This is a genomic window from Pseudomonas sp. I2, from assembly GCF_040984075.1.
GTDB classification, from domain to species: Bacteria; Pseudomonadota; Gammaproteobacteria; order Pseudomonadales; family Pseudomonadaceae; genus Aquipseudomonas; species Aquipseudomonas guariconensis_B.
Genome location: NZ_JBCGFQ010000002.1, coordinates 112,544 through 168,734, shown reverse-complemented (window position 1 = coordinate 168,734; position 56,191 = coordinate 112,544). Strand labels below are relative to the sequence as shown.

Here is a 56,191-nt window from a genome sequence, read left to right as displayed (position 1 = left end):
CTCGGCAGGCGGATACCGAAGGTGTTGGCCCCCCCTTTGCTGTGCACGAAGACCTCGCCACCATGCATCAGGGCGATGGCCTTGACGATCGCCAGGCCCAGGCCATGGTTGCCGCCGCCACTGTTGCTGCGGGCGGCATCGACCCGGTAGAAGCGCTCGAACAGCAGCGGCAGGTGTTCCTCGGCGATGGCTGGGCCCGGGTTGCTCACGGCGATGCTGACCTGCTCGTTGCCGGCCTCGATGCGTACATCGATCACCTGGTGGGGCGCAGTGTGCTGCACGGCGTTGTTCAGCAGGTTGATCAGCGCCCGGCGCAGGTGGGCCTTCTCGATCGGTGCCTGGGCATCGCCGCTGACTGTGACGCTGACGTGGGCGTCTTCGAGGATGTAGTCCAGATAATCGAGGGTCGTGGCCACTTCCTCGGCCAGCGAGGCCTGGGTCAGGGCGGTGACCTTGCTGCCCTGGTCGGCGCTGGCCAGGAACAGCATGTCGTTGATGATGCTGCGCAGGCGTTCGAGCTCCTCGAGGTTCGATTGCAGCACCTCGAAATAATGCTCGGCGCTGCGCCCGCGGGTCAGGGCTACCTGGGTCTGGCCGATCAGGTTGGTCAGCGGCGAGCGCAGCTCATGGGCGACGTCGGCGTTGAACGCCTCCAGCCGCGAGTACGCCAGGCTGACCCGGTCCAGCGCGGCGTTGAAGGCGTCGGCGAACTGCGCCAGCTCCGGGGCCAGGTCCTGGGTCCGCAGGCGTCCGTCCAGGTGCGGCGGGGCCAGCGCCTGGGCCTCGGTCGACAGGGCCTGCAGTGGCTTGAGGCCGATGCGCGCGACCCAGTAGCTGAGCAGCGAGGCCAGCAGCACGCCGAGCGCGGCGAGGCCGACGATGGCCACCAGCAGGCTGTGCTGGGCCTGCCAGAAGGTCTCGGTGTCGATACCGATGAGAAAGCGCAGCGGCGGGCGTTCGCCAAGGGCTGGCAGTTCGCTGACCAGCACCTTGTATGGATACGGATGCTCGGCCAGGCGCAAATCGCGCATGCCCTGCGGGCCTGCGGCGAAGCGACGGATCGCCTCGTCCGGTTGGCCGTACTCGTAGGCCGGGTCGCCGCTGACCACCCAGAAGCGGATACGCCGGTCTTCCTCGCCGAGCAGGTTGAGCTTGTTATGGATCTTGGCCCAGTGTTCCGGTGTGCCGTAGCGGTTGAGGGTGGACTCCAGCACGCTGAAGCGCGCGTCCAGTTCGGCTGCCGGCAGCAGGTCGAGGCTGCGGTCGACTTGGCGGTACAGGGCGCTGCCGATCAGCACGAACACCCCCAGGGCGACCAGGGTGAACAGCGCCGACAGGCGCAGGGCGATGGAGTTACCCCGCACGGTTTTCCAGGACATAGCCCATGCCTCGGATGGTGTGCAGCAGCTTGTTGTCGAAGGGTCCGTCGAGCTTGGCGCGCAGGCGCTTGATGGCCACCTCGACGACATTGGCGTCACTGTCGAAGTTGATGTCCCAGACCAGCTCGGCGATGGCGGTCTTGGACAGGATCTGGCCCTGCCGGCGAGCCAGCACGCTGAGCAGGGAGAACTCCTTGGCGGTCAGCTCCAGGCGCTGGCCGGCGCGGCTGGCCTTGCGGCTGAGCAGGTCGATCCACAGGTCGCCGACCTGGATCTGCAGCGGCTCGTGGCTGGTGCTGCGACGGGTCAGGGCCTGCAGCCGGGCGACCAGTTCGAGGAAGGAGAACGGCTTGCCCAAATAGTCGTCGGCGCCTTCGCGCAGGCCATGGATACGGTCCTCGACCCGCTCGCGGGCGGTGAGCATGATCACCGGCGTCTGCTTGCGCGCACGCAGGGCACGCAGCACCCCGTAGCCATCCAGCCCGGGGAGCATGACATCGAGCACGATCACCGCGTAGTCGCCTTCCAGGGCCAGGTGCAGGCCGTCGATGCCGTCACGGGCCAGGTCGACGGTGAAGCCCTGTTCGCTCAGGCCGCGATGCAGGTAGTCGGCGGTTTTCTCTTCGTCTTCGATGATCAGCACACGCATGGTCTTGTCTCAACTGGCACTGGGCGCAACGGCCTTGGCGGCCTGGCGGCGGTGGAACAGACGCTCCAGGGCCAAGTATATGACCGGGGTGGTGAACAGCGTCAGGGCCTGGCTGACCAGCAGCCCGCCCACCACGGCGATCCCCAGGGGCTGGCGCAGCTCGGCGCCGGCGCCGAAGCCGAACATCAGCGGCAGCGCGCCGAGCAGGGCTGCCAGGGTGGTCATGATGATCGGCCGGAAGCGCGTCAGGCACGCCTGGTGGATCGCCTGCTCCGGTGTCAGCCCCTGGCGGCGCTGGGCATCCAGGGCGAAGTCGATGAGCAGGATGCCGTTCTTCTTGACGATGCCGATCAGCAGCACCACGCCGATCAGCCCCATGATGCTGAAGTCCTGGCCCATGGCCCAGAGCAGGATCAGTGCGCCGAGGCCCGCCGAGGGCAGGGTGGAAATGATGGTCAGCGGATGGACGAAGCTCTCGTAGAGCACGCCGAGGATGATGTACACCGCCACCAGCGCGGCCAGAATCAACCATGGCTGGCTCGACAGTGAGCTCTGGAACGCCTGTGCCGCGCCCTGGAAATTGCCGACGATCGAGTCGGGCATGCCCAGTTCGCGCTGGGTGCGCTCGAGGATCTTCACCGCGTCGCCCAGGGCCACGCCCGGTGCCAGGTTGAACGACAGGTTGGCCGCCGGGAACAGGCCGTCGTGGCTGATCGACAACGGCCCGGTGCTCGGCGCGGCGACATGCGCCACCGCCGACAGCGGCACCATCTCGCCGGTCAATGGCGAGCGCAGGTAGAAGTAATTCAGGCTCTCGGCCTTGCCACGCTGGCGGGCGTCGAGTTCGAGGATCACCTTGTACTGGTTGGTCTCGGTCTGGAATTCGCTGATCTGCCGCTGGCCGAAGGCATCGTACAGCGCCTGGTCGACGTCGGCGGTGGTCAGGCCGAAGCGTGCCGCGGCCTGGCGGTCGATGTCGATGCGGGTGACGCTGGCGCCCAACTGCAGGTCGTTGGACAGATCGCGCAGCGCCGGGATCTCGCGCAGGCGGTCGGTCAGGCGCTGGGTCCAGAGGTTCAGGGCGACGCCGTCGTTGCTCTTGAGCACGTACTGGTACTGGGTACGCGAAGGCCCGGAGCTGAGGTTGATGTCCTGGCCAGCGCGCATGTACAGGACGATCCCCGGCACCTGGGCAAGCTTGGGGCGTAGCCGGTCGATCAGCTCGCTGGCCGAGACGTCGCGTTCGCCGCGTGGCTTGAGGGCGATCCAGAAGCGGCCGTTGGCGATGGTCTGGTTGCTGCCGGTCACGCCGACGGCGTGGGAGAAGGCGCGTACTGCAGGGTCTGCCTCGATGATCTTCGCCAGGGCTTGGTGCTTCTCGATCATCGAGGGGTACGACACGTCCGCCGCCGCCTCGGTGGTGCCGAGGATGAAACCGGTGTCTTGCAGCGGGAAGAAGCCCTTGGGGATGGCCACGTAGCCGGCCACTGCCAGCGCCAGGGTCAGGCCGAACACACCGAGGGTCAGGCGCTGGTGGGCCAGGGCATGGTCTAGGCCTTTCTCGTACCAGCGCACCAGGCGCTGGCCGAGGCCGCCATGCTGGTGTGCCGGCGGGCGGCGCATGAACAGGGCGCAGAGGGTCGGTGCCAGGGTCAGCGACACCACCACCGAGATCAGGATGGTGGCGGTGGCGGTCAGGGCGAATTCCTTGAACAGCCGGCCGACCACTCCGCCCATGAACAGCAGCGGGATGAATGCGGCGATCAGCGAGAAGCTGATCGACACCACGGTGAAGCCGATCTCGCCGGCGCCCTTGAGCGCCGCGGTACGGCTGTCGTCGCCGGCCTCCAGGTGGCGGTGGATGTTCTCCACCACGACGATGGCATCGTCCACCACGAAGCCCACGGCGATGACGATGGCCACCAGGGTGAGGTTGTTCAGGCTGAAGCCGAACACGTACATCAGGGCGCAACTGGCGATCAGCGACACGCCGAGCACGCTGGAGACCACCAGGGTGGCCGACCATTGGCGCAGGAACAGCGCCATCACCCCGATCACCAGGGCCACGGCGATCATCAGGGTCAGCTCTACCTCGTGCAGCGAGGCGCGGATGGTCTGGGTGCGGTCGTTGAGCACCGACACCTCGACCGAGGCCGGGAGCATTTCCTGCAGCTTGGGCAGGGCGGCTATCACCCGGTCGACGGTATCGACGATGTTCGCCCCCGGCTGGCGGAAGATCACCAGGTTCAGCCCCGGGCGCTCGCCGGACCAGGCCCTGACGTAGGCGTTCTCGGCGCCCTGGATCACCTTGGCCACGTCGCGCAGGTGCACCGGTGCGCCGTCGCGGTAGGAGACGATCAACTGGGCGTAGTCCTCGGCGTGGAACAACTGGTCGTTGGCGGCGAGGGTCGAGACGCTGTGTTCGCCGTACAAGGCGCCCTTGGCCAGGTTCAGGCTGGTCTGCTGGATCGCCTGGCGCAGGTCGGCCAGGGTCAGGCCGATGGCGGCGAGTTTTTCTGGCTGGGCCTGGACGCGGATGGCCGGGCGCAGCTGGCCGGTGATGTTGATCAGGCCGACGCCGTCGATCTGGCTCAGTTGGCGGGCGAGCAGGGTCTCGGCGTAGTCGCTCAGTTCGTTGCCAGGCATCTGCGCGGAACTGACGGTGAGCACCAGCACCGGGCTGTCGGCCGGGTTGACCTTGCGCCAGGTGGGCGGGTTGGGCAGGTCCCGGGGCAGCCGTGCGGTGGCGGTGTTGATCGCCGCCTGGACTTCCTGGGCGGCGGTGTCGATGCTCTTGTCCAGGCTGAACTGCAGGATCAGCGTGGTCGAGCCCAGGGCGCTGCTGCTGGTCATCTGGGTCATGCCGGGAATGGCGCTGAACTGCACCTCCAGCGGCGTGGCCACCGAGGAGGCCATGGTCTCGGGGCTGGCGCCGGGCAACTGGGCGGTGACCTGGATGGTCGGGAAGTCGGCCTCCGGCAGGGGCGCCACGGGCAGGCGCGGGAAGGCGATGACACCGAGCAGGACCAAGGCGAAGGTCAGCAACAGGGTCGCCACCGGGTGGTCGATGCACCAGGCCGACAGGCCATTGCGGGTGTTCATGGCTGGCTCCGGCGGTCGGCCATTTCCGCTGGGGCGGGCGCTTCGGGAGTGACCTCGACCTGGGCGCCGGGCTTGAGCCGCGACTGCCCGTCGAGCACCAGGCGGTCACCCGGCTCGACACCGGCGACGATGTTCAGGGTGCTGTCCTGGTACAGCACCTTGACCGGCACGCTGGTCACCTTGTCACCGTCCAGGCGGTAGACGAAATGGCCGTCGATGCCGCGCTGCACCACGGGCGGTGGAACCACCAGGGCACTTTGCTCCACCGCGGTGCGCAGCTTGACGGTCACCAGTTGGCCGGGCCACAGATGACCGTCCTTGTTGTCGAACTCGGCCTTGACCCGCACGGTGCCGGTGTTGGCCGATACCTGGTTGTCGATCAGGGCCAGGTGACCTTCGCCGAGCAGGCGGCTCTCGCCGTCGGCATCCAGGTAGGCTTGCACCAGCGCCGGGGTCGGTGCGTTCAGCAGGCTCTGCAAGGTCGGCAGCATCTGCTGGGGCAGGGCGAACTCCACGGCGATCGGGTCGATCTGGGTGACGCTGAACAGGCTGCGGGTATCGCTGGTGCGCACCAGGTTGCCCGGGTCGACATTGCGGATGCCGACCCGGCCGGTCACCGGCGAACGGACCTGCGTGTACGACAGCTGCACCTCGGCGTTGGCGATGGCGGCTTGGTTGCCCTTGACCGTGGCCTGCAACTGGTTGACCAGCGCCTGCTGCTGGTCGAGGGTCTGCTTGGACACGCCGTCGTCGCTGCTGAGCAGGCGGTAGCGCTTGAGGTCCACACCGGCGACCTGCAGTTGTGCCTGGCTCTGGCCCAGTTGGGCGCGGGCCTGGTCGAGGCTGGCGCGGATCGCCCGGTCGTCGAGGGTGGCGAGCAGGTCGCCCTGCTTGACCCATTGCCCTTCCTTGACCAGCACCCGGGTCAGTACGCCTTCGACCTGCGGGCGTACCTCGACGCTGTGCAGCGACAGCACCGAGCCGATGGCGCTGGTGTAGCGCGGTACGTCCTGCCGGGCGACGCTGACCACTCGCACCGGAATGGCGTTCTGCGCGCGCACGCTGGGCGCCTCCTGGCGTTGGCTCAGCCACCCGCCCAGGGCCGCCAGGAGGAGAAGTGCCAGGGCGGCGAGGACGAGGGATCGGGATGGAGGTCGCATCGGGTCGGGCACCGTAGCCGAAGGGTGGGGAAGCGGTTCTGTCCTGATCAAGCTTATAGCGCCTGGATCGGGTCGGCAGCGTGACGCCAGGCTGACAGGGCTGTCAGTTTCGGCTCATTGATGGCCAATTGCCAAGATGCTGCCGTGGATCAATGTTTCATCGGGATTTGTGCCTAAAGTCGTATGCCCTGCCGATTTTCCCAACAAGAACGAGTGCCTCCGATGAAGTGCAATATGCCTGTTACCGGTCGCCAAGTGGATTACCCCGGCGATGCCAACATCCTGTCCACCACCGACCTGGACAGCCTGATCACCTATGCCAACGACGATTTCGTGCGTATCAGCGGTTTCACCCGCGACGAATTGCTGGGCAATGCGCACCATATCGTGCGGCACCCAGACATGCCGAGCCAGGCGTTCGAACAGATGTGGCAGGCACTCAAAGGAGGGCGCTCGTGGATGGGGCTGGTGAAGAATCGCTGCAAGAACGGCGATCATTATTGGGTCAGCGCCTTCGTCTCGCCGATCAGCAGTGGCGGCAAGACCATCGAGTACCAGTCGGTGCGCACCCGGCCCAGCGTCGAGCAGGTGGCCGCGGCCGAGCGCTGCTACGCGCGCTTGCGCGAGGGGCGCAGGCACTGGTGCGAGCGCTTGCCGGTGTTGGGCCTGGGCATGCGCCTGTCGTTCGGGGTGGCGGCGATCGTGGCGCTGGTGCTTGGGGCGGGGCAGTGGTGGCAGGGGGCACCCTGGTTGCCGACGCTGTTGGAGGTCGTGCTGGCTGCGGGCCTTAGCAGCGCGTTGATCCTGATGTTGCTGCGCCCGTTCGAACGCCTGCGCAGGCAGGCCCTGGCGATCGCCGACAATCCGCTGAGCCAGCAGTTGTATACCGGGCGGCGCGACGGCGTTGGCCAGATCGAGTTCGCCATGCGCATGCTCAAGGCCCAGCTGGGCGCGGTGGTGGGGCGCATCGGCGATACCTCGGTGCGCCTGGCCGGGCATTCCGGTGCCTTGGTGGATGCTTTGCAGGCCAGCCATGCCAACAGCCTGGAACAACAGGACGAAGCCGACCAGGTGGCCACCGCGATCCACCAGATGAGCGCCAGCGTGGCCCAGGTGGCTAGCAGCGCGCAGTTGGCCTCCATGGCCGCCGACCAGGCCGAGGGCGAGACCCAGTCCGGTCACCAGTTGGTCGACCGCAACCGCTGCGCCATACAGGACCTGGCCGGCTCGCTGGTGGAGGCCAGCGAGGTGGTGCGGCAACTGGAAAACCACAGCAGCGAAATTTCGGGGGTACTCGATGTGATCCGTGGCATTGCCGAGCAGACCAATCTGCTGGCGCTCAATGCTGCGATCGAGGCGGCCCGGGCTGGCGACCAGGGGCGAGGCTTCGCCGTGGTCGCCGACGAGGTGCGCGGCCTGGCCCAGCGCACGGCGCAGTCGACCCACCAGATCCAGCGCATGATCGCCACCTTGCAGGAGGGCGCCCGTGCCGCGGTGCAGGTGATGCAGCAGAGCAGCGCCCATGCCGGGCACAGTGTCGAGCAGGCGCAACTGGCCAGTGGTGCGCTGGACAGCATCAGTGCACGGGTCAACCAGATCAACGAGATGAGCCTGCAGATCGCGGCGGCGGTGGAGCAGCAGAGCCGGGTCAGCGAGAGCATCAACCGCAACATCGTCATCATCCGCCAGGCCAGCGAGGCGACCGTCGACGTTGGCCAGCGCAGCCACAGCAGCGCCAGCGACGTGGCTGACCTGGCCCAGGACCTGCGGCGTCTGGCGGATGAGTTCTGGCGGCGTTGTCAGTGAGTGTTTCGTTGTGGGCCATGCTCTGCATCTGGGTCTGCAAAGCAGCCCCAGGATGACAAGCGCCGCTTGGGGCCATGTTGGAGCGGGCTTGCCCGCGAAAAGACCAGCACCGACTACTGAGTAGGCGAGCCCGCCTCAAAACCCGATGAAGGCGTAGTACAGCGGCGCTTCGCCAATGGTGCGCAGACCACGGCCGTGCAGTTGTTCGACCAGGGCCGGGTCCTGCACATGCAAGGCCCAGGTGGCGCCCTGGTCGCTTGGCTCCTGTTCCAGCGCCGAGGCAAACGCCCCCATGTCCGGCAGCCAGGCCGTGAACCCATTGCCCTTGAGTGCGCTGGTGGTCATGCCCAGGGCCTGGCAGATGACAACCTTGGCGGCGATGTCGTCACGGTCGGCCTGGCGCGAGGCTTCGATCAACGCCATCAGTTGTGGGTCGACCGGCAGGTTGCCATGGATCAGCGCGGGGCCTTGTTCCCACGCCTCGGGCGGGCAGTCCTTGTTTTCCGGGCGCAAGGGCAGGTGCGGGTTGATCTCCGCCGGGTAGATGCGGCACACCAATGGGCGCGTCTCGTAGATGGTGCACAGGTCGTTGGCGTCCAGGTTGCGGCAGCGCCCTGGGTTGAAGGCTGCGAAGGTCACCGAGACGCGCATCTCGGTAGTGCCGCAGGCGACCGGGTAGGAGCGGCGCAGCACGTGTTCGCGCTGCTCGCTGGGCATGCCGGGGCCGTCGGTAACGAAAGCCTCGATCAGCACCACCACCTGGCCACCGGCTGCCGCCCATTGGCGGGACTCGGCCAGGGTCAGCGGTACATGGTGGCCGGTGCAGCACTTGCCACAGCCGGTACAGGCGAAACGGATGTGCTGGTCCACTAGTAGGCGCCCGGATTCCACTCGCTGACGACGGCCTGCTTGCGCTGGCGGTCGTACAGGCACAGCTCGGTGCCCGTGCGTTGTTGCATGTGCTTCTGTGGGTAGACGCCTTCGATCAGCAGGGCGCTGTAGCCGACCTGGTCGTCGAACTCGACGGGCTTGCCACGGGCGTGGGCATCCTTGAACTGGCTGGCGGCCAGGCAGCTCTTGAGCATCTGCTGGCGCTGCTCGTTCCAGGCCTGGCTGCTGGAGGCCAGGGCGGCGGTGCTGAACAGGGTGCAGGCAAGCAGGAGGTGACTGGGAAATTTCATACACGGTACCGGCAAAGAACAACCGAGAAGCGCGAATTATGCCCGAGTCCTCCCCTGCATCAAGCCAGGGAGTTTGTCGCTGGATATATCAGTGTTCGGCGAACACCACCGCCCTTGCCGCCAGCACCAGGCAATCGGTCAGCTCCGGCGAGGAGAACTTGGTGAGGATGGCGTTGGCCCCGGCCAACCTGGCCTTTTCGGCGCTCATGGTGCTGTCCAGCGAGGTGTGCAGCAGGACGTACAGGTGCTGGAAATCCGGTGTCTCGCGCAGGGTGCGGGTGAAGGCGTAGCCGTCCATCTCGGACATCTCGATGTCGGAGACGACGATATTGATCTCCCGCTCGGTGCCTTGCAGTTCCAGCAGAACGTTGATGGCGTCCTTGGCGCTGCGTGCGGTATGGCACTCGATGCCGAGGTTGCGCAGGGTATGCACCGACTGCTGTAGGGCCACTTGGCTGTCGTCGACCACCAGGATGTTGGCTGCCGCCAGCAGGCTGGCGTCCTCCTCGCTCAGTTCGCCGGGGTGTGGCTCGGCTTCGGGTGGCGCGATGGCGTGGATGACCTTTTCGATGTCCAGCACCTGCACCAGGGTGTTGTCGACCCGGGTCACGCCGGTGATGAACGAGCGGTTGCCCGAGCCATAGGGCGGCGGCTTGATGTCGGTGCTCAGGCAATGGACGATGCGGCTCACGGCCTGGACATGCAGGCCCTGGCGCGAGCGGCTGATCTCGGTGACGATCAGGCAGCCGCCGTCGGGGTCGGCCAGGGGGCGTTCGCCGATGGCGCGAGACAGGTCGATCACCGACAGCGAGTTGCCACGCAGGGTGGCCACGCCCTTCACGTGGGGGTGCGACTCGGGCAGCTTGGTCAGCGGCGGGCAGGGGATGATCTCGCTGACCTTGAGCAGGTTGATTGCCATCAGCTTGCCGCTGCGCAGGGTGAACAGCAGCAGGGACAACGAGTCCGCGCGGGCATTTTGCGTGGCCATGGGCAACCTTCGGGTTTGTCAGGAATAGAGGTGGATGCCGGGTTATCGGCATGCCGGCACCAGGCTTTAGCTCGCCGGGGCCGCTGTGCGGCCCCGAATGGCTTCAGCGCAACCCCAGGCGCTTGGCCAATCGGCTGAGGTTGGCGCGGTCCAGCCCCAGCTCGCGGGCGGCGGAGGCCCAATTGTCCTGGTGGCGCTCCAGGCACGCTTCGATCAACCGGCGCTGGTAGTCATCCACCGCCTCGCGCAGGCCGCCCTCGGGCAGGCTGCCTATCGGCATGGGCGCGGGGGCAGGTTCGCTGCTGGCGGGCAGGACACTGCGCAGGTCCAGGTCGCCGGCCTCCAGCGTGAGGATACGCGGGCGCTCTGAGTGCTGACCGAGGGCCTTGAGCGCCGAGCGGCCGATCAGGTGCTCCAGTTCGCGCACGTTGCCTGGCCAGTCGTAGGCCAGCAGTGCGGCCTGGGCCTCGCTGCTCAGGCGCAGGCTGTTCAGGCCCAGGCGCGAACGGTTCTGTTCGAGGAAATAGCCGGCGATCAGCAGCACATCGCGGCCGCGCTCGCGCAGCGGCGGGACATGCAAGGGATACACGCTCAGGCGATGGTAGAAGTCAGCGCGGTAGCGGCCGTTGCGCACTTCCTCGGCCAGGTCGCGGTTGGTCGCGGCGATCAGGCGTACGTCCACTCGGTGTTCGCGGTCCGAACCCAGGCGCTGCAACTGGCCGCTCTGCAGCACGCGCAACAGCTTGGCCTGCACGGTCAGGGGCAGTTCGCCCACCTCGTCGAGGAACAGGGTACCGCCGTTGGCCAGCTCGAACTTGCCACGGCGCTCGCCATGGGCGCCGGTGAAGGCGCCGCGAACATGGCCGAACAACTCGCTCTCGACCAAGGTATCGGGCAGGGCGGCACAGTTGAGGCTGATCAGCGGCTTGTCGGCACGGGCGCTGGCCTGGTGCAGGGCCTGGGCCACCAGCTCCTTGCCGACCCCGGTCTCTCCGGTGATCAGCACGGTCAGGTCGCTGCCACCGACCAGGCGGATTTCCTCCAGCAGGCGCTTGTGCGCCTTGCTTTGGCCAATCAACTCCTTGGCCTGGCTGCTGGCCTGGCGGTAGACCTCGGCACGCTGGTGCTCGTCCTCGGCGCGCAGGGCCAGGTCCTCGATGCGCTCGGCCACCGTGACGGTGGCCGCGGCCAGGCTGGCGAAGGCCTGCAGGGCATCCAGCTCGAGGCTCTGGAATTGCCCGGGGGTGAGGGCATCGAGGGTGACCAGGCCCCAGGGACGTTCATCGACCATCAGCGGGCAGCCCATGCAGTCATGCACTTCGAGGTCGGCGTGAGGGGCATTGACCAGGCCGTCATAGGGATCGGGCAGGTCGCTGTCGCTGGCGAAACGGGTCGGCTCGGTGCGGCTGAGCAGGATCTGGAAGCGCGGGTGCTCGCTGACCCGGAAGCGTCGGCCGAGGGTGTCGGCCGACAACCCATCGACCGCCAGCGGCACCAGCCATTCGCCATCCAGGCGCAGCAGCGCGGCGGCGTCGCACGGCAGTAGCCCGCGCATGGCCTGCAGCAAGCGGCGGTAGCGCTCCTGGTCGGGCAGGTCGCGGGACAGGTCGCTGACCAGGGGCAGCAGGGTGGTGAGCAGAGGCTTTGCGGTCATAAGGACTCCTGTTGGTCGATATGACTATACAGGGAATGCGGTCGTTTTGACTCTCTACCTGTCAAAGCCCCGAATTCATTGGCCCGCAGAGTTGGCACGATTGCTGATATAGCCAGGGCAGTCAAATTGAAGCCACAGGCTCAGGAGTCGTTGCAAATGCTCACTGCCGAACAACGTGCAATCATCAAGGCCACCGTCCCGCTGCTCGAAAGCGGTGGCGAGGCGCTGACCACCCACTTCTACAAGATGATGCTCAGCGAGTACCCCGAGGTGCGTCCGCTGTTCAACCAGGCCCACCAGGCCAGCGGCGACCAGCCGCGTGCCCTGGCCAACGGCGTGCTCATGTATGCCCGCCACATCGACCAGTTGGAGCAGCTCGGCGGCTTGGTGGGGCAGATCATCAACAAGCACGTCGCCCTGCAGATTCTCCCCGAGCACTACCCGATCGTCGGCAGCTGCCTGCTGCGCGCCATCGAGGAAGTGCTGGGCAAGGACATCGCCACCCCGCAGGTCATCGACGCCTGGGCCGCGGCCTATGGCCAGCTGGCCGATATCCTCATCGGCGCCGAGGAGAATCTCTATAAACAGAAGGAAGAGGCCGAGGGTGGCTGGCGCGGTACCCGCGAATTCCGCCTGGTGCGCCGCGAGCAGGAGAGCAGCGAGATCGTTTCGTTCTACTTCGCCCCGGTGGATGGCAAGCCGGTACTCAAGGCCGAACCGGGCCAGTACATCGGCCTGCAGTTGTTCATCGATGGCGTCGAGCAGCGCCGCAACTATTCCCTCTCGGCCCTGTGCGATGGCGAGCAATACCGCATCAGCGTCAAGCGCGAGGCTGGCGGCAAGGTGTCCAACTACCTGCATGACCAACTCATGGTCGGCCAGACCCTGCAGCTGTTCCCGCCATCGGGTGACTTCACCCTGGCCGCCAGCGACAAGCCGCTGGTGCTGATCAGCGGTGGCGTGGGCATCACCCCGACCCTGGCGATGCTCCAGGCGGCGCTGCAGACCCAGCGTCCGGTGCATTTCATCCATTGCGCGCGCAACGGCGCGGTGCATGCCTTCCGTGACTGGATCGATGGCCTGGCCGCGCGCCACCCGCAGCTCAAGCGCTTCTACTGCTACGCCGAGGACGATGGCAAGGGCGACGTCGACGCGGTGGGGCTGCTGAGCCAGGACCTGCTGGGCGAGTGGCTGCCGCGCGAGCGCGACGTGGATGCCTACTTCCTCGGCCCGAAAGGCTTCATGGCGGCGGTCAAGCGCCAGCTCAAGGGCCTGGGCGTGCCGGAACAGCAGAGCCGCTACGAGTTCTTCGGGCCGGCGGCGGCGCTGGAGTGATGAGGCGGTAGCGGGGCAACGCCAGTCGGTCTAGTGGCAGTGGGGCTTCTTTGCGGCCCAACTAACGTCTTGACCGACTGGCTCGTCGTGTCATCCCAATCGCTGGCAAGCCAGCTCTCGTGCACTGTGCTCCCGGACGTGGGTAATCGAGACGAAGCGTACGTGACATTGCCGTACGAGGGCTGGCTTGCCAGCGATTGGGCCTACCCTTTCTATCTATATAAGGAGAGATGAATCGGGCTGCGCCAATTTTCATCTTTAATCCTCCTTTAATCACTGTATCCTTCACTCCCGGGTGTCGAGGGGCTTGCGCCTGTCCGGCATCCGGGTTGCCGCATTTTGGCGGTCGACGTTGAACCGACGTCGTTGCGCCTGGTCTGAAGTCGTCTCCGGATAGCCCCGCGCAGTGCTATCACGCCGTTTCCTCGACGCACGTGTAGACTGCAGCCCTGGCAGGCGTGCAGGCGCTGCCACTATCCATCGAAGGAACCGGTCATGAACGAACAAACATTGCGCCTGAATCGCGAACGGCGCTTCCTGGTGCTGCTGGGGGTGATCTGCCTCTCCCTGATCGGTGGCGCGCTCTACATGCAAGTGGTCCTCGGCGAGGCGCCTTGCCCGTTGTGTATCCTGCAACGCTATGCGCTGCTGCTGATCGCCGTGTTCGCCTTCATCGCCGCCGCCATGCCTGGACGGCGCAGCCTGACCTTCTTCGAAGGCCTGGTGGTGCTCAGTGCGATCGGCGGAATCGTTGCGGCCGGCAACCATGTGTATATACTCGCCAACCCGGCAGTCAGTTGCGGCATCGATACCCTGCAGCCGATCGTCGACGACCTGCCCCTGGCGCGGGTCTGGCCGCTGGCGTTCCAGGTCGATGGTTTCTGCACCACGCCCTACCCGCCGATCCTGGGGCTGTCCCTGGCCCAATGGGCTCTGCTGGCCTTCATCCTCACTGCCATCCTGGTGCCGCTGGGCATCTACCGGAACCGGCGTCGGGCTTAGACAAAAGTCCCGCTTCGAGGCGGGTCTTTTGCAGGGCGAGACAACAACCGAAACTCGCCTCCCGGTTGATCCAGATCAATAAAGAAGCCTTGCGCGATGCGGGTTTCAGGGCTATCAACCCGGGTGCGACAAACTGTCGCGAAGTTGATTTTTTGATCCGTATTGTTACGTATCCTGTAAAAGACTGTTGCTCAATAAGTCATAGTCAAGGGGGGGCGACCTATCTACAATCGCCCCCAATTTCCGTTCGGCACTGCTTGCGAGTCGCAGGATTGAAGGAAGCCGAGGCTCCTTTTGCTGACTTCGACAAGTTTCGCCCAACGGCGATACCGGGCGGACCTCCCTCCGCGTTTTCCCGCACCAAATGGACTTGGTCTGAAGTACAGGCCGTTAGCCTACGAAACCATAAGCACCGTAAACACGCTCGACGCCAGGTCCTGCAGTCGGACCACAGGCATGAGCGAATTCGAGCCCGAAATGCTGACGCTTGGCAGGACGAAGTGTTGGCGACCAAAACACAAATTGCATTGAAGCAAGCTGATCTAGAGGTCGTGAGATGAGTAAAAAGCGTTACCCCAGACTGTTTGGCATTTTGCCCTTTTTAGGCATGCTTTTACTCAGTGGGTGCAACTGGACCCTTCTCGATCCGAAGGGCCAGGTGGGCATTGAGCAGAAGAACCTGATCCTGATCGCCTTCGGCCTGATGATGCTGGTCGTCGTGCCCGTCATCGTCATGACCCTGGTCTTCGCCTGGAAGTACCGTGCTTCCAACAAGTCCGCCACCTACACTCCCGACTGGTCGCACTCGACCAAGATCGAAGCCGCAGTGTGGATCATCCCGATCCTGATCATCATCGCCCTGGGTATCGTCACCTACAAGACCACCCACTCCCTCGACCCCTATCGCCCGCTGGACTCCGACGTGAAGCCGGTGCAGATCGACGTGGTCGCACTGGACTGGAAATGGCTGTTCATCTATCCGGAGCAGGGCATCGCCACGGTCAACAAGATCGTCTTCCCGGCCAACACCCCGGTCAACTTCCGCGTCACGTCCGACGCCGTGATGAACTCCTTCTTCATCCCAGGCCTGGGCGGCCAGATCTACGCCATGGCCGGCATGACCACCAAGCTGCACCTGATCGCCAACGAGAACGGCGAGTTCGACGGTATTTCCGCAAACTACAGCGGCGCCGGCTTCACCGGCATGAAGTTCAAGGCCATTGCGACTTCCGAGGCTGATTTCCAGGCCTGGATCGACGAAGTCAAGCAATCGCCGAAGAAGCTGGATAAGGCTGAATACGAAGCCTTGGCCAAACCTAGCGAAAACAACCCAGTCACGCTGTACAGCGAGGCATCGGCTGACCAGTTCCAGATCATCGTCGACAAGTACGAGGGTATGAACCGCGGTCGCCCGAGCCACGAAGAAGCAGGCAGCAAGGATCTGGCCACTACCAATGGTGTGGAGTCGAGTATGCAACCAGCTGCCGGGGCAGAGGAGTAAGAGATGTTCGGTAAACTAAGTCTGGAGGCGATACCCTATCACGAGCCGATAGTCATGGTGACGCTTGCCATGATCGCGCTCGGTGGTATCGCTTTGATCGGTGCTATCACCTATTACCGCAAGTGGACCTACTTGTGGACCGAGTGGCTGACCACGGTCGACCACAAGAAGATCGGGGTGATGTACATCATCGTCGCGATGGTCATGCTGCTGCGTGGCTTTGCCGACGCCATCATGATGCGTACCCAGCTGGCCGCGGCCACTGGCGGCGCCGAAGGCTACCTGCCGCCTGAACACTATGACCAGATCTTCACCGCCCACGGTGTGATCATGATCATCTTCATGGCGATGCCGTTCTTCACTGGCCTGATGAACCTGGCCGTGCCCCTGCAGATCGGTGCGCGTGACGTCGCCTTCCCGTTCCTGAACTCCCTGAGCTTCTACCTGCTGCTGGCAGGCGTGCTGCTGGTCAACATCTCGCTGGGCGTTGGTGAATTCGCCAAGACCGGCTGGGTGGCCTATCCGCCGCTTGCGGGTATCCAGTACAGCCCTGGCGTGGGCGTGGACTACTACATCTGGGCGCTACAGCTCTCCGGATTGGGTACGACGCTTACCGGCGTGAACTTCCTCGTCACCGTGATGAAGATGCGCGCGCCTGGCATGAAACTGATGGACATGCCGATCTTCACCTGGACCTGCACCTGGGCGAACGTCCTGATCGTCGCTTCCTTCCCGATCCTGACCGCTGCCCTGGCCCTGCTGACCGTTGACCGTTATCTGGACTTCCACATCTTCACCAACGAGCTTGGTGGGAACCCGATGATGTACGTCAACCTGTTCTGGGCGTGGGGTCACCCTGAGGTCTACATCCTGATCCTGCCGGCCTTCGGTGTGTTCTCGGAAGTCACCTCGACCTTCGCTGGCAAGCGTCTGTTCGGCCACCACTCGATGATCTACGCATCGGGCGCGATCGCCGTCCTGGGCTTCGCCGTATGGCTGCACCACTTCTTCACCATGGGTGCCGGCGCCAGCGTCAACACCTTCTTCGGCCTGGCGACGATGCTGATCTCCATTCCGACCGGTGTGAAGCTGTTCAACTGGCTGTTCACCATCTACCAGGGCCGTCTGCGCTTCACCGCGCCGATCATGTGGACCCTGGGCTTCATGGTCACCTTCTCCATCGGTGGCATGACCGGCGTCCTGCTGGCTGTTCCAGGTGCTGACTTCGTCCTGCACAACAGCCTGTTCGTGATCGCCCACTTCCACAACGTGATCATCGGTGGTGCGGTATTCGGCTACATCGCCGGTTTCGCCTACTGGTTCCCGAAAGCCTTCGGCTTCACCCTGAACGAGAAGTGGGGCAAGGCTGCCTTCTGGTTCTGGATCTCCGGCTTCTACGTAGCGTTCATGCCGCTGTACGCCCTGGGCTTCATGGGCATGACCCGTCGTCTGAACCACTCGGACAACCCGGCTTGGGAACCGTACCTGTACGTTGCCGTCGTCGGCGCCGTGCTGATCCTGTTCGGTATCGCCTGCCAGCTGATCCAGCTGTACGTGTCGGTCCGCGACCGCAACCAGAACCTGGACGTGACCGGCGACCCATGGGGTGGCCGTACCCTGGAATGGTCGACTTCGTCGCCACCTCCGTTCTACAACTTCGCCCACATGCCTGAGAAGGTTGGCCTGGACGCCTGGCACGAAGCCAAGGAAGCCGGTGTCGCCTACAAGGTGCCGGGCAAGTACGAGCCGATCCACATGCCGAGCAACACCTCCACCGGTCTGTTCATGGGTCTGTTCCTGACCGTGTTCGGCTTCGCCTTCATCTGGCACATCTGGTGGCTGGTTGGCGCGAGCCTGGTTGCGACCATCGCTGTCTTCGTTCGCCACGCTGCGCGTGACGACCAGGGCTACATGGTTCCGGCCGAAGAAGTGGCGCGTATCGAAGGCGAGCGCATGAAGGCGCTGGCCCAGGCCGGTGCACTGCCTGCCGGCGGCGCACGTGTCGAATCGTTTGAGCGGGTGTAATCAATGTCCAGTCAAGTAATCCACGGCGCTGCTCATGGTCACGACCATGGGCACGACGATCACCACCACGACTCGGGCCAGATGACCGTCCTCGGTTTCTGGCTGTACCTGATGACCGACTGCATCCTGTTTGCGTCGCTCTTCGCCACCTACGCGGTGCTGTCCGGCAGTTTTGCCGGCGGCCCGTCGGGTCATGACATCTTCCAGCTCGATTTCGTAGCTGTTGAAACCGCACTGCTGCTGCTGTCGTCGATCACCTTCGGCTTCGCCATGCTGCAGATGTTCAAGGGCAACAAGGGCGGCGTGCTGGGCTGGTTGGCCATCACCTTCCTGTTCGGTGCCGGCTTCATCGCGATGGAAGTCTATGAGTTCCATCACCTGATCTCCGAAGGCTACGGTCCGAACCGCAGTGGCTTCCTGTCGGGCTTCTTCGCCCTGGTCGGTACCCACGGTCTGCACGTGACCTCGGGCCTGATCTGGATGGCTGTGCTGATGTATCAGATCCAGACCAAGGGCATCACCCCGACCGCCAAGACCCGCATGAGCTGCCTGAGCCTGTTCTGGCACTTCCTGGACGTGGTCTGGATCTGCGTCTTCACCGTCGTCTACCTGCTGGGGGTTCTGTAATGGCCAATGCACACGACACTCATCACGAAGGTAACCACGGCAGCGTGAAGTCCTACATGATCGGCTTCGTGCTGTCGATCATCCTGACTGCGATCCCGTTCGGCCTGGTGATGTACCCGAGCCTGCCGAAGAACCTGACCGTCCTGATCGTGGTGGCCCTGGCCGTCATTCAGGTGGTGGTGCACCTGGTGTACTTCCTGCACATGGACCGCTCGAAAGAGCAACGTTCCAATGTGTCGACGTTCCTGTTCACCACCTTGGTAATCGCTCTGCTGGTCGGCCTGTCGCTGTGGATCATGTTCAGCATCCACATCGAAATGATGGCCAAGTGAGGTAAGACTGCATGTCCGTTAAGCACTTTATCCAAATCACCAAACCGGGGATCATTTTCGGTAACGTGCTTTCCGTGGCAGGCGGTTTCTTCCTTGCCGCGAAGGGCCATGTGGACTTCGCCCTGTTCCTGGCGGTGGTCGTCGGTACTTCCCTGGTCGTCGCGTCCGGTTGCGTGTTCAACAACTGCATCGACCGCGACATCGACCAGAAGATGGAACGTACCAAGAACCGTGTCATGGTCCAGGGCGGCATGCCGCTGACCATTGCGCTGGCCTACGCCACCCTGCTCGGGGTGGCGGGCTTCAGCCTGCTGTATGTCCAGGCCAACCCCCTGGCGGCGTTCTGCGCGCTGGTCGGCTTCATCGTCTACGTGGGCTTCTACAGCCTGTGGCTCAAGCGTAAATCGGTGCACGGCACCCTGGTTGGCAGCCTGTCCGGTGCCATGCCTCCGGTGATCGGCTACTGCGCCGTGAGCAACAGCTTCGACCTGGCCGCGGTGACCCTGCTGGTGATGTTCAGCCTGTGGCAGATGCCGCACAGCTTCGCGATCGCCATCTTCCGCTTCAAGGACTACAGCGCTGCCAACATTCCGGTCCTGCCGGTGGCGCGCGGTATCCTCGCGGCGAAGAAGCAGATCGTGCTGTACGTGCTGGCTTTCGTGCTCGCTACCCTGATGCTGACCCTTGGCGGTTATGCCGGCCTCGGCTACCTGGCCGTGGCGGCCGCCATGGGCCTGTACTGGCTGTACATGGCCTGGGGTGGCTACAAGGCCGAGGACGACAGCAAATGGGCGCGCAAGGTGTTTGGCTTCTCCATCCTCACCGTCACTGCCCTGAGCGTGATGATGTCGGTGGACAGCCAGACGGCAGCCGATGTGCTGATGACCTACGCGCGCTGACAGTCGCCTGCTACGTGAAAACCCCGGCCTTGTGCCGGGGTTTTTCATTTTGTGCTGCTTGTGCCGGCCCCTTTCGCGGGCAAGTTCGAACACCGCAGATCTAATGGATTCAATAAATTCGTCTGAAAAACTCTAGGCAGACAAGAAAAATCCCTTTACAGAAATTCTCTTTCGGGATTATCTTCCGAATCGGCCACCGCAGTGGCCAGCGTCGCTCGGACGGTTCCGGGCGCTTACGTCTTCGAGGAAAGCATGGCCGACCAAGGTTCGCCGCGCCGTTTCGCGCGCATCGATCGTCTCCCCCCCTACGTCTTCAATATCACCGCCGAGCTCAAGATGGCTGCCCGCCGCCGTGGCGAGGACATCATCGACCTGAGCATGGGCAACCCCGACGGTGCCACGCCGCCTCATATCGTCGAGAAGCTGGTGCAGGTCGCCCAGCGTGACGACACCCACGGCTATTCCACGTCCCGCGGCATCCCACGCCTGCGCCGGGCCATCTCGCGCTGGTACCAGGAGCGCTACCAGGTGCAGATCGACCCGGAAAGCGAAGCCATCGTCACCATCGGCTCGAAGGAGGGCCTGGCCCACCTGATGCTGGGCACCCTCGATCACGGCGACACGGTGCTGGTGCCCAACCCCAGCTACCCGATCCATATCTACGGCGCGGTGATCGCCGGTGCCCAGGTGCGTTCGGTGCCGTTGGTGCCGGGCGTGGACTTCTTCAATGAGCTGGAGCGGGCGATCCGCGAGTCGATCCCCAAGCCGAAGATGATGATCCTGGGCTTCCCGTCCAACCCCACCGCGCAGTGCGTCGAGCTCGACTTCTTCGAGCGTGTGGTGGCCCTGGCCAAGCAGTACGACGTGCTGGTGGTCCATGACCTGGCCTACGCCGACATCGTCTATGACGGCTGGAAGGCCCCCTCGATCATGCAGGTGCCGGGCGCCAAGGACATCGCGGTGGAATTCTTCACCCTGTCCAAGAGCTACAACATGGCCGGCTGGCGCATCGGTTTCATGGTCGGCAACCCGGAGCTGGTCAGCGCCCTGGCGCGGATCAAGAGCTACCACGACTATGGCACCTTCACCCCCTTGCAGGTAGCAGCCATCGCTGCGCTGGAAGGCGACCAGCAGTGCGTGCGCGATATCGCCGAGCAGTACCGCCAGCGCCGCAACCTGCTGGTCAAGGGCCTGCACGAGCTGGGCTGGATGGTCGAGAACCCCAAGGCGTCGATGTACGTCTGGGCGAAGATCCCGCAAGCCTACGCGCACATGGGCTCGCTGGAGTTCTCCAAGAAGCTGCTGGCCGAGGCCAAGGTCTGCGTCTCGCCGGGTATCGGTTTCGGTGACTATGGCGACGATCATGTGCGTTTTGCCCTGATCGAGAACCAGGACCGCATTCGCCAGGCGATCCGTGGGATTCGCCAGATGTTCCGGGCCGACGGCTTGGCTCGCAAGTAAGCGACAAGCTCGTAGCTTCAAGCCGCAAGCAGGCCCGTGTAAAGGCGGCCTCTTGCGGCTTTTCAGTTCATGCGGGGTAGGAGGCCGACGCGATTCGTCTTGCAGCTTGCCGCTTGAAGCTGATAAATGGCGAGATTTTTTGCAATCCCCCTCTTCTCAACCCCCCATCCTTGGATTAAAAATGGCGCGCGGGCAGCGCCCCGATAACAACAACCTTCCCTCCGTGTCATCATGTCCGAATACAACCCTTGCCTTGACTGCGGCGCTTGCTGCGGGTACTTCCGTGTGTCCTTCTTCTGGGGCGAATGCCAGTCCGCGGGCGGACTGGTGCCCGATGATCTGGTGGTGCAGATCAACCCGACCCGGGTCGCCATGATCGGCACCGATGCCAAGCCCTGCCGTTGCATCGGCCTGGATGGGGAGATCGGCAAGCAGGTCGCCTGTACGCTCTACGCCAACCGTTCGACCCCTTGCCGCGAGTTCGAGGCGTCCTGGACCCATGGCGTGCACAACCCCAGTTGCGATGCCGCCAGGGCTCACTACGGGCTGGCGCCACTGACCCCGCCGGAAGCCAACGAGCCGCATTGGCCGGACGATGACGGGGCGGCGGTGGCCTGAACGGTCTGCTGTGGCATTGGGGCTGCACAGCAGTCCCCAATGGCAGCTGAAGCACTTAACTGGCCGACGCCACTGCTGCCTTGTCTCTCCGCTGACGCTAGACTGTCATCTTCTTCGCAATGGACAGGAGTCCCGGCGTGACCCCACCCCGCAGTTTCCCCAGCGACCTGTGCCTCGATAGCCCACGGCTGCAGCTGCGCCCCATGCGTCATGGCGACGCTCCTCGATGGTTGGCGATCATGGCCGATCCGGAGGTCATGCGTTACTGGCACCACGCGCCCTGGCACGACCTGGCCGAGGCCGAGAGCGCCCTGGCTGCCGATCGCGAGGCCTATGCCAGCGGCCAGATGCTCAAGCTGGGCATGTACCGCCGCGACAACGGCGAGCTGATCGGCATGGTCCAGTTGTTCAACATCGACGAAGCGTCTCGCCGCGGCGAGATCGGCTACTGCCTGGCCAGCGCCGTGCAAGGCCGTGGCTACATGGACGAGGCGCTGACCTGCTTCATCGACTACCTGGCCCATACCCTGCACATGCGCCGCCTGGAAGCGGAGATCGACCCGCGCAACACCGGCTCGGCACGTACCCTGGAGCGCCAGGGCTTCGTCCTCGAGGGCACCCTGCGGGCGCGCTGGTGCGTGGCAGGCGAGTTCACCGACTCGGGCATCTACGGCTTGCTGCTGGAGCCGCCTGTCGCATGAGGCCTGGGTGCTGTATGGTCAGGGGCCTGCCCAGCACCGATGGAGCACGCGGTTGCCTGCCTACTACCTGACCTTCAGCCTCCTGCTGTACCTGCTCGCCTTGTGTTTCGATGGCGTCCTGACGGGGGCCGGGCGGCACATGCCAGCGTTGCAGATGCTGCTGTATGGCCCATGGGGCGTGCCCTTCGGCTTGTACCAGTGGTTCGCCAACCCTTTGCTGGCGGTGGCGATCCTGGCGCACCGGCGCTTTCGTCGGCTGGCGCTGCTACTCGGGCTGGGGGCCCTGTACCTGGCCGCGAGCAGCTTCGGCATCGAGCGCCTGCCAGACAACCAGAGCTATGCCTTCCAGGACGTCACTGGCTTCGGTGCCGGTTTCTACCTGTGGTTGCTGGCCATCCTGCTGTTTTGCGTGGGCCAGGCCTGGTGGTGCTGGAAGGCGCGCAGTGCCAATGACATGCCTGACTGGCACTGGCTCGATGTGGCGCTGATCGCCGCGCTTGGCGTGACGCTGTATGCCGGGACCCAGATGCCTTCGCTGCAGTTCGATGTGGACAAGGTGCTGATGCCGCCGGAGCAGCCGCAGTCGTTTTGAGGGGGCGTGTGGTGTCAGCAAGGGGGCGTTCGAGGCGCTCCGGCAAGCCCGTTGGCTTGGCGAAGGCTGGGGCCGCTTCGCAGCCCTTTCGCGACACAAGGCCGCTCCAGGAGCCTGCAGATCGCATCATTGGTGATCGAAGCGGCCTTGTCGGGGCGCCGAGGCGCTGCGAATGGGCTGCAAAGCAGCCCTAGGGGGCTACGCGAGGTTCGCGCCGAGCCCTGGCCTTGAGGTATTCCCGCACTTCCACGCCATCCCCGGCGAACTCGATACGGCTGGCCTTGGCTTCGCGCTGGTAGGCATACATCGGGTCGTAGTACTCGTTGAGCAACCCTTCGATCCAACCCCGGTGCAGGCTCACATCGCCGCTGCGCAGTTGCTCGTCCAGCGCTTGCCCCAACAGGGCCGACAGGCGCTGGAAGCGCTCGCCGCCCAGGCGCTTGTGGATATTGGCCATGCTCTGCAGCATCCGCTCGGCGAACAGCCGGCGACCGTTCTCTTCGCCATGCAGGGCGACGAACTCGGCGCAGAGGTTGATCACGTAATCGCGCAGGATGCGCTCCACGCGATTAGCGAAGCTGTCTTCCAGCCACACCAGCGGGTACTGTTGCATGCCCTGGTACAGCTCCAGCGGCACCGAGCAGCTACCGACGATACGCCCTTCGTCTTCGAGCACGAACTGTTGCATGCCCTTGGCGCGCTTCTTCAGCACGTCGATGGCCAGGCGGTTTTCGAAATCGATCTGCGCCGGTTGTGCGGTGGCGCGCTTGCCGAAACTGGAACCACGGTGGTTGGCGTGGCCTTCCAGGTCGAGCACGTTGTCCAGCTGGTGCAGCACGTCGGTCTTGCCGGTGCCGGTGAGGCCGCCCACCAGCACGAAATCGCACTGCTCGACCGCCTGCTGGGTGGTCTCCAGCAGGAAGGTCCGCATGGCCTTGTAGCCGCCCTTGACCTTGGGGTACTGGATACCGGCTTCATCCTTCAGCCAGCCCTGGACGATCTGCGAGCGCAGGCCGCCGCGCAAGCAGTACAGGTAGCCGTGCGGATGGGCCTGGGCGAACGCGGCCCAGGCTTCCAGGCGCTGCTGCTTGGTGGCGCCGTTGACCAACTGGTGGCCCAGGGCGATGGCGGCGGCCTGGCCGTGCTGCTTGTAGCAGGTGCCGACCTTCTGCCGTTCCTGGTCGTTCATCAGCGGCAGGTTGACGGCGCCGGGGAAGGCGCCTTTGGCGAATTCGACCGGTGCACGCATGTCCATCATCGGCACATCGTCGAGGAACAACTGGCGGTAATCGGTGCAGTCGTGGCGCATCAGAACACCTCGACCGCGTGGCTCTGTCGCTTGACCAGCTCGCCGATCGGCGACAGCGACAGGCCCAGTTCGGCGGCCACGGCGAGGAACTCGGCTTCGCCTTCGGGGCTCACGGCCACCAGCAGGCCACCGCTGGTCTGCGGGTCGCACAGCAGGTGTTTCTGGTCGTCGTTCAGGGCGCCGATCCGGTGGCCGTAGCTGTCGAAGTTGCGCAGGGTGCCGCCGGGGATGCAGCCCTCGGCCAGGTAGTGCGCGACGCTGGGCAGGCGCGGCACGGCATCGAACTGCAGCCGCGCGGTCAGGCCGCTGCCATCGGCCACTTCGACCAGATGCCCGAGCAAGCCAAAACCGGTCACGTCGGTCATGGCCTTGACCCCATCGAGCTTGCCGAAGCGGCTGCCAGGGGTATTGAGGGTGCACATCCAGTCGCGGGCCAGCCCTTGGTCCTGCTCACGCAGCTTGGACTTCTTCTCGGCCGTGGTGAGGATGCCGATGCCCAGCGGCTTGGTCAGGTACAGGCGGCAGCCCTGGGTGGCGGTATCGTTGCGCTTGAGGTCGCGTTTGCCGACCACGCCGGTGACGGCCAGGCCGAAGATCGGTTCGGGCGCATCGATGGAGTGGCCGCCAGCCAAGGGGATACCCGCTGCGGCGCACACGGCGCGGCCGCCGCGGATCACTTCGCGGGCCACTTCCGGCGGCAGCAGGTTGACCGGCCAGCCGAGGATGGCGATGGCCATCAGCGGGTCGCCGCCCATGGCGTAGATGTCGCTGATGGCGTTGGTGGCGGCGATACGGCCGAAATCGTACGGGTCGTCGACGATGGGCATGAAGAAGTCGGTGGTCGAGACCACGCCGCGCTCGTCGTCCAGCGCATACACTGCGGCGTCGTCGCGCGAAGCGTTGCCCACCCAGAGCTTCGGGTCCAGGGCTTGGGCACCGCTCTCGGCGAGGATCACATCCAGCACCTTCGGAGAGATCTTGCAGCCACAGCCGGCGCCGTGGCTGTACTGGGTCAGGCGAATCGGCTCGCTCATACGCACCTCTGATTTTCGTGATGCGCGATTGTAGCAAAGCTGGCCTTTGCGCCAGCGCCTCTTATAATCCCCTCCATCCAGCGGCAAGCTTCAAGCAGCCAGCGAAAGCAGCCAGTGCACCGATTTGCTCTTTCTTGCAGCTCGTAGTTTCTTTGGCAGCTCGCCGCTGATCTTCCCCGCTATTGAACCGGAGAACCCCCATGCTCAAACGTCCCCTGGCGCTTGCCGCCGGCCTCGCGCTGTCCTGCTGTGCCGTCATCGCCCAGGCTGCTGAAACCTTGCGGGTGAGCGCCATCCCCGACGAGGCGCCGACCGAACTGCTGCGCAAGTTCAAGCCGTTGGGCGAGTACCTGGAGAAGCAACTGGGCATGGACGTGAAGTTCGTGCCGGTGGCGGACTACCCCGCGGTGGTCGAGTCGCTGGCGAGCGACAAGCTGGACCTGGCCTGGCTGGGCGGCTTCACCTTCGTCCAGGTGCACCTGAAGGACCCGGCCGCGACGCCGTTGGTGCAGCGTGAGCAGGATGCCCAGTTCACCAGCAAGTTCATCACCGCCAACCCGGACGTGCACAGCCTGGCCGATCTCAAGGGCAAGACCTTCGCCTTCGGTTCGATCTCGTCGACCTCCGGCAGCCTGATGCCACGTTACTTCATGTTCAAGAACGACAACATCAAGCCCGAGGGCTATTTCAGCCGCATCGCCTACTCCGGCGCCCATGACGCCACTGCTGCCTGGGTCCAGGCCGGCAAGGTCGACGCCGGCGTGCTCAACGCCAGCGTGTGGGACAAGCTGGTCGCCTCGGGCAAGGTCGATACCAGCAAGGTGAAGGTGTTCGCCACCACGCCGACCTACTACGACTACAACTGGACCGTGCGCGGCAAGATGGACCCGGCCCTGAAAGAGAAGATCAAGCAGGCCTTCCTCGCCCTCGACCCGGCCAACCCGGAGCACAAGGCGATCCTCGACCTGCAGGCCGCCAGCCGCTTCATCGAGACCAAGCCTGAGAACTACGTGGGCACCGAGCAAGCCGCACGCGAGGCCGGCCTGCTCAAGTGACTATCCATCTGCACGGCGCAGGCCTGCGCCATGGCCAGGTCCGCGCCCTCGAAGCGGTGGACCTGCGCATCGACAAGGGCGAGCGGGTGGCGATCATCGGCCCGTCCGGGGCCGGCAAGTCCAGCCTGCTGCACCTGATCGCCACCGCCGTACGGCCCAGCGCGGGGCGCTTGGAGCTGCTCGACGAGCAGCCCTGGGCACTGTCGTCCAGGGCCCGCCAGCGCTTGCGCGCGCGGGTTGGCCTGGTGCACCAGGCACCGCCGCTACCGCCGCGCCAGCGGGTGGTCACCGCCGTGCTGGCCGGGCGCCTGGGGCAGTGGGGAACGTTGCGCGGCTTGCTCAACCTGATCTATCCCAGCGATGTGCCGGGTGCTCGCCAGGCGCTTGCCGAGCTGGGCCTGGCCGACAAGCTGTTCGTCCAGTGCGGCCAGTTGTCCGGTGGCCAGTTGCAACGGGTGGGCATCGCCCGGGCGCTGTATCAGCGCCCCGACGTGCTGTTGGCCGACGAACCGGTCTCGGCCATGGACCCGGTGCTGGCCGAGCACAGCCTGGCGCTGCTCAACCGCCATGCCCGTGAGCACGGCGTGACCCTGGTGGCCAGCCTGCATGCGGTGGAACTGGCGCTGGCGCATTTCCCCCGGGTGGTCGGCATCCGCGATGGCCAGGTGGTTTTCGACTGCCCGGCCGAGGCCGTTACCGAGAGCCTGCTGGATGCGCTCTACGCCAACGAGCAACTCAGCTCACCGCCTGTGCCGGGGCCGACCTTGACGGTGCAGATCCCGCGATGCTGAAGGCCGATGCCCGCGACCCGGCGGCCTTGCCCCGTCTGTTGCTGACCTTGCTGGCCCTGGCCGTGTTGTGGCCAGGGGTGCAATTGAGCGAATTGAACCCCGGCGTGCTGCTGCAGGAGGAGAACCGGCAGCAGATGGGCAGCTTCGTCGCGGCCTTCTGGCCGCCTGCCCATGACCGCGACTTTCTCGCATTGCTGTTCGAGGCCACCTTGCAGACCCTGGCCGTGGCGACCGCCGGCATGGCCCTGGCGCTGCTGCTGGCGGTGCCGACGAGTCTGCTGGCCAGCCGTGCGCTGTCGCTGGGCGCGGCATCCCGGGGCGGGCGTGCCGGGCCCTGGTCGCGCATCCTGCGCCTGCCGGTGCGGGGCCTTCTGGTGTTCCTGCGCAGCGTGCCGGAGATCGTCTGGGCGCTGTTGTTCGTGCGTGCCGTGGGGCTGGGGCCGACCGCTGGCGTGCTGGCCATCGCCATCACCTACAGCGGCATGCTCGGCAAGGTCTATGCGGAGATCTTCGAGTCGGTCGACCAGCGCCCGGTCCATGCCCTGTTGCAGGCTGGCAGCGGCCGGCTGGCGGCCTTCTTCTACGGTATCCTGCCCAATGCGGCCGCGGAGGTGGTGTCGTACACCGTCTACCGTTGGGAGTGCGCGGTGCGGGCCTCGGTGGTGATGGGGTTCGTCGGTGCGGGCGGACTGGGGCAGCAGATCGACCTGTCCATGCGTATGTTCGCCGGGGCCGAAGTGGCGAGCATGCTGCTGGCGTTCCTGGTGCTGGTGATGCTCGCCGACCTGCTCAGCCGCATCCTGCGTGGGAGGTTGGCGTGAGCCGTTTGCTCAACCTGTCGGTGATCGTCTGCATCCTGGCAGCGGTGGTGGCCTCGTTCGGCTACCTGGAGCTGGACCTCGCCTCGGTGATCGGCCACGGTGGGTTGGCGCAGATGGGCGAATATGCCACGCGCTTCCTCAGCCCGGACCTGTCCACCGACCATTTGCGGGCAGTGGGTTGGGGGGCCTTGGAGACTCTGGCCATGTCCGGCCTGGGCACCTTGCTGGCGATGGCCCTGGGGTTGCTGCTGGCGCTGCCTGCCGCAGGGCGATTCGGTTGGCCCTTGCAATCGCTGGCGCGCCTGCTGCTCAACGCCCTGCGTGCCATTCCCGAGCTGGTCTGGGCGGCCCTGACCGTCCTGGCCGCGGGCCTTGGGCCGAATGCTGGCACCCTGGCGCTGGCATTGCACACCACCGGTGTGCTTGGCCGACTGTTCGCCGAAGCGCTGGAAAATGCACCCGCTGAGCCTGCTGCAGCCATCCGCCTGCAGGGCGGTAGCCAGGCCGTGGCGTTCTGTTTCGGTACCTTGCCCAACCTCTGGCCGCAGTTGCTCGCCTACAGCCTGTACCGCTGGGAGAACAACATCCGCATGGCCAGCGTGCTCGGCTTCGTGGGCGCGGGTGGGTTGGGGCAGATGCTCTATACCACCTTGAGCCTGTTCCAGGAGGCGCAGGCCAGTACGGTGATCATCGCCATGCTGGTGCTGGTGTTGCTGGTGGATGCGTTCAGCGACCTGCTGCGTCAGCGCTATGTGCGTGCTTGAGGTGGGGGGAGGGTGTAGCAAGAGGTTTATCGGGGTCGCAGAGCACTTGCCTCATCTGCACCAACGCCACCCTGCCACCCTCCGGCGCCTGCCGTTCCTCGATGCCAAACGGCACGAAGCCCAGCTGTGGATAAAGCAGCAACCCGGCGGTGTTGTGGTTGAAGCACGACACCCACACCTCCCGCGCCGCGAACTGTTCCCGTGCCTTGTCGATCATGCATTGCACCAGGTAGCGCGCTACGCCACGGCCACGCGCCTTCGGCGCCACCACCACATTACCCAAGGCGCACACGCCACCGTGCTCGGCCTTGTAGAAGTTGGCGAAGCCCAGCACCTCGTCATCGGCCTCGACCACCGTCGAGCCGCTGCGCTGGGCGATGGCTTCGCTCAGTTGGGCCGGGGTCAGGGGGTAGCTGGCCTTGGGGAACATGTAGAACAGCTCGTCCGGGCCCTGGGGAAAGCGGCAGATGGCAGCGATGTCGGCGGGCTGGGCAGGGCGGTGGTTCAGGCGCATGGCAGGCTGGAAGTAGTGGATTCCGAGATGACATTATCCATGCCCATGCAATTCGTCCAGGTTATTTGAAGTCGGCTTCTGGCTGATGGCACAATGCCGCAGTCGCCGTACCCCAGGGCCTTTCCCCGCCCTGTCGCCTGTCCGGTGCCCTCCAGGACAGCAGTCGAATCGGTGATCCTCTATGAGCGAGCGAACGGGTAAGGGCCTCTCTTTTGCCAAGCGCATGTACGTGCCGCGTGCCATCGGCACGGGGCTGGGCTTCTTCTGTGTGATGATCGGTATCTGGCCGCTGCAGCCGGCCTGGTGGACATGGGCGTTGCTGGTGGCCCATGGCTTCGTCTGGCCGCACCTGGCTTTCCAGATCGCCCGGCTGTCGTCGCAACCTTTTCGCTGCGAGCAGCGCAACCTGGTGTTCGACGGCTTCGCCGGCGGCTGCTGGGCTGGGGTCATGGGCCTGAATCCGCTGCCGAGCGTGATCATCCTGTCGATGATCGCCATGGACAAGATCGCCGCTGGCGGCTGGCACATGCTGTTCAAGACCCTCCTGGCCCAGTTGCTGGGCATCGGCCTGGGCCTGTGGCTGTACGCGCCGCCGCTGTTCCCCGAGACCAGCCAGGTGCAGATGCTCGCCTGCCTGCCGATCCTGCTGGTCTACCCCATGGCCATCGGCATGATCTGCTACCGGGTCACCGTACTGCTTGGCGAGCACAAGCGTGCCCTGGCACGCCTGAGCCAGACCGACAGCCTGACCGGGCTGATCAACCACGGTGCCTGGAAAGACCTGTTGCTGCGTGAATTCGAGCACTGCCGCGCCAACCACCTGCCCAACACCCTGGCTCTGATCGATATCGACCACTTCAAGCAGATCAACGATGGCCATGGGCATCTGGTCGGGGACAATATCCTGCGCATCGTGAGTGCCTTCTTTTCCAGTTACCTGCGCAAGAGCGACCCCGTGGCCCGTTATGGCGGGGACGAGTTCTGCGTCATGCTCCCCGGCACCACACCGGCACAGGCCAGGGAAATCCTCGAGCGTCTGCGCCAGGCCGTCGAGGAATACCGCGACCCTGCCTTGGCGCATTTGCGCTTGAGCCTGAGTATCGGCATCGCGCCGTTCGGGCTGCACCTGACCAATGCCGAGGCCTGGCTGCATGAGGCGGACACGGCGCTCTACCAGGCCAAGAGCGAAGGTCGCAATCGCACCGTGGTAGCGGGGACCAGTTGGGTTAACTGGTCCGGGAACAGCAGCACGGGCTTCCAACCGCAGCATTGAGACGACGCAGTTCCATGCCTTGGGGCCTCTGGCTCCCAAGGCCGGTAAGGACACGTTCACCGAGCTCGTCGAAACCAAGGGCCCCTGTACCTCAGTAGGCGTAGCGCAACGTCGTCATGAAGTTGCGCGGCGCGCCATACAGCCCGGCGGCGGTGGTGGTGTAGTACTCCTTGTCGAACAGGTTGTTGACGTTGAGCGTGGCCGACAGCGACGGGGTGATCTGATAGCGCGCCATCAGGTTGGCCAGGGCATAGCTGCTCTGGGTGGTGGCGTAGCTCAGGTCGTAGCCGGTCTCGCTCTGCCAGTTCACCCCGCCGCCGACGGTCAGCTTGTCCAGCGCACCGGGCAGGCGGTAGGTGGTGAACAGCTTGACGCTGTTGCGCGGGATCTCGGTGACGATGCGATGGTCGTCATCGTTGAAGCTGACGCTGTAGGAGTAGCCGCCGGTGATCTGCCAGCCGTCGGCGAGTTCACCATTGACCTCCAGCTCCACGCCTTCGCTGGTGGTGCCGCTCTCGGCCTTGTAGGCCTGGTAGCCATTGGGTTGCAGGCGGTCACCGTCGGCCACCGCGAGGTTGTCTTGCTCGACCCGGAACAGCGCCAGGCTGGCATTGAGCCGGCCTTCGTAGAAGCCTGCCTTCAAGCCCAGTTCGTAGCCCGTGCCCTCCAGGGGATCGAGGGGGGTGCCATTGACGTCGCGGATGTTCGACGACTGTGGGTTGAAGATCTGCGTGTAGCTGGCATAGGCGGTCCAGGTGTCGTCCAGGTCATAGACGAAGCCCGCATAGGGGATGACGATGCCGGTCTCGGTGCGCTCGCTCTTGCTGCTCGAACCGGCATAGAGACGGCTCTTGTTCTCGCGGTTCCAGTCCACTACCCGCGCGCCGACGATGAGGCTGGCGGCATCGCTCAGGTGCCAGCGCGACGTCAGGTAGGCGCCGTACTGGGTTTCGGTCAGGTCGTTTTCGCCGATCTTGTTGAAGACCGGTTTGGGCGCATGGCCGTCCCAGGTATAGATGTTGTCGATGGTGCCCTGGTAGCCGGACCCTGGGCGCTGCCAGCCGCCATAGTTGGCGGTGCCGCGCTCCTCGATGCGTGACAGGGTGACGCCGGTGATCAGTTCGTGTTCACGGCCGAACAAAGGGAGGGTGCCGGTCATGTAGGCGTCGAGGTTGTCCTGCTCGGGCGTGGCCTTCCAGCGGGTCGGCATGATGTAGGCCCCGGCACCGGTGGCCTTGTCGATTTCGCCGCTCATGTAGGTGACCACGCTGTCGTAGTCATTGCGGGCGTGGCTGTATTCCAGCTTGCCGCTCCAGCCGTTGGCGAAGTGTTGCTCGACCGAGGCGAAAAGTGTGCTCTGCTTGCGGTCGTAGTAGGTCCAGTCGGGCGAGGGGTTGAACGAGCGGCGGATGTCGGTCAGGTCGCCGTCGGTGGTGAACAGCGGAAAGCCCGTGCGCATCGGCGCGTTGGCGTGGGTGACCTGGTGGCTGAAGCCCAGTGTCAGCAGGGTCGAGTCGCTCAGGTCGAGTTCGGTGATGCCATAGAGGGTCGACAGCTCCTGGTTGAAGCGGTCGATCCAGGCATGCTGGTCCTTCTGGTCGGCGACGAAGCGGCCACGCACGTTGCCGCTGTCGTTCAGCGCGCCGCCCACATCCACGCTCAGGCCGTAGCGGTCCCAGCTACCGGCTTCGGCCGACAGCAGGACCTGTGGATCCACGGTGGGGCGCTTGCGGATCAGGTTGATGGTCGCCGACGGGTTGCCCAGCCCGCTGATCAGGCCGGTGGCACCGCGCACCACTTCGACTCGGTCGTACATGGCGGTGTTCTGGGTGTAGTTGTCCATGCGCGACGAGGTGGGTACGCCGTCGATCTCGAAGTTGTTGATCGGGAAGCCGCGCGACAGGTAGGTGGTGCTGTCGCCGCCAATGCTTTCGCGTACCACGGTGATGCCGGTGGTGGCGTCGAGGGCGTCGGTGAGGTTGTCGAGCTTCTGGTCTTCCAGGCGCTGGCGGGTCAGCACGGTGACCGATTGTGGGGTTTCCTTGAGCGACAGGTTCAGGCGGGTCGAGCTGCTCGACGACTCGGTGGTGTAGGAGCCCGAGCCCTCGGTGGTCGAGCCCGGCGCCTTGCCGGAGATGCTCAGGGCGGTCAGCTCCAGGGCGGTTTCTCCCGGTGCCGAAACCGGCATCAGCACGTAGCCGCCATTGCTCTGGCGCCGCGCCTGCAGGCCACTGCCGGCCAGCAGATGGGCCAGGCCATCCTCCACCGAGTAGTGGCCACGCAGGCCGGGCGAGGTCAGGCCTTGGGTCTGCTCGCTGGCGAACGACAGGTTCACCCCCGCATGGCTGGCGAACTGGCTCAGGGCGGAACCCAGTGGGCCCGGCTCGATCTCGAAATGACGGGCCTGGTTCTGCTCGGCAGCGTAGGCCGTGGGGATCAAGGGCGTGGCGATCAGGCCAAACAAGGCCAGGTGGATGGCATGGGCCAGGGCAAGACGGGGCATCGTGTTTTCCTAGGGTTGGCGTGGCAAAGGTGCGGCAGTTGTCGCCGCTTCAGTGCTTGGCCGAATGAGAATGAAAATCGGCAACCCTTTGCAGGAAATTTTTCATGCGGTCTCGATGCGCACCCAGTAGCGGGTCAGGTAACGCACCCGGATCGGCAGTGATGTGGCCAGGTTTTCCAGGATGCGATCGCTATCGTCCAGGCGGAAGGCGCCGGAGACGCGCAGGTCGGCGACGGCGTCGCTGCAGGCCAGCAAGCCCGGGCGGTAGCGGCCGAGTTCGACGACCAGGTCGCGCAGGCGCCAGTCCACCACCATCAGCATGCCGCGCACCCAGGCATCGCTATCGTCGGGCAGGGGGCTTGGCACATCCAGGCGATGATCGTCGAACCAGGCCTGTTGGCCGGCTTCCAGTCGCAGCAGGCGGCTGGGGGACTGTGCCGGACGCAGTTCGACCGCATGCGCCGTGACCTGGACCAGGCAGCGCTGGCCTTCGCTGCGTACGCTGAAGCGCGTGCCCAGGGCGCGGATGCTGCCCTGTGGGGTATGCACGATGAAGGGCCGCTGCGCCGTATCGGCTGCCGTCTGGATGAGGACTTCGCCGTGGTGCAGGCGTACCTCGCGCAGGGTCGCGCCATAGAGAACGTCCAGGGCGCTGTTGGTGTTGATCTCCAGCCGCCCGCCATCGGCCAGGTGCACATGGCGCCGCTCGCCCTTGTGGGTACGGTACTGCGCCAGCCGTGACGACAACGGCTCGATCACCTGCAAGCCCCAGCCCGTGGCGCCAGCGGCCAGCAACAGCCCCAGCACCTTGGCCACCGCCCGGCGCCTTGTGCGGACACCGGCCAGGGCCGGCAGGGCGATCTCGCCGGGGAGTGTGTCGAGCTGGCGTTGCAATTTTTCTAATCGTGCCCAGGCCCTGGCGTGGCGCTCGTCCTGCTCCAGCCACGCTTGCCAGCCAGCATGATCGGCCTGGCCTGGCGGCGCGGCATTGAGCTGCACGTACCAGGTGGCCGCGGCCTCCAGCACCTTGCGCTCCAGCATCGCTCAGTCTTCCACCAGCAGCAGGCACTGGGTCATGGCGCGGATCATGTGCTTCTTCACCGTGGTCACCGACACGTTCAGGCGCTGCGCCGTGGCCACGTAGCTCAGGCCTTCCAGTTGCACCGCCAGGAATACCGTACGGGTGCGATCGCCCAGGCCGTCGAGCATGGCATCCACGGCGGTGAGGGTTTCGAGGATCAGCAGGCGCGTTTCCGGGGAGATGTCCAGCGGCTCCGGGCGCAGGGCCAGGGCGTCGAGGTAGGCCTGTTCCACGGCACGGCGGCGGAAGCGATCGATCATCAAGGCGCGGGCGATGGAGCTGAGGTAGGTGCGCGGTTCGCGGATGGCCTCGACGTTGCGAGCGGCCAGCACGCGCATGAAAGTGTCCTGCGCCAGGTCGGCGGCATCGCTGGAGTTGCCCAGGCGTGCGCGGAGCCAGGTGTTCAGCCAGCCGTTGTGGGTCTGGTAGAGCTGGTGCAGGGTGGCGGAGGGCATGATCGGCTCTTCATGAGAATGATTCTCTGTAATGTTGGCTTATGTGTTTGTTCAGAACAAGGGGCTTTTTCGTTGTTCCGCTTGTGCCTCGTCAACGGGGCACTGCAATCGCTGCATTGGGCGTATGCGGAGGCTGCATGGATGTGCGAAACGAGATCGTTGATCGCGTTGGAAGGCGGTGTAGGGGCGTTGTGCGCCCCAATCGCGACACAAGGCCGCTCCCACAGGCAGAGCGCTGAAGTGGGAAATAATGCCTTGTCTATCGGAATCACCTGCGGCGTGCTGGAACGGTCGGATTGGCATCCAGAATTCCAGGCATAAAAAAACCGACCATAAGGTCGGTTCTTTCGGATCTTGGTGCCCCGAGGGAGACTCGAACTCCCACTCCTTTCGAAAACGGATTTTGAATCCGCCGCGTCTACCAATTCCGCCATCAGGGCTTGTGGCGCCGCAGTATAGAGAGGCGTCGAGGGTCGGTCAATCGGGTTTCATGGTCAATTTTCGCGCGTTGGGCTAAACTTTCCGGCCCTGTCGAACCGAACACCATCATGCGCGTCGCCGATTTTTCCTTCGAACTCCCCGATTCCCTGATCGCCCGCCACCCCCTGGCCGAGCGCCATGGCAGCCGTCTGCTGGTCCTCGACGGGCCGAGCGGGGCGCTTTCGCACCGGCGCTTCACCGACCTGCTCGAATACCTGCGCCCGGGCGACCTGATGGTGTTCAACAATACCCGGGTGATCCCGGCGCGGCTGTTCGGCCAGAAGACCTCCGGTGGCAAGCTGGAGGTGCTGGTCGAGCGCGTGCTGGACAACCACCGCGTGCTCGCCCACGTACGCGCCAGCAAGGCGCCCAAGCCGGGTACGCAAATCCTCATCGACGGCGGCGGCGAGGCCGAGATGGTCGCGCGCCACGAGACGCTGTTCGAGCTGCGGTTCAGCGAGGACGTGCTGCCGCTGCTGGAGCGGGTAGGGCACATGCCGCTGCCGCCTTATATCGACCGGCCCGACGAAGGCGCCGACCGCGAGCGCTACCAGACCGTCTACGCCGAACGTGCCGGCGCGGTGGCAGCGCCCACGGCGGGGCTGCACTTCGACGAGTCGCTGCTGGAGAAGATCGCCGACAAGGGCGTGGCATGCGCCTTCGTCACCCTGCACGTGGGGGCCGGGACCTTCCAGCCGGTGCGCGTCGACAAGATCGAGGACCACCACATGCACAAGGAGTGGCTGGAAGTCAGCCAGGCGGTGGTGGACGCCGTCGAGGCCTGCCGTGCCCGTGGCGGTCGGGTGATCGCGGTGGGGACCACCAGCGTGCGCTCGCTGGAGAGCGCGGCGCGTGATGGCCAGCTGAAAGCCTTCAGTGGCGACACCGACATCTTCATCTACCCGGGCCGGCCGTTCCATGTGGTCGATGCCCTGGTCACCAATTTCCACCTGCCGGAGTCCACGCTGCTGATGCTGGTCTCGGCCTTCGCCGGCTACCCCGAGACCATGGCTGCCTACGCGGCGGCGGTCGAGCAGGAGTACCGCTTCTTCAGTTACGGTGATGCCATGTTCATCACCCGCAATCCGGCGCCACGCGGCCCCGAGGATCAAGCATGAGTCGCACCTGTCGAATGTCCTTCGAACTGCTGGCCACCGACGGCAAGGCCCGTCGCGGTCGCCTGACCTTCCCCCGTGGCACGGTGGAAACCCCGGCGTTCATGCCGGTGGGCACCTATGGCACGGTCAAGGGCATGCTGCCACGCGATATCGAGGCCATCGGCGCCGAGATCATCCTTGGCAATACCTTCCACCTGTGGCTGCGCCCGGGTACCGAGGTGATCAAGAAGCACGGCAGCCTGCACGACTTCATGCAATGGAAAGGCCCGATCCTCACCGACTCCGGCGGCTTCCAGGTGTTCAGCCTGGGCGCCATGCGCAAGATCAAGGAAGAGGGCGTGACCTTCGCCTCGCCGGTGGACGGTTCCAAGGTGTTCATGGGGCCGGAGGAATCCATGCAGGTCCAACGCGACTTGGGCTCGGACATCGTGATGATCTTCGACGAGTGCACGCCGTACCCGGCCGAGCACGACGTGGCGCAAGCCTCCATGGAGCTGTCGCTGCGCTGGGCCCAGCGCTCGAAGAACGCCCATGCCGACAATACCGCGGCGCTGTTCGGCATCGTCCAGGGCGGCATGTACCAGGACCTGCGCATGCGCGTTCGCTGGAGGCCCTGGAAAACATCGGTTTCGACGGCCTGGCGATCGGCGGCCTGTCGGTGGGGGAGCCCAAGCACGAAATGATCAAGGTGCTGGACTACCTGCCGGCGCAGATGCCCGCTGACAAACCTCGTTACCTTATGGGGGTAGGCAAACCCGAGGATCTTGTGGAGGGTGTGCGCCGCGGCGTCGACATGTTCGATTGCGTGATGCCCACGCGCAACGCGCGCAACGGCCATCTGTTCGTCGATACCGGGGTGATCAAGATCCGCAACGCGTTCCATCGCCATGATGATTCGCCACTGGATCCAACCTGCGACTGCTACACCTGCAAGAACTTCTCTCGCGCTTATCTGCATCACTTGGACAAGTGCGGCGAAATGCTGAGCAGCATGCTGAATACGATCCACAACTTGCGCCATTACCAGCGTTTGATGGCCGGTTTACGCGAGGCTATTCAACAAGGTAAATTGGCCGCCTTTGTCGACGCCTTCTATGCCAAGCGCGGGCTGCCTGTGCCGCCCTTGGACTGACTGTCCGCACTTAACAAAACCTTAGTCACTGGAGTGCCCAATGAGCTTTCTGATTCCCGCCGCCTACGCGGACGCTGCTGCCCCTGCCGCCGGCCCCGCCGGTACCGGCTTCGAATGGATCTTCCTGGTCGGTTTCCTGGTCATCTTCTACCTGATGATCTGGCGTCCGCAGGCCAAGCGTGCCAAAGAGCAGAAGAACCTGCTGAGCAACTTGCAAAAAGGTGACGAAGTCGTCACCAACGGCGGTATCGCTGGCAAGATCGTCAAGGTTTCCGATGATTTCGTGGTCCTGGAAGTTTCCGACAACGTCGAGCTGAAGTTCCAGAAGGGCGCCGTGGCGGCGACCCTGCCAAAAGGTACGCTCAAGGCTATCTGAGTCATCGTTTTTCTTTTCCAGTCGGGGCGCGCAACGCGCCCCGCGTCTTGAACGGGCGGCGTGATGCTGAACAAATACCCTCTGTGGAAATACCTGCTGATCCTGGTGGTACTGGCGATCGGCTTTATTTATTCCGCTCCCAACCTCTACCCGGATGACCCGGCGGTGCAGATCAGCGGTGCCAGCTCGGCCCTGCAGGTCTCCCAGGCCGACCTGGACCGCGCCACCACGGCCCTGACCGATGCCGGCATCACCGTCAAGGGCAGCAGCCTGGGCGAGAAGGGCAGCGCGCTGGTGCGCCTGGTCAACCAGGAAGATCAGCTGCCGGCCAAGGATGTGGTGCGCAAGGCGATGGGCGATGATTACGTCGTGGCCCTGAACCTGGCCCAGACCACCCCGCAATGGCTGCGCAACCTGGGCGCCAGCCCGATGAAGCTGGGCCTGGACCTGTCCGGTGGTGTGCACTTCCTGCTGGAAGTGGACATGGACAAGGCCATGAACGCCCGCCTGAAGGTCTATGAAGGCGAAGTGAAGACCCTGCTGCGCAAAGAGCGCATCCGCTATCGCAGCCTGCCCCAGCAGGACGGCGGCATCATGCTGGGCTTCGCCGACGATGCCACCCGCGAGCAGGCCCGTAGCCTGATCCGCAAGAATTTCAATGACTTCGACCTGACCACCACCGAGCGCAACGAGCTCGCCGTGCTGCGTCTGGCGCTGACCCAGGCGAAAGTCGCCGAGATCCGCGAATACTCGATCAAGCAGAACCTGACCACCGTGCGCAACCGGGTCAACGAGCTGGGCGTGGCCGAGCCGCTGGTCCAGCGCCAGGGTGCCAACCGTATCGTGGTCGAGCTGCCAGGCGTGCAGGACACCGCCGAGGCCAAGCGTATCCTCGGCAAGACCGCCAACCTGGAGTTCCGCTTCGGTGCCGAGCCGGGCGCTTCCAAGGCCACCACCGAGGTGTTCGAGTTCCGTGAAGGCGGGCGCTCCGCCGCGGTCGAGCGTGGCTTGATCATCACCGGTGACCAGGTCACCGATGCCCAGGCCAGCTTCGACGAGCAGGGCCGCCCGCAGGTCAACATCCGCCTTGACGGCCACGGCGGCGAGCTGATGAGCCGCGCCACCCGCACCAATGTCGGTCGCAGCATGGCGGTGATCTTCATCGAGCAGAAACCGGTGACGCGCTATGTCAAGCAGACGGTCGATGGCGTCGAGAAGGAAGTGCCGGTACAGAGCTTCCAGGAAGAGAAGAAGATCATCAGCCTGGCCACTATCCAGTCGCCGCTGGGCAGCCAGTTCCGCATCACCGGCCTGAACGGCCAGGGCGAGTCGTCCGAGCTGGCCCTGCTGCTGCGCGCCGGAGGCCTGGCCGCGCCGATGTACTTCGCCGAGGAGCGCACCATCGGCCCGAGCCTGGGCGCCGACAACATCGTCAAGGGCATCGATGCCTCCCTGTGGGGCATGCTGTTCGTCTCGCTGTTCATCATGGCCATCTACCGTGGCTTCGGCGTGATCGCTACCATCGCCCTGGCGGGCAACATGGTCCTGCTGCTGGCGCTGATGTCGCTGTTGGGTGCGACGCTGACCCTGCCGGGTATCGCCGGTATCGTGCTGACCATGGGTATGGCGGTGGACGCCAACGTGCTGATCTTCTCGCGGATCCGCGAGGAAATCAGGGCTGGCATGTCGGTGCAGCGCGCCATCCACGAAGGCTTCAACCGTGCCTACACCGCGATCATCGACGCCAACCTGACCAGCCTGCTGGTCGGTGGCATCCTGTTCGCCATGGGTACCGGCCCGGTCAAGGGCTTCGCGGTCACCATGTCCCTCGGGATTTTCACCTCGATGTTCACCGCCGTCATGGTGACCCGCGCCATGGTCAACCTGACCTGCGGCGGGCGTGACATCAAGAAGCTGTGGGTTTGAGGGAGCTGCGATGAAAACCATCAATTTCATGGGCGTGCGCAATGTTGCGTTCGCCATTACCCTGCTCCTCACCGTGCTGGCCTTGTTCAGTTGGTGGCAGAAGGGCCTGAACTTCGGTCTGGACTTCACCGGCGGTACGCTCATCGAGCTGACCTACGAGCGTCCGGCGGACCTTACGACGGTACGTGCCGAGCTGGCCCAGGCGGGCTTCGGGGAGGCCGTGGTGCAGAGCTTCGGTGCCACCACCGACCTGCTGGTACGTATGCCGGGCGATGATCCGCAGTTGGGCAACCGTGTCGCGGCGGCCTTGCAGAAGGTTGGCGGCGACAACCAGGCGACGGTCAAGCGCGTCGAGTTCGTCGGCCCGCAAGTGGGCGAGGAGCTGCGTGACCAGGGCGGCCTGGGCATGCTCCTGGCCCTGGGCGGCATCCTGGTCTACCTGGCCTTCCGCTTCCAGTGGAAGTTCGCCGTCGGTGCTATCGTCTCGCTGGTCCACGACGTGGTGGTGACGCTGGGTATCCTGTCGTTCTTCCAGATCACCTTCGACCTGACGGTGCTGGCTGCGGTGCTGGCGATCATCGGTTACTCGCTCAACGACACCATCGTCGTATTCGACCGCGTGCGCGAGAACTTCCGGGTCATGCGCAAGGCCTCGCTGATCGAGAACATCAACGTCTCGACCACCCAGACCCTGCTGCGGACCATCGCCACCTCGGTGTCGACCTTGCTGGCCCTGGCCGCGCTGCTGTTCTTCGGCGGCGACAACCTGTTCGGCTTCTCCCTGGCGCTGTTCATCGGTGTCCTGGCGGGTACCTACTCGTCGATCTACATCGCCAACGTGGTGTTGATCTGGCTGAACCTGAGCAGCGAAGACCTGATCCCGACGGTCAAGGCCGAGGGGGTGGACGACCGTCCGTAAGGCGTTGTCCTACACCGTTTGGCGTAAAGAAGGGCGCGAGTGTTGAACTCGCGCCTTTTTTTTCGCTCCAAGGCTGGGAGAAGGCGGGCAAGATCCCGCGGGTACGATCAGGAGGTTCGCGTGAACAAATCAATGCTGGTGGGTGCGGTACTGGGTGCTGTCGGTGTGACCGCCGGAGGTGCTGTGGCGACCTACAGCTTGGTGAACAAGGGGCCTGAGTACGCCCAGGTCATGGACGTGCAGCCGATCAAGCAACAGGTGAAGACGCCGCGTGAGGTGTGCAAGGACGTTACCGTGACGCGCCAGGCGCCGGTCAAGGACCAGCACCAGATCGCCGGCACCGTGGTCGGTGCCCTGGCGGGTGGCCTGCTGGGTAACCAGATCGGTGGTGGCACGGGCAAGAAGATCGCCACCGTGGCCGGTGCGGTCGGTGGTGGCTATGCGGGCAACAAGGTGCAGGAGCACATGCAGAACAGTGACACCTATACCACCACCCAGACCCGCTGCAACACGGTTAACGACATCAGTGAGAAGGTGGTTGGCTATAACGTTAAGTACTCCATTGGCGACAAGGTCGGCCAGGTGAAGATGAACCACGAGCCGGGCTCGACCATCCCGCTGGACAAGAACGGTAACCTGGTCCTGAGTGACAACCAGGTCGGCCAATAACTCCCCTTGTGGGAGATGCCCTTTAGCAAGGGCTACACCCTTGTTCGCGGGCACGCTCGCTCCCACGCTGTTGTGAATTGCAGCCACAAAAAAAGCACCCCGCGCGGTCCGCGGGGTGCTTTTTTTTTGTGGCTGCAATCCGCGCTTAGCGCTTCATGTGCTCGGGCAGGTGCGGCTGGATGGCGGTCAGCACCGCCTTGAAGCACTTGATGTTGCCCGCGACGATATGGCCCTTGTCGAGGAAGTCGTGGCCACCGTTGAAGTCGCTCACCAGGCCGCCCGCTTCCTGGATCAGCAGTACGCCCGCAGCCATGTCCCACTCGGACAGGCCCGACTCCCAGAAGGCGTCGAAACGGCCGGCGGCGACGTAGGCCAGGTCCAGGCTGGCAGCGCCGGCGCGGCGGATGCCGGCGGTCTGGCCGGTGAGGGCGCGGAACATGCCCAGGTAGTTGTCCAGGTCGGCGATCTGGTTGTCACGGAACGGGAAACCGGTACCCAGCAGGGCGCCTTCCAGGCTGCTGCGCGAGCTGACGCGCAGGCGGCGGCCGTTGAGCTGGGCGCCGCGACCGCGGCTGGCGGTGAATTCTTCCTGGCGTACCGGGTCGACGATCACGGCGTGCTCGAGGCGGCCGCGGTACTTGCAGGCGATGCTGACCGCGAAGTGAGGAACGCCACGCAGGAAGTTGGTGGTGCCGTCCAGCGGATCGATGATCCACAGGTAGTCCTTGCCGTCTTCGCCGGAGCCGGCGTGCAGGCCGGTTTCCTCTCCCTGGATGGAGTGGTTCGGGTAGGCCTTGCGCAGGGCGTTGACGATGCTCTGCTCGGCGGCGCGATCGACCTCGGAGACGTAGTCCTTGGCCTCTTTCTCGTCGACCTTGATGCTATCCAGGCGTTCGATGGAGCGGAAAATCAGTTCACTGGCGCTGCGAGCGGCGCGCAGCGCGATATTCAGCATAGGCTGCATGGGCGTTTCACCTGGGATGTTAAAGAAGAAAGCCGCACATTCTATCAGAAAACTGTTCCGGCAGAAGGGTGACATTTGCTTTCATGGCGTTACGCCTGTCGGTTCTGTAAGATCGATTCCCCTTTTCCTTGTATCTGTGAGCTCGATACCTTGCTGCAAAATATTCGTGTTGTTCTGGTCAATACCAGCCACCCCGGCAATATCGGCGGCGCTGCTCGTGCCATGAAAAACATGGGCTTGTCGCGCCTGGTACTGGTCCAGCCACAGGATTTCCCCGCCGTGGACGCCACTGCGCGTGCCTCCGGTGCCGACGATGTGCTGGATAACGCCCAAGTGGTGGGCAGCCTCGAGCAGGCGCTGGTCGGCTGCAGCCTGGTGCTTGGCACCAGCGCCCGCGACCGCAGTATCCCGTGGCCGCTGCTCGACCCCCGCGAGTGCGGGATCAAGGTCGTGGAGCAGGCCGGCGCCGGCGAGGAAGTCGCCCTGGTGTTCGGTCGCGAGCACGCCGGCCTGACCAACGAAGAACTGCAGCGATGTCACTTTCACGTGCACATTCCCTCGAACCCCGACTTCAGCTCGTTGAACCTTGCCGCTGCCGTCCAGGTGCTCGCCTACGAGGTGCGCATGGCCTGGCTGGTGGCCCAAGGGGCGCCGTCGAAGGTCGAGAAGTTCGAAGCCAACTCGCTGCGCAGCGGCGAGCTGGCGACCATGGACGAGATGGAGCTGTTCTACGAACACCTGGAGAAAACCCTGGTGGACATCGGCTTCCTTGACCCCGAGAAGCCCAAGCACCTGATGCCGCGCCTGCGCCGGCTCTATGGGCGCAGCGCGGTCAATCGTTCGGAAATGAGCATTTTGCGCGGCATCCTCACCGAGACCCAGAAGGTCGCCAGGGGCGAGCCGCATAAGCGCAAGGACTAAAAAGATGTTCGAACGTCTGCGTGAAGATATCCAGAGCGTATTCCATCGTGACCCGGCGGCGCGCAACGCCTTCGAGGTACTGACCTGCTACCCGGGCATGCATGCCATCTGGCTGCATCGTCTGGGTCATGCCCTGTGGGTGCGTGACTTCAAGTGGCTGGCGCGCCTGGTGTCGAACTTCGGCCGCTGGCTGACCGGTATCGAGATCCATCCGGGCGCCACCATCGGCCGGCGCTTCTTCATCGACCACGGCATGGGCATCGTCATCGGCGAGACCGCCGAGATCGGCGACGACGTCACCCTGTACCAGGGCGTGACCCTGGGCGGCACCAGCTGGAACAAGGGCAAGCGCCACCCGACCCTGGAGAACGGCGTGGTGGTCGGTGCCGGGGCCAAGGTGCTCGGCCCGTTCACCGTCGGCGCGGGGGCCAAGATCGGTTCCAACGCGGTGGTGACCAAGGCGGTGCCGGCCGGTGCCACCGCGGTCGGCATCCCCGGGCGGATCATCGTCAAGGCCGAGGACGACGAGGTCGAGGCCAAGCGCAAGGCCATGGCCGACAAGATCGGCTTCGATGCCTATGGTGTCAGTGGCGACATGCCCGACCCGGTGGCTCGCGCCATCGGCCAGATGCTCGATCACCTGCACGCGGTCGACGAGCGCCTGGAGGGCGTGTGCGGGGCATTGACCAAGCTGGGCAGCGACTATTGCGGCAAGGAGCTGCCGGCGTTGCCCGAGGAAGACTTCACCGAGGTCAAGCCGGCCGCGCAGAGCGACACTCAGCCGCATTGATTACGGCGCAGCGACGATGGGGCGTGTGCTCACGCCCCTTGTCTGCTACAATCGCGCCCGCCTCCCCGATGTAAGCCCGACTAAAGCAGTAGGTCTAATAGTTGACTTAAATGCTCGGGAATCGCATACTCGCTCACATCCTGTAACTCCCGTGGTATCCACTAGCCATGCGACTGACTACCAAAGGCCGATATGCCGTGACCGCCATGCTTGACCTGGCGTTGCATGCGCAGCATGGGCCGGTGTCTTTGGCCGACATTTCCGAGCGCCAGGGCATTTCCCTCTCTTATCTGGAACAGCTGTTCGCCAAGCTGCGCCGCAGCAGCCTGGTTTCCAGCGTGCGCGGTCCGGGCGGCGGCTACCAGCTGTCGCGGGGCATGGAAACCATCCAGGTGGCCCAGGTCATCGATGCGGTCAACGAATCGGTCGATGCCACCCGTTGCCAGGGGCTGGGGGATTGCCACGCCGGTGACACCTGCCTGACCCACCACTTGTGGTGCGACCTCAGCCAGCAGATCCATGAATTCCTCAGCGGCATCAGCCTGGCTGACCTCGTCATGCGCCGTGAGGTGCAGGAAGTCGCCCAGCGCCAGGACCTGCGCCGTGTCGCGGGCCGCAACGCCCAGTTGGACAAGATTGAGACGTCCGCCGTCGACTGAACGTAGCGACGAGCGACGCCACCGCCTGATAGGAGATACTCAATGAAGTTGCCGATCTACCTCGATTACTCCGCGACCACCCCGGTCGATCCCCGCGTCGCCCAGAAGATGGCCGACTGCCTGCTGGTCGACGGGAACTTCGGTAACCCGGCCTCGCGCTCCCACGTCTTCGGCTGGAAGGCCGAGGAAGCGGTCGAGAACGCTCGCCGCCAGGTCGCCGACCTGGTCAATGCCGACCCGCGGGAAATCGTCTGGACCAGCGGCGCGACCGAGTCCGACAACCTGGCCATCAAGGGTGTCGCGCACTTCTATCACACCAAGGGCAAGCACATCGTCACCTCCAAGATCGAGCACAAGGCGGTCCTGGACACCGCTCGCCAGCTCGAGCGCGAAGGCTTCGAGGTCACCTATCTCGAGCCTGGCGAAGACGGCATCATCACCCCGGCCATGGTCGAGGCGGCGCTGCGCGACGACACCATCCTGGTCTCGGTCATGCACGTCAACAACGAGATCGGCACCATCAACGACATCGCCGCCATCGGTGAGCTGACCCGCTCCCGCGGCGTGCTGTTCCACGTCGATGCCGCCCAGTCGACCGGCAAGGTCGAGATCGACCTGCAAAAGCTCAAGGTCGACCTGATGTCCTTCTCGGCGCACAAGACCTACGGCCCGAAAGGTATCGGCGCGCTGTACGTCAGCCGCAAGCCGCGCGTGCGCCTGGAAGCCACCATGCACGGTGGCGGCCATGAGCGCGGCATGCGCTCCGGCACCCTGGCCACCCACCAGATCGTCGGCATGGGCGAGGCCTTCGCCATCGCCAAGCAGGAAATGGCCAGCGAGAACGCCCGTATCAAGGCGCTGAGCGACCGCTTCTTCGAACAGGTCCAGAGCCTGGAAGAGCTGTACGTCAATGGCAGCCGCACCGCCCGCGTGCCGCACAACCTGAACCTGAGCTTCAACTACGTGGAAGGCGAATCGCTGCTGATGGCCCTCAAGGACATCGCGGTATCGTCCGGCTCGGCCTGCACCTCCGCTTCGCTCGAGCCTTCCTACGTGCTGCGCGCCCTGGGCCGCAACGACGAGCTGGCACACAGCTCGATCCGCTTCACCTTCGGCCGTTTCACCACCGAAGAAGAAGTCGACTACGCCGCGCAGAAGGTCTGCGAGGCCGTGAACAAACTGCGTGAGCTGTCGCCGCTGTGGGACATGTACAAAGACGGCGTTGACATCTCCAAGATCGAGTGGGCCGCCCACTAAGCAGTCGCCGGCAAGAGCGGCTCCCTGATGAGGAAGGAATTGCACCATGGCATACAGTGAAAAGGTCATCGACCACTACGAAAACCCGCGCAACGTCGGCAAGCTGAACGCCGAGGACCCGGATGTCGGTACCGGCATGGTCGGCGCGCCGGCCTGTGGCGACGTCATGCGCCTGCAGATCAAGGTCAACGAACAGGGCATCATCGAAGACGCCAAGTTCAAGACCTACGGCTGCGGCTCGGCCATCGCCTCCAGCTCCCTGGCCACCGAGTGGATGAAGGGCAAGACCCTGGACGAAGCCGAGACCATCAAGAATACCCAGCTGGCCGAGGAACTGGCGCTGCCGCCGGTGAAGATCCACTGCTCCGTGCTCGCCGAGGACGCCATCAAGGCGGCCGTGCGCGATTACAAGCAGAAGAAAGGCTTGCTCTAAGTCGCCTGTCGCAAGGTAACTGACGTTGAGGAAAGAGTTCCGATGGCTATCAGCATGACAGAAGCCGCCGCCAACCACGTGCGGCGTTCCCTCGAAGGGCGCGGCAAGGGTGAGGGCATCCGCCTGGGCGTGCGCACCACCGGCTGCTCGGGCCTGGCCTACGTGCTGGAGTTCGTCGACGAGCTGGCTGCCGAGGACCAGGTGTACGAGAGCCATGGCGTCAAGGTGATCATCGATCCCAAGAGCCTGGTCTACCTGGACGGCACCGAGCTGGACTTCGTCAAGGAAGGGTTGAACGAAGGCTTCAAGTTCAACAATCCCAACGTGCGCGGTGAGTGTGGCTGCGGCGAAAGCTTCAATGTCTGAGGGTTGACGTGGGTACTCCTTGCCATTTCGCCCTGTTCGACCTCAAGCCCAGCTTTCGCCTGGACCTCGACAAGCTGGCCGTTCGCTATCGCGAGTTGGCCCGCGAGGTCCATCCGGACCGCTTCGCCGACGCCTCCGAGCGTGAGCAGCGCGTAGCCCTGGAAAAGTCAGCCGCCCTCAACGAGGCTTACCAGACCTTGCGCAGCGCGCCGCGGCGTGCCCGTTACCTGTTGGCCATCAGTGGCCACGAAGTGCCCCAGGAAGTCACCGTGCACGACCCGGACTTCCTGCTGCAGCAGATGCAGTGGCGCGAAGAGCTCGAAGAGCTGCAGGACGAGGCCGACCTGGACGGCGTCGCGGTGTTCAAGAGGCGCCTGAAGGCCGCCCAGGACACGCTGAACGAGGAATTCGCCGCCTGCTGGGACGATGCTGCCGAGCGCGACAGGGCCGAGCGCCTGATGCGCCGCATGCAGTTCCTCGACAAGCTCGCCCAAGAAGTGCGCCAACTGGAAGAGCGCCTCGACGATTAATCCCGGCGTCGCCCGTGATGACGCCTAAGGTACTCAGATAAGCATGGCCCTACTGCAGATCGCCGAACCCGGTCAGAGCCCCCAGCCGCACCAGCGTCGTCTGGCGGTGGGGATCGACCTGGGCACCACCAACTCCCTGGTCGCCGCGGTGCGCAGCGGCCGTAGCGAACCCCTGCCCGATGCACAGGGCAAGGTCATCCTGCCTTCTGCGGTGCGCTACCTCGATGGCCGCAGCGAAGTCGGCCAGGCCGCCCGCGATGCCGCCTCCAGCGACCCGTTGAACACCATCCTGTCGGTCAAGCGCCTGATGGGGCGTGGCCTGGCCGACGTCAAGCAACTGGGCGAGCAACTGCCTTACCGCTTCGTCGGTGGCGAGTCGCACATGCCGTTCATCGACACCGTCCAGGGCCCGAAGAGCCCGGTGGAAGTGTCCGCCGACATCCTCAAGGTGCTGCGTCAGCGGGCCGAGCAGACCCTCGGCGGCGAACTGGTGGGGGCGGTGATCACCGTTCCGGCCTACTTCGACGACGCCCAGCGCCAGGCTACCAAGGATGCCGCGAAGCTTGCCGGCCTCAACGTCCTGCGCTTGCTCAACGAGCCGACCGCGGCGGCGGTGGCCTATGGCCTGGACCAGGATGCCGAGGGCGTCGTGGCGATCTTCGACCTGGGCGGCGGTACCTTCGATATCTCCATCCTGCGCCTGACCGCAGGTGTCTTCGAAGTCCTGGCCACGGGCGGCGACACCGCCTTGGGCGGTGACGACTTCGACCACGCCATCGCCGGTTGGATCATCGAGCAGGCTGGGCTGTCCGCCGACCTCGACCCGGCGGCCCAGCGCCAGCTGCTGCAGGCCGCTTGCGCGGCCAAGGAAGCCTTGACCGATGCCGATGCGGTCCGTGTCAGCCACGGCGCCTGGCAGGGCGAACTGACCCGCGCCGCGTTCGAGGCCATGATCGAGCCGCTGATCGCCCGCAGCCTCAAGGCCTGCCGCCGCGCTGTGCGCGACAGTGGCGTCGAGCTGGAGGATGTCGGGGCGGTGGTCATGGTGGGTGGTTCCACCCGCGTGCCGCGTGTGCGTGAGGCGGTTGGCGCGCTGTTCGGGCGTACCCCGCTGACTTCCATCGACCCGGACCAGGTGGTGGCCATCGGTGCCGCGATCCAGGCCGATACCCTGGCCGGCAACCGCCGCGAGGGCGGCGAGCTGCTGTTGCTGGACGTCATCCCGTTGTCCCTGGGCCTCGAGACCATGGGCGGGCTGATGGAGAAGGTGATCCCGCGCAACACCACCATCCCGGTGGCGCGGGCCCAGGAGTTCACCACCTACAAGGATGGCCAGTCGGCCATGATGATCCACGTCCTGCAGGGTGAGCGTGAGCTGGTCAGCGACTGCCGCTCCCTGGCGCGCTTCGAGCTGCGCGGCATCCCGGCCATGGTCGCGGGCGCGGCGAAGATCCGCGTGACCTTCCAGGTCGATGCCGATGGCCTGCTCAGCGTTTCGGCCCGGGAGACCGGGTCGGGCGTGGAGTCGAGCATCCAGGTCAAGCCGTCCTACGGCCTGACCGATGGCGAGATCGCACGCATGCTCAAGGATTCCTTCGAGCACGCAGGCTCCGACAAGCAGGCGCGCCAGCTGCGCGAGCACCAGGTCGACGGCGAGCGACTGCTCGAGGCGGTGCAGGGCGCCCTGGACGCCGACGGCGACCGCCTGCTCAGTGCCGAGGAGCGCGTAGCCATCGAGCACCAGATGCAAGAATTGCGTGATTTGCTCAGCGGCACCGATGGCGCGGCCATCGAGCAGCAGACCAAGCGTCTGTCGCAGGTGACCGATGCATTTGCCGCCCGTCGCCTTGATTCGACGGTCAAAGCCGCACTGGCCGGGCGCAACCTGAATGAGATCGAGGAGTAACCGATGCCCCAGGTGATTTTCCTGCCGCACGAGAAGTTCTGCCCGGATGGGCTGGTGGTGGAGGTGGAGCCAGGGACCAACATCCTGGAACTGGCCCACGAGCATCACATCGAGATGGAAAGCGCCTGTGGTGGCGTCTGTGCCTGTACCACCTGCCATTGCATCGTCCGCGAGGGTTTCGACTCGCTGGAGGAAGCCGACGAGCTGGAAGAGGACATGCTGGACAAGGCCTGGGGCCTGGAGGCCCAGTCGCGCCTGGCCTGCCAGGTCATCGTCGGCGAAGAGGACCTGACGATCGAGATTCCCAAGTACTCGCTCAACCACGCCGCCGAAGCGCCGCACTGAGGTCTACGCATGAGCCTGAAATGGATTGATGTACTTGAGATCGCCATCCAGCTTGCGCAAAGCAAGCCAGACGTCGATCCTCGTTATGTGAATTTCGTCGATCTGCATCGCTGGGTGCTGGAGCTGCCAGACTTCAGCGATGATCCGCAACGTGGCGGCGAGAAAGTGCTCGAAGCCATCCAGGCGGCCTGGATCGAAGAAGCCGACTGAGCGTGTCCGCAGGTTAGGCAATCCCTTGGAACCCGCGTATAATTCGCGGGTTTAATTTTTCGCAACACTCATATTTCTGGAGTTATCCATGGCTGTCCAACGTACCTTCTCCATCATCAAGCCCGACGCCGTCGCCAAGAACGTCATCGGCGAGATCACCACTCGCTTCGAGAAAGCCGGCCTGCGCGTCGTCGCCTCGAAGATGAAGCAGCTGTCCAAGGCCGAAGCCGAAGGCTTCTACGCCGAGCACAAAGAGCGCGGCTTCTTCGCTGACCTGGTTGCCTTCATGACTTCCGGCCCGGTCATCGTGCAGGTCCTGGAAGGCGAGAACGCCGTCCTGGCCAACCGCGAGCTGATGGGCGCCACCAACCCGAAAGAAGCCGCTCCAGGCACCATCCGCGCCGACTTCGCCGTTTCCATCGACGAGAACGCCGTCCACGGTTCCGACTCGGAAGCTTCGGCTGCCCGCGAAATCGCGTACTTCTTCTCCGCTACCGAGCTGTGCGACCGCATTCGCTAAGCGAAGCAGGTCTTGGGTGATTCCATGAGTGACATGACTGGCAAGATCAACCTGTTGGGCCTGACCCTCCAGGAAATGGAAAAATTCTTCGAGTCGATCGGGGAGAAGCGTTTTCGTGCCGGTCAGGTCATGAAATGGATTCACCACTTCGGCGTCGACGATTTCGCCGCCATGACCAATGTCGGCAAGGCCTTGCGCGAAAAGCTCGAGGCCGTTGCCGAGATTCGCGCGCCGGAAGTGGTCAGTGAAGACATTTCCGCCGACGGTACGCGCAAGTGGGTGGTCCGCGTTGCCTCCGGCAGCTGCGTCGAGACCGTCTACATCCCCACCGACGACCGCGGCACGCTCTGCGTCTCGTCCCAGGCCGGCTGTGCCCTGGATTGCAGTTTCTGCTCCACCGGCAAGCAAGGCTTCAACAGCAACCTCACCGCCGCCGAAGTCATCGGCCAGGTGTGGCTTGCGAACAAATCCTTCGGTACCGTCCCGGCCAAGATCGACCGCGCCATCACCAACGTGGTCATGATGGGCATGGGCGAACCGCTGCTGAATTTCGACAATGTCATCGCCGCCATGAAGATCATGATGGATGATCTGGGCTATGGCATTTCCAAGCGCCGCGTCACGCTGTCCACCTCGGGCGTGGTGCCGATGATCGACGAACTGGCCAAGCACATCGACGTTTCCCTGGCGCTGTCGCTGCACGCGCCGAACGACGAGTTGCGCAACCAGTTGGTGCCGATCAACAAGAAATACCCGTTGAAGGTGCTGCTGGACTCCTGCATGCGCTACATGTCCACGCTGGGCGGCAAGCGGGTGCTCACCGTCGAGTACACCCTGCTCAAGGACGTCAACGACCAGCCGCAGCACGCCGCCGAGCTGATCGAGCTGCTGCGCGACGTGCCGTGCAAGATCAACCTGATCCCGTTCAACCCGTTCCCCCATTCGGGCTACGAACGGCCGAGCAACAATGCCATCCGTCGCTTCCAGGACCTGCTGCACCACGGTGGCTTCAACGTCACCACCCGCACCACCCGGGGCGACGACATCGATGCCGCCTGCGGCCAGCTGGTCGGCCAGGTCATGGACCGTACCCGCCGCAGCGAGCGCTACATCGCCGTGCGCCAGCTGAACGCCGACGCAGAGCCGCAAGGCAACGCCGTGCGCCACTGACGAGGCCGCCCATGACCCTGCGCGCCGCGCTGTCGATCCTGTCGCTTTCGCTGCTGGCCGGCTGCGTGTCCGGCGGCGGTGACCCCTTGGCCAGCCGCCAGGGGCGGGTGGAAGCAGGGCAGGCCTACGTGCAATTGGGCCTGGGTTATTTGCAACAAGGTTTGACCGAACAGGCCAAGGTGCCACTGGGCCGAGCCCTGGCGCTCAACGGCAACGACGCCGACGCCCATGCCGCCTTGGGCCTGGTGTTCCAGGCCGAGGGTGAGCCGACATTGGCCGAAGCGCATTGGCGCAAGGCCCTGGCGATACGCCCGGGCGACACGCGGATTCGCAACAACTACGGCAGTTTCCTTTATGCTCAGGGGCAATTTCGCCAGGCCGAGCAGATGTTTCGCCAAGCCGCCACCGATACCCTGTATCCTGAGCGGTCACGGGTGTACGAGAACCTTGGCCTGACGGCCCTGGCGCTCGATCGCCGCGACCAGGCGCACGAATACCTGGGCAAGGCCCTGCAGCTCAATCCGCACCAGCCTCGGGCATTGCTGGAAATGGCTGAGTTGTCCTACGAAAACAGGCATTATGTGCCGTCCCGGGACTACTACGATCGTTTCAGCCAGCTGAGCGGCCAGAACGCCCGCAGCCTGCTGCTGGGCAGCCGTATCGCTCGGGCTTTCGCTGAGCACAGCAGCGTGGCCGAGCTGGGCCAGCAACTACAACGACTTTATCCCGGTACGCCGGAATATCAGCAATACCTGTCGGAGCAACGATGAAAGCCGCGCACCCCGAAGTAGCAGCAGCGACTCGCCAGAATCCCGGAGAGGTCTTGCGCCAGGCCCGCGAGCGCCGGGAATGGTCGCAAGCCGAGGTGGCCCGCAAGCTCAACCTCACGGTAAGTTCGCTGAACAACCTGGAAACCGGCGCCTTCGACAAGCTGCCGGGGCATACTTTCGCCCGTGGTTACATCCGCGCCTATGCCAAGCTGCTGGACATGGACCAGGCGCCGTTGGTCGAGGCATTCGACCAGTTCACCGGCACCCATGCCAAGGGCAGCGAAGTGCACGCGCTAGGGCGCATCGAGGAGCCGGTGCGCCTGTCGCACAATATCCTGCGCGGCATCAGCCTACTGTTGCTGGTGGCCGTGGTCGGCGGCGGCTTCTTCTGGTGGCAGGACCAGAACAGCCAGCGCGGCAAGGACCTGGCCAGGATCGCCCTGGAGCACGTCGAAGTCGAGAGCGCCGATGGCACCACCCAGATCCACCCGCTGGACGAGCCGGAAGACCAGGCCGTGAGCGCTGGCCAGCAGCCCGAGGCCGCACCGCTGCCGCTCGACCAGGCCATCACCGGGCAGGAGGCCGCCCCCGCGACCGAGACGGCGACCAGCGGCGAAACCCCGGCAGCCGACGACGCGAGCGCGCCTGCGACCGCCCCGACGCCGGCACCGGCTGCCAGCGAGACGCCTGTCGCCCCGGCGGCGCCCAGCCTGCCTGCGGCCCCTGCCGCTCCGGTAGCTTCCGTCGCCAGCGCCCCGGCCGCGGTTCCTGCCGGCAACGGCACGCTGCAAATCCAATTCACCGCCGATTGCTGGACCCAGGTCACCGACGGCAACGGCAAGGTGCTGTTCAGCGCCATCAAGCGCAAGGGCGACAGCCTGGACCTGACCGGCAAACCGCCGTTCGCGGTGCGCCTGGGCTTCGCCCGCGGCGCCCAGGTCAGCTACAACGGCCAGGCCGTCGACGTTGCCTCGTTCACCACTGGCGAGACCGCTCGCCTGAAGTTGGGACAGTAAGTCATGCACGGCGAATCTCCGATCAAACGTCGCGAATCCCGGAAGATCTGGGTCGGCAATGTACCGGTGGGGGGCGATGCCCCCATCGCGGTGCAGAGCATGACCAACACCGACACCAACGACGTCGCCGCCACCGTTGCGCAGATCCAGCGCCTGGTCGATGCCGGCGTCGACATCGTCCGTGTCTCGGTACCGGACATGGACGCCGCCGAGGCCTTCGGCAAGATCAAGCAGCAGGTCAGCGTACCGCTGGTCGCCGACATCCACTTCGACTACCGCATCGCCCTGCGCGTGGCCGAACTGGGCGTCGACTGCCTGCGCATCAACCCGGGCAACATCGGTCGCGAAGACCGTGTGCGTGCGGTGGTCGATGCCGCCCGTGACCGCGGCATCCCGATCCGCATCGGCGTCAATGCCGGCTCCCTGGAAAAGGACCTGCAGAAGAAATACGGCGAGCCGACCCCGGCCGCACTGGTCGAGTCGGCATTGCGTCATGTCGAGCACCTGGACCGCCTGGATTTCCAGGACTTCAAGGTCAGCGTCAAGGCCTCCGACGTGTTCATGGCCGTCGAGGCCTACCGCCAGCTCGCCCGGCAGATCGTCCAACCCCTGCACCTGGGCATCACCGAAGCCGGCGGCCTGCGTTCGGGGACGGTGAAATCCGCCGTCGGCCTCGGTATGCTGCTGGCCGAAGGCATCGGCGATACCATCCGCATTTCCCTGGCCGCCGATCCGGTCGAGGAAGTGAAGGTCGGCTACGACATCCTCAAGTCGCTGCACCTGCGTTCCCGTGGCATCAACTTCATCGCCTGCCCGAGCTGCTCGCGGCAGAACTTCGATGTGGTCAAGACCATGAACGAACTGGAAGGGCGCCTGGAGGACCTGCTGGTACCGATGGACGTGGCCGTGATCGGCTGCGTGGTCAACGGCCCGGGCGAAGCCAAGGAGTCCCACGTGGGGCTCACCGGCGGCACGCCGAACCTGGTCTACATCGATGGCAAGCCGTCGCAGAAGCTGACCAACGAGAACCTGGTCGACGAGCTGGAAAAGCTCATTCGCCAGAAAGCGGCCGAGAAGGTCGAGGCCGACGCGGCGCTGATCGCCCGTGGCTGACACACAGATTCGTAAGGATTTTCCGTGAGCAAATCGCTGCAAGCCATCCGTGGCATGAACGACATCCTGCCCGACCAGTCGCCCCTGTGGCGCTACTTCGAGGGCACCGTGGCCGGCCTGCTGGACACCTATGGCTACAGCCAGATCCGCACGCCGATCGTCGAGTTCACCGAGCTGTTCAAGCGCTCGATCGGTGAAGTCACCGATATCGTCGAAAAAGAGATGTACACCTTCGAGGATCGCAATGGCGATTCGCTCACCCTGCGTCCCGAAGGCACCGCCGCCTGCGTGCGTGCCGTGCTCGAGCACGGCATCACCGGCAACGGCCAGGTGCAGAAGCTCTGGTACGTGGGCCAGATGTTCCGCCACGAACGCCCGCAAAAAGGCCGCTACCGTCAGTTCCACCAGATCGGCGTGGAAGTGTTCAACCTGGACGGTCCGGATGTCGACGCCGAGCTGATCATGCTGACCTGGCGCCTGTGGGGGCTGCTGGGCATCCAGGACGCGGTCAAGCTCGAGCTCAACAGCCTGGGGACCAGCGAAGCCCGCGCGCGCTACCGCGACGCCCTGGTCGAGTTCCTTTCCGCGCGCATCGAACAACTGGACGAAGACAGCCAGCGTCGCCTGAAAAGCAACCCGCTGCGCATCCTCGACAGCAAGGACCAGGGCACCCAAGTGGTGCTGGCCGACGCGCCGAAGCTGGAAGACTACCTGGACGAGGACTCCCGCGTGCACTTCGAGGGCCTCAAGGCACGTCTGGACGCCGCTGGCATTCCGTTCGTCATCAACACCAAGCTGGTCCGTGGCCTGGACTACTACAGCAAGACCGTGTTCGAGTGGGTCACCGACAAGCTTGGCGCCCAGGGCACCGTCTGTGCCGGTGGCCGCTACGACGGCCTGGTCGAGCAGATGGGCGGTAGGCCGACCCCGGGCGTGGGCTTCGCCATGGGCATCGAGCGCCTGATCCTGTTGCTGGAGACCCTGGGCAAGGTGCCCGAGTCCATCAGCCGCCAGATCGACGTCTACCTGTGTGCCTTCGGCGAACAGGCGGAACTGGCCGGCCTGCGCCTCTGCGAAAATCTGCGCGATCGCCTGCCGGGCCTGCGCCTGGCGGTCAACGCCGGTGGTGGCAGCTTCAAGAGCCAGTTCAAGAAAGCCGACAAGAGCGGGGCGCTGTTCGCCCTGATCCTGGGCGACGACGAACTGGCGCAACGGGTCATTGGCGTCAAGCCCCTGCGTGGCCAGGGCGAACAACAGAACATTGCCTGGGATGCTCTGGCCGAGCACCTGGAAGCCGCGCTCGCCCAGGCGTGATGCGGTTCAACAGCCGAATTGCTGAAAAGGAGTATTGGGGTGTCGAGTATCGATGATGATGGCCTGGCCGCGGCCAAGGACTGGTGGAATCGCAACGGCAAGCCGCTGCTGACCGGTGCCCTGCTGGCCGCCGCGGTGGTGATGGGTTGGCAGGCCTGGCAGAAGTACCAGAGCAACCAGTCGCAAGGCGCCTCGGTGCTGTACCAGGCCCTGCTGGAGACCGCCCTGACGCCGAGCGGTGAGCCGGATGCGACCAAGGTCGCCGAGCTGGCCGGCAAGCTCAAGAGCGAGTTCGGCGGCACCGCGTACGCCCAGTACGGCAGCCTGTTCGTGGCCAAGGTCGCGGTCGAGAGCGGCAAGCTCGACGATGCCGCTGCCGAGCTCAAGGGCGTGATGGACAAACCGGCCGATGCGACCCTGGGCGAGATCTCGCGCCAGCGCCTGGCCCGCGTGCTCGCCGCGCAGGACAAGGCCGAAGAGGCCCTCAAGCTGCTCGACGGCGATGCCGACAAGGCCTTCCTGGCCAGCCGCGAAGAACTCAAGGGCGACCTGCTGGTCCAGCTCGGCCGTGCCGACGATGCCCACAGCGCATACGAGAAAGCCAAGGCCGCGCTGTCCGACGACGCCGCGGTCGGTGGCCTGCAACTGAAGCTGGATGACCTGGCCAGAGGGGAC

53 protein-coding genes, 1 tRNA gene and 2 pseudogenes (2 of these 56 cut by a window edge) are annotated in these 56,191 nt (G+C 64.7%); 40 read left to right on the top strand and 16 right to left on the bottom strand.

Annotated features, from left to right (window positions below; translation table 11 throughout):
- The 4 genes in view from WCE05_RS01870 to WCE05_RS01855 are tightly spaced (at most 9 nt apart) and all read right to left on the bottom strand, a layout consistent with a single transcriptional unit that may run on beyond the window.
- Positions 1-1,379: the 5' portion of a heavy metal sensor histidine kinase gene (locus WCE05_RS01870; RefSeq protein ID WP_225788569.1), read on the bottom strand. The gene continues 34 nt to the left of window position 1, outside the view; 1,379 of the gene's 1,413 nt are visible here — the first part of the coding sequence; the start codon lies at positions 1,377-1,379; its stop codon lies beyond the left edge, outside the window.
- Positions 1,354-2,028: a heavy metal response regulator transcription factor gene (locus WCE05_RS01865; RefSeq protein WP_225788570.1), complete on the bottom strand. Its 675-nt coding sequence runs from the start codon at positions 2,026-2,028 to the stop codon at positions 1,354-1,356. The genes WCE05_RS01870 and WCE05_RS01865 overlap by 26 nt, the downstream gene beginning before the upstream one ends.
- A gap of 9 nt (positions 2,029-2,037) precedes the next feature.
- Complete coding sequence (locus WCE05_RS01860) at positions 2,038-5,130, bottom strand: multidrug efflux RND transporter permease subunit (protein WP_368815359.1); 3,093 nt, start codon at positions 5,128-5,130, stop codon at positions 2,038-2,040.
- A complete protein-coding gene (locus WCE05_RS01855; protein ID WP_368815358.1) occupies positions 5,127-6,290 on the bottom strand; it encodes an efflux RND transporter periplasmic adaptor subunit in 1,164 nt (387 codons plus the stop codon). Before WCE05_RS01855 ends, WCE05_RS01860 begins: the two co-directional genes overlap by 4 nt.
- A 222-nt stretch (positions 6,291-6,512) precedes the next feature.
- On the opposite strand from WCE05_RS01855, the gene WCE05_RS01850 reads away from it, so the two are divergent.
- The gene (locus WCE05_RS01850; protein ID WP_368815357.1) at positions 6,513-8,096 is read left to right on the top strand and encodes a PAS domain-containing methyl-accepting chemotaxis protein; all 1,584 of its coding nucleotides are present in this window, start codon (positions 6,513-6,515) and stop codon (positions 8,094-8,096) included.
- A 135-nt stretch (positions 8,097-8,231) separates the two neighbouring features.
- Here WCE05_RS01850 and WCE05_RS01845 read toward each other — a convergent pair whose 3' ends face one another.
- The 4 genes from WCE05_RS01845 to norR all read right to left on the bottom strand — a co-directional run bounded on the left by WCE05_RS01845 (position 8,232) and on the right by norR (position 11,919).
- Positions 8,232-8,966: a YkgJ family cysteine cluster protein gene (locus WCE05_RS01845; RefSeq protein ID WP_368815356.1), complete on the bottom strand. Its 735-nt coding sequence runs from the start codon at positions 8,964-8,966 to the stop codon at positions 8,232-8,234.
- Positions 8,966-9,277: a hypothetical protein gene (locus WCE05_RS01840; RefSeq protein ID WP_368815355.1), complete on the bottom strand. Its 312-nt coding sequence runs from the start codon at positions 9,275-9,277 to the stop codon at positions 8,966-8,968. Before WCE05_RS01840 ends, WCE05_RS01845 begins: the two co-directional genes overlap by 1 nt.
- 88 nt (positions 9,278-9,365) lie before the next feature.
- Complete coding sequence (locus tag WCE05_RS01835) at positions 9,366-10,265, bottom strand: chemotaxis protein (protein WP_225788576.1); 900 nt, start codon at positions 10,263-10,265, stop codon at positions 9,366-9,368.
- Between the two features lie 103 nt (positions 10,266-10,368).
- Positions 10,369-11,919 (bottom strand): nitric oxide reductase transcriptional regulator NorR, encoded by a 1,551-nt coding sequence (norR, locus tag WCE05_RS01830; RefSeq protein WP_225788577.1) that lies wholly within the window; start codon positions 11,917-11,919, stop codon positions 10,369-10,371.
- 156 nt (positions 11,920-12,075) lie between these two features.
- Between norR and hmpA the strand changes: the two genes are divergently transcribed.
- From hmpA to WCE05_RS01775, 11 genes are all read left to right on the top strand, one after another.
- On the top strand, positions 12,076-13,254 hold the full coding sequence (hmpA, locus tag WCE05_RS01825; protein WP_225788578.1) for an NO-inducible flavohemoprotein: 1,179 nt from the start codon (positions 12,076-12,078) through the stop codon (positions 13,252-13,254).
- Between the two features lie 495 nt (positions 13,255-13,749).
- Positions 13,750-14,256, top strand: coding sequence for a disulfide bond formation protein B (locus WCE05_RS01820; RefSeq protein ID WP_225788579.1), 507 nt, complete (start codon positions 13,750-13,752; stop codon positions 14,254-14,256).
- A 556-nt stretch (positions 14,257-14,812) separates the two neighbouring features.
- Entirely contained in the window at positions 14,813-15,757 is a 945-nt protein-coding gene (gene cyoA, locus WCE05_RS01815) for a ubiquinol oxidase subunit II (protein WP_253080791.1), read from the top strand.
- A gap of 3 nt (positions 15,758-15,760) precedes the next feature.
- Entirely contained in the window at positions 15,761-17,782 is a 2,022-nt protein-coding gene (gene cyoB / locus WCE05_RS01810) for a cytochrome o ubiquinol oxidase subunit I (protein ID WP_225788581.1), read from the top strand.
- 3 nt (positions 17,783-17,785) lie between these two features.
- Complete coding sequence (gene cyoC, locus WCE05_RS01805; protein ID WP_225788582.1) at positions 17,786-18,409, top strand: cytochrome o ubiquinol oxidase subunit III; 624 nt, start codon at positions 17,786-17,788, stop codon at positions 18,407-18,409.
- On the top strand, positions 18,409-18,741 hold the full coding sequence (gene cyoD, locus WCE05_RS01800) for a cytochrome o ubiquinol oxidase subunit IV (RefSeq protein ID WP_225788583.1): 333 nt from the start codon (positions 18,409-18,411) through the stop codon (positions 18,739-18,741). The genes cyoC and cyoD overlap by 1 nt, the downstream gene beginning before the upstream one ends.
- 11 nt (positions 18,742-18,752) lie before the next feature.
- Positions 18,753-19,640, top strand: a complete 888-nt coding sequence (gene cyoE, locus WCE05_RS01795) for a heme o synthase (protein ID WP_225788584.1) — start codon at positions 18,753-18,755, stop codon at positions 19,638-19,640.
- Positions 19,641-19,892: 252 nt separating this feature from the next.
- A complete protein-coding gene (gene alaC / locus WCE05_RS01790) occupies positions 19,893-21,101 on the top strand; it encodes an alanine transaminase (RefSeq protein WP_225788585.1) in 1,209 nt (402 codons plus the stop codon).
- 231 nt (positions 21,102-21,332) lie between these two features.
- Positions 21,333-21,719: a YkgJ family cysteine cluster protein gene (locus tag WCE05_RS01785; protein WP_368815354.1), complete on the top strand. Its 387-nt coding sequence runs from the start codon at positions 21,333-21,335 to the stop codon at positions 21,717-21,719.
- 137 nt (positions 21,720-21,856) lie between these two features.
- The gene (locus WCE05_RS01780) at positions 21,857-22,420 is read left to right on the top strand and encodes a GNAT family N-acetyltransferase (protein WP_225788587.1); all 564 of its coding nucleotides are present in this window, start codon (positions 21,857-21,859) and stop codon (positions 22,418-22,420) included.
- Positions 22,421-22,472: 52 nt separating this feature from the next.
- Positions 22,473-23,012 carry a hypothetical protein gene (locus tag WCE05_RS01775; protein ID WP_253080790.1) on the top strand — a complete coding sequence of 180 codons (540 nt, stop codon included), beginning with the start codon at positions 22,473-22,475 and terminating at the stop codon, positions 23,010-23,012.
- 190 nt (positions 23,013-23,202) lie between these two features.
- On the opposite strand, the gene mnmH is transcribed toward WCE05_RS01775, so the two are convergent.
- Together mnmH and selD are read right to left on the bottom strand one after the other, a co-directional pair.
- Entirely contained in the window at positions 23,203-24,321 is a 1,119-nt protein-coding gene (gene mnmH, locus WCE05_RS01770) for a tRNA 2-selenouridine(34) synthase MnmH (protein WP_225788589.1), read from the bottom strand.
- Positions 24,321-25,355 (bottom strand): selenide, water dikinase SelD, encoded by a 1,035-nt coding sequence (selD, locus tag WCE05_RS01765; RefSeq protein ID WP_225788590.1) that lies wholly within the window; start codon positions 25,353-25,355, stop codon positions 24,321-24,323. The genes mnmH and selD overlap by 1 nt, the downstream gene beginning before the upstream one ends.
- A 200-nt stretch (positions 25,356-25,555) precedes the next feature.
- Here selD and WCE05_RS01760 point away from each other — a divergent pair, with 200 nt between their 5' ends.
- From WCE05_RS01760 to phnE, 4 genes are read left to right on the top strand one after another with little or no spacing between them, the layout of a single operon-like run.
- The gene (locus WCE05_RS01760; protein ID WP_253080789.1) at positions 25,556-26,410 is read left to right on the top strand and encodes a putative selenate ABC transporter substrate-binding protein; all 855 of its coding nucleotides are present in this window, start codon (positions 25,556-25,558) and stop codon (positions 26,408-26,410) included.
- Entirely contained in the window at positions 26,407-27,201 is a 795-nt protein-coding gene (locus WCE05_RS01755; RefSeq protein WP_225788592.1) for a phosphonate ABC transporter ATP-binding protein, read from the top strand. Before WCE05_RS01760 ends, WCE05_RS01755 begins: the two co-directional genes overlap by 4 nt.
- Positions 27,195-28,022, top strand: coding sequence for an ABC transporter permease (locus tag WCE05_RS01750; protein WP_225788593.1), 828 nt, complete (start codon positions 27,195-27,197; stop codon positions 28,020-28,022). The genes WCE05_RS01755 and WCE05_RS01750 overlap by 7 nt, the downstream gene beginning before the upstream one ends.
- Positions 28,019-28,786 (top strand): phosphonate ABC transporter, permease protein PhnE, encoded by a 768-nt coding sequence (gene phnE / locus WCE05_RS01745; protein WP_225788594.1) that lies wholly within the window; start codon positions 28,019-28,021, stop codon positions 28,784-28,786. Before WCE05_RS01750 ends, phnE begins: the two co-directional genes overlap by 4 nt.
- 40 nt (positions 28,787-28,826) lie before the next feature.
- Here phnE and WCE05_RS01740 read toward each other — a convergent pair.
- Positions 28,827-29,300 (bottom strand): annotated as a pseudogene (locus WCE05_RS01740) (N-acetyltransferase family protein); the annotation flags it as partial.
- A gap of 181 nt (positions 29,301-29,481) precedes the next feature.
- Between WCE05_RS01740 and WCE05_RS01735 the strand changes: the two are divergent.
- Positions 29,482-30,573 (top strand): diguanylate cyclase, encoded by a 1,092-nt coding sequence (locus tag WCE05_RS01735; RefSeq protein WP_368815353.1) that lies wholly within the window; start codon positions 29,482-29,484, stop codon positions 30,571-30,573.
- Between the two features lie 91 nt (positions 30,574-30,664).
- Here the strand turns inward: WCE05_RS01735 and WCE05_RS01730 are convergent, their stop codons facing one another.
- From WCE05_RS01730 to WCE05_RS01715, 4 genes are all read right to left on the bottom strand, one after another.
- Complete coding sequence (locus tag WCE05_RS01730; RefSeq protein ID WP_368815352.1) at positions 30,665-33,076, bottom strand: TonB-dependent siderophore receptor; 2,412 nt, start codon at positions 33,074-33,076, stop codon at positions 30,665-30,667.
- A 102-nt stretch (positions 33,077-33,178) separates the two neighbouring features.
- Positions 33,179-34,117 carry a FecR domain-containing protein gene (locus WCE05_RS01725; RefSeq protein ID WP_368815351.1) on the bottom strand — a complete coding sequence of 313 codons (939 nt, stop codon included), beginning with the start codon at positions 34,115-34,117 and terminating at the stop codon, positions 33,179-33,181.
- Positions 34,118-34,120: 3 nt separating this feature from the next.
- Positions 34,121-34,612 carry a sigma-70 family RNA polymerase sigma factor gene (locus WCE05_RS01720; protein ID WP_253090575.1) on the bottom strand — a complete coding sequence of 164 codons (492 nt, stop codon included), beginning with the start codon at positions 34,610-34,612 and terminating at the stop codon, positions 34,121-34,123.
- Positions 34,613-34,967: 355 nt separating this feature from the next.
- Positions 34,968-35,052: transfer RNA gene (locus WCE05_RS01715), tRNA-Leu, on the bottom strand.
- A gap of 108 nt (positions 35,053-35,160) precedes the next feature.
- On the opposite strand from WCE05_RS01715, the gene queA reads away from it, so the two are divergent.
- The 6 genes and pseudogenes from queA (at position 35,161) to WCE05_RS01685 (ending at position 41,232) form a co-directional block, all read left to right on the top strand.
- Complete coding sequence (gene queA, locus WCE05_RS01710; RefSeq protein ID WP_368815350.1) at positions 35,161-36,210, top strand: tRNA preQ1(34) S-adenosylmethionine ribosyltransferase-isomerase QueA; 1,050 nt, start codon at positions 35,161-35,163, stop codon at positions 36,208-36,210.
- Between the two features lie 14 nt (positions 36,211-36,224).
- Positions 36,225-37,342, top strand: a pseudogene (gene tgt, locus WCE05_RS01705) (tRNA guanosine(34) transglycosylase Tgt).
- 40 nt (positions 37,343-37,382) lie between these two features.
- The gene (gene yajC, locus WCE05_RS01700) at positions 37,383-37,718 is read left to right on the top strand and encodes a preprotein translocase subunit YajC (RefSeq protein ID WP_023382222.1); all 336 of its coding nucleotides are present in this window, start codon (positions 37,383-37,385) and stop codon (positions 37,716-37,718) included.
- 63 nt (positions 37,719-37,781) lie between these two features.
- The gene (secD, locus tag WCE05_RS01695; RefSeq protein ID WP_225788601.1) at positions 37,782-39,644 is read left to right on the top strand and encodes a protein translocase subunit SecD; all 1,863 of its coding nucleotides are present in this window, start codon (positions 37,782-37,784) and stop codon (positions 39,642-39,644) included.
- Positions 39,645-39,654: 10 nt separating this feature from the next.
- On the top strand, positions 39,655-40,563 hold the full coding sequence (gene secF / locus WCE05_RS01690) for a protein translocase subunit SecF (RefSeq protein WP_225788602.1): 909 nt from the start codon (positions 39,655-39,657) through the stop codon (positions 40,561-40,563).
- Positions 40,564-40,683: 120 nt separating this feature from the next.
- The gene (locus WCE05_RS01685) at positions 40,684-41,232 is read left to right on the top strand and encodes a glycine zipper 2TM domain-containing protein (protein WP_225788603.1); all 549 of its coding nucleotides are present in this window, start codon (positions 40,684-40,686) and stop codon (positions 41,230-41,232) included.
- Between the two features lie 145 nt (positions 41,233-41,377).
- Here WCE05_RS01685 and suhB read toward each other — a convergent pair whose 3' ends face one another.
- The gene (suhB, locus tag WCE05_RS01680) at positions 41,378-42,196 is read right to left on the bottom strand and encodes an inositol monophosphatase family protein (RefSeq protein ID WP_225788604.1); all 819 of its coding nucleotides are present in this window, start codon (positions 42,194-42,196) and stop codon (positions 41,378-41,380) included.
- Between the two features lie 150 nt (positions 42,197-42,346).
- On the opposite strand from suhB, the gene trmJ reads away from it, so the two are divergent.
- The 17 genes from trmJ to WCE05_RS01595 form a co-directional block, all read left to right on the top strand.
- Complete coding sequence (trmJ, locus tag WCE05_RS01675; protein WP_253080783.1) at positions 42,347-43,117, top strand: tRNA (cytosine(32)/uridine(32)-2'-O)-methyltransferase TrmJ; 771 nt, start codon at positions 42,347-42,349, stop codon at positions 43,115-43,117.
- A gap of 4 nt (positions 43,118-43,121) precedes the next feature.
- Positions 43,122-43,907 (top strand): serine O-acetyltransferase, encoded by a 786-nt coding sequence (gene cysE, locus WCE05_RS01670; RefSeq protein WP_253080782.1) that lies wholly within the window; start codon positions 43,122-43,124, stop codon positions 43,905-43,907.
- A gap of 167 nt (positions 43,908-44,074) precedes the next feature.
- A complete protein-coding gene (gene iscR, locus WCE05_RS01665) occupies positions 44,075-44,566 on the top strand; it encodes a Fe-S cluster assembly transcriptional regulator IscR (protein ID WP_253090577.1) in 492 nt (163 codons plus the stop codon).
- A 42-nt stretch (positions 44,567-44,608) separates the two neighbouring features.
- The gene (locus WCE05_RS01660; protein WP_225788608.1) at positions 44,609-45,823 is read left to right on the top strand and encodes an IscS subfamily cysteine desulfurase; all 1,215 of its coding nucleotides are present in this window, start codon (positions 44,609-44,611) and stop codon (positions 45,821-45,823) included.
- A 46-nt stretch (positions 45,824-45,869) separates the two neighbouring features.
- The gene (iscU, locus tag WCE05_RS01655) at positions 45,870-46,256 is read left to right on the top strand and encodes a Fe-S cluster assembly scaffold IscU (RefSeq protein ID WP_225788609.1); all 387 of its coding nucleotides are present in this window, start codon (positions 45,870-45,872) and stop codon (positions 46,254-46,256) included.
- A 42-nt stretch (positions 46,257-46,298) separates the two neighbouring features.
- A complete protein-coding gene (iscA, locus tag WCE05_RS01650; protein ID WP_253080780.1) occupies positions 46,299-46,622 on the top strand; it encodes an iron-sulfur cluster assembly protein IscA in 324 nt (107 codons plus the stop codon).
- 8 nt (positions 46,623-46,630) lie between these two features.
- A complete protein-coding gene (gene hscB / locus WCE05_RS01645; protein ID WP_368815349.1) occupies positions 46,631-47,152 on the top strand; it encodes a co-chaperone HscB in 522 nt (173 codons plus the stop codon).
- Between the two features lie 43 nt (positions 47,153-47,195).
- A complete protein-coding gene (hscA, locus tag WCE05_RS01640; RefSeq protein ID WP_253080778.1) occupies positions 47,196-49,058 on the top strand; it encodes a Fe-S protein assembly chaperone HscA in 1,863 nt (620 codons plus the stop codon).
- A gap of 3 nt (positions 49,059-49,061) precedes the next feature.
- Positions 49,062-49,403 carry an ISC system 2Fe-2S type ferredoxin gene (fdx, locus tag WCE05_RS01635; protein ID WP_043208095.1) on the top strand — a complete coding sequence of 114 codons (342 nt, stop codon included), beginning with the start codon at positions 49,062-49,064 and terminating at the stop codon, positions 49,401-49,403.
- Positions 49,404-49,412: 9 nt separating this feature from the next.
- A complete protein-coding gene (gene iscX, locus WCE05_RS01630; protein WP_225788613.1) occupies positions 49,413-49,613 on the top strand; it encodes a Fe-S cluster assembly protein IscX in 201 nt (66 codons plus the stop codon).
- A gap of 88 nt (positions 49,614-49,701) precedes the next feature.
- Positions 49,702-50,133, top strand: a complete 432-nt coding sequence (gene ndk / locus WCE05_RS01625) for a nucleoside-diphosphate kinase (protein WP_225788614.1) — start codon at positions 49,702-49,704, stop codon at positions 50,131-50,133.
- A 24-nt stretch (positions 50,134-50,157) separates the two neighbouring features.
- Complete coding sequence (gene rlmN, locus WCE05_RS01620) at positions 50,158-51,303, top strand: 23S rRNA (adenine(2503)-C(2))-methyltransferase RlmN (RefSeq protein ID WP_225788615.1); 1,146 nt, start codon at positions 50,158-50,160, stop codon at positions 51,301-51,303.
- A gap of 11 nt (positions 51,304-51,314) precedes the next feature.
- On the top strand, positions 51,315-52,073 hold the full coding sequence (pilW, locus tag WCE05_RS01615; protein WP_368815348.1) for a type IV pilus biogenesis/stability protein PilW: 759 nt from the start codon (positions 51,315-51,317) through the stop codon (positions 52,071-52,073).
- Positions 52,070-53,089: a RodZ domain-containing protein gene (locus tag WCE05_RS01610; RefSeq protein ID WP_368815347.1), complete on the top strand. Its 1,020-nt coding sequence runs from the start codon at positions 52,070-52,072 to the stop codon at positions 53,087-53,089. Before pilW ends, WCE05_RS01610 begins: the two co-directional genes overlap by 4 nt.
- A gap of 3 nt (positions 53,090-53,092) precedes the next feature.
- Positions 53,093-54,202, top strand: coding sequence for a flavodoxin-dependent (E)-4-hydroxy-3-methylbut-2-enyl-diphosphate synthase (gene ispG / locus WCE05_RS01605; RefSeq protein WP_225788618.1), 1,110 nt, complete (start codon positions 53,093-53,095; stop codon positions 54,200-54,202).
- A gap of 24 nt (positions 54,203-54,226) precedes the next feature.
- On the top strand, positions 54,227-55,516 hold the full coding sequence (gene hisS, locus WCE05_RS01600) for a histidine--tRNA ligase (protein WP_368815346.1): 1,290 nt from the start codon (positions 54,227-54,229) through the stop codon (positions 55,514-55,516).
- Positions 55,517-55,555: 39 nt separating this feature from the next.
- On the top strand, positions 55,556-56,191 hold the 5' portion of the coding sequence (locus WCE05_RS01595) for a tetratricopeptide repeat protein (protein WP_225788620.1). 6 nt of this gene lie beyond the right edge of the window; only the first 636 of its 642 coding nucleotides appear in the window; the start codon lies at positions 55,556-55,558; the stop codon falls past the right edge of the window.

What these genes read in the sequence shown, in the direction of transcription:
- fdx (WP_043208095.1), top strand. Translation starts at nt 49,062, where the DNA reads ATGCCCCAGGTGATTTTCCTGCCGCACGAGAAGTTCTGCCCGGATGGG.
- WCE05_RS01840 (WP_368815355.1), bottom strand. Translation starts at nt 9,277, where the DNA reads ATGAAATTTCCCAGTCACCTCCTGCTTGCCTGCACCCTGTTCAGCACC.
- WCE05_RS01820 (WP_225788579.1), top strand. Translation starts at nt 13,750, where the DNA reads ATGAACGAACAAACATTGCGCCTGAATCGCGAACGGCGCTTCCTGGTG.
- secF (WP_225788602.1), top strand. Translation starts at nt 39,655, where the DNA reads ATGAAAACCATCAATTTCATGGGCGTGCGCAATGTTGCGTTCGCCATT.
- cyoC (WP_225788582.1), top strand. Translation starts at nt 17,786, where the DNA reads ATGTCCAGTCAAGTAATCCACGGCGCTGCTCATGGTCACGACCATGGG.
- suhB (WP_225788604.1), bottom strand. Translation starts at nt 42,196, where the DNA reads ATGCAGCCTATGCTGAATATCGCGCTGCGCGCCGCTCGCAGCGCCAGT.
- WCE05_RS01660 (WP_225788608.1), top strand. Translation starts at nt 44,609, where the DNA reads ATGAAGTTGCCGATCTACCTCGATTACTCCGCGACCACCCCGGTCGAT.
- yajC (WP_023382222.1), top strand. Translation starts at nt 37,383, where the DNA reads ATGAGCTTTCTGATTCCCGCCGCCTACGCGGACGCTGCTGCCCCTGCC.
- WCE05_RS01735 (WP_368815353.1), top strand. Translation starts at nt 29,482, where the DNA reads ATGAGCGAGCGAACGGGTAAGGGCCTCTCTTTTGCCAAGCGCATGTAC.
- selD (WP_225788590.1), bottom strand. Translation starts at nt 25,355, where the DNA reads ATGAGCGAGCCGATTCGCCTGACCCAGTACAGCCACGGCGCCGGCTGT.
- queA (WP_368815350.1), top strand. Translation starts at nt 35,161, where the DNA reads ATGCGCGTCGCCGATTTTTCCTTCGAACTCCCCGATTCCCTGATCGCC.
- iscX (WP_225788613.1), top strand. Translation starts at nt 49,413, where the DNA reads ATGAGCCTGAAATGGATTGATGTACTTGAGATCGCCATCCAGCTTGCG.
- WCE05_RS01610 (WP_368815347.1), top strand. Translation starts at nt 52,070, where the DNA reads ATGAAAGCCGCGCACCCCGAAGTAGCAGCAGCGACTCGCCAGAATCCC.
- cyoA (WP_253080791.1), top strand. Translation starts at nt 14,813, where the DNA reads ATGAGTAAAAAGCGTTACCCCAGACTGTTTGGCATTTTGCCCTTTTTA.
- cyoB (WP_225788581.1), top strand. Translation starts at nt 15,761, where the DNA reads ATGTTCGGTAAACTAAGTCTGGAGGCGATACCCTATCACGAGCCGATA.
- WCE05_RS01865 (WP_225788570.1), bottom strand. Translation starts at nt 2,028, where the DNA reads ATGCGTGTGCTGATCATCGAAGACGAAGAGAAAACCGCCGACTACCTG.
- secD (WP_225788601.1), top strand. Translation starts at nt 37,782, where the DNA reads ATGCTGAACAAATACCCTCTGTGGAAATACCTGCTGATCCTGGTGGTA.
- WCE05_RS01850 (WP_368815357.1), top strand. Translation starts at nt 6,513, where the DNA reads ATGAAGTGCAATATGCCTGTTACCGGTCGCCAAGTGGATTACCCCGGC.
- iscU (WP_225788609.1), top strand. Translation starts at nt 45,870, where the DNA reads ATGGCATACAGTGAAAAGGTCATCGACCACTACGAAAACCCGCGCAAC.
- ndk (WP_225788614.1), top strand. Translation starts at nt 49,702, where the DNA reads ATGGCTGTCCAACGTACCTTCTCCATCATCAAGCCCGACGCCGTCGCC.
- WCE05_RS01835 (WP_225788576.1), bottom strand. Translation starts at nt 10,265, where the DNA reads ATGGCCACGCAAAATGCCCGCGCGGACTCGTTGTCCCTGCTGCTGTTC.
- cyoE (WP_225788584.1), top strand. Translation starts at nt 18,753, where the DNA reads ATGTCCGTTAAGCACTTTATCCAAATCACCAAACCGGGGATCATTTTC.
- WCE05_RS01725 (WP_368815351.1), bottom strand. Translation starts at nt 34,117, where the DNA reads ATGCTGGAGCGCAAGGTGCTGGAGGCCGCGGCCACCTGGTACGTGCAG.
- cyoD (WP_225788583.1), top strand. Translation starts at nt 18,409, where the DNA reads ATGGCCAATGCACACGACACTCATCACGAAGGTAACCACGGCAGCGTG.
- WCE05_RS01860 (WP_368815359.1), bottom strand. Translation starts at nt 5,130, where the DNA reads ATGAACACCCGCAATGGCCTGTCGGCCTGGTGCATCGACCACCCGGTG.
- iscA (WP_253080780.1), top strand. Translation starts at nt 46,299, where the DNA reads ATGGCTATCAGCATGACAGAAGCCGCCGCCAACCACGTGCGGCGTTCC.
- WCE05_RS01730 (WP_368815352.1), bottom strand. Translation starts at nt 33,076, where the DNA reads ATGCCCCGTCTTGCCCTGGCCCATGCCATCCACCTGGCCTTGTTTGGC.
- rlmN (WP_225788615.1), top strand. Translation starts at nt 50,158, where the DNA reads ATGAGTGACATGACTGGCAAGATCAACCTGTTGGGCCTGACCCTCCAG.
- pilW (WP_368815348.1), top strand. Translation starts at nt 51,315, where the DNA reads ATGACCCTGCGCGCCGCGCTGTCGATCCTGTCGCTTTCGCTGCTGGCC.
- cysE (WP_253080782.1), top strand. Translation starts at nt 43,122, where the DNA reads ATGTTCGAACGTCTGCGTGAAGATATCCAGAGCGTATTCCATCGTGAC.
- WCE05_RS01720 (WP_253090575.1), bottom strand. Translation starts at nt 34,612, where the DNA reads ATGCCCTCCGCCACCCTGCACCAGCTCTACCAGACCCACAACGGCTGG.
- hscA (WP_253080778.1), top strand. Translation starts at nt 47,196, where the DNA reads ATGGCCCTACTGCAGATCGCCGAACCCGGTCAGAGCCCCCAGCCGCAC.
- ispG (WP_225788618.1), top strand. Translation starts at nt 53,093, where the DNA reads ATGCACGGCGAATCTCCGATCAAACGTCGCGAATCCCGGAAGATCTGG.
- hmpA (WP_225788578.1), top strand. Translation starts at nt 12,076, where the DNA reads ATGCTCACTGCCGAACAACGTGCAATCATCAAGGCCACCGTCCCGCTG.
- norR (WP_225788577.1), bottom strand. Translation starts at nt 11,919, where the DNA reads ATGACCGCAAAGCCTCTGCTCACCACCCTGCTGCCCCTGGTCAGCGAC.
- WCE05_RS01855 (WP_368815358.1), bottom strand. Translation starts at nt 6,290, where the DNA reads ATGCGACCTCCATCCCGATCCCTCGTCCTCGCCGCCCTGGCACTTCTC.
- WCE05_RS01785 (WP_368815354.1), top strand. Translation starts at nt 21,333, where the DNA reads ATGTCCGAATACAACCCTTGCCTTGACTGCGGCGCTTGCTGCGGGTAC.
- iscR (WP_253090577.1), top strand. Translation starts at nt 44,075, where the DNA reads ATGCGACTGACTACCAAAGGCCGATATGCCGTGACCGCCATGCTTGAC.
- alaC (WP_225788585.1), top strand. Translation starts at nt 19,893, where the DNA reads ATGGCCGACCAAGGTTCGCCGCGCCGTTTCGCGCGCATCGATCGTCTC.
- WCE05_RS01750 (WP_225788593.1), top strand. Translation starts at nt 27,195, where the DNA reads ATGCTGAAGGCCGATGCCCGCGACCCGGCGGCCTTGCCCCGTCTGTTG.
- mnmH (WP_225788589.1), bottom strand. Translation starts at nt 24,321, where the DNA reads ATGCGCCACGACTGCACCGATTACCGCCAGTTGTTCCTCGACGATGTG.
- WCE05_RS01760 (WP_253080789.1), top strand. Translation starts at nt 25,556, where the DNA reads ATGCTCAAACGTCCCCTGGCGCTTGCCGCCGGCCTCGCGCTGTCCTGC.